Source organism: Hymenobacter sp. (assembly GCF_036387835.1).
Taxonomy (GTDB): Bacteria; Bacteroidota; Bacteroidia; order Cytophagales; family Hymenobacteraceae; genus Hymenobacter.
In genome coordinates, this window is sequence record NZ_DASVSY010000066.1 from 1 (window position 1) to 47,578 (window position 47,578).

The 47,578-nt window shown below is 55.3% G+C and carries 41 protein-coding genes and 1 pseudogene; 22 read left to right on the plus strand and 20 right to left on the minus strand.

Annotation, left to right across the window (positions count from 1 at the left end):
• Positions 1-145 precede the first annotated feature (145 nt).
• The 3 genes from VF639_RS12275 to VF639_RS12285 all read right to left on the minus strand — a co-directional run bounded on the left by VF639_RS12275 (position 146) and on the right by VF639_RS12285 (position 3,041).
• Entirely contained in the window at positions 146-907 is a 762-nt protein-coding gene (locus VF639_RS12275; RefSeq protein WP_331146200.1) for a zinc ribbon domain-containing protein, read from the minus strand.
• Positions 897-1,997, minus strand: a complete 1,101-nt coding sequence (locus tag VF639_RS12280) for a Nif3-like dinuclear metal center hexameric protein (RefSeq protein WP_331146201.1) — start codon at positions 1,995-1,997, stop codon at positions 897-899. Before VF639_RS12280 ends, VF639_RS12275 begins: the two co-directional genes overlap by 11 nt.
• A gap of 363 nt (positions 1,998-2,360) precedes the next feature.
• On the minus strand, positions 2,361-3,041 hold the full coding sequence (locus VF639_RS12285) for a uracil-DNA glycosylase family protein (protein ID WP_331146202.1): 681 nt from the start codon (positions 3,039-3,041) through the stop codon (positions 2,361-2,363).
• 70 nt (positions 3,042-3,111) lie between these two features.
• Here VF639_RS12285 and lpxK point away from each other — a divergent pair, with 70 nt between their 5' ends.
• From lpxK to VF639_RS12300, 3 genes are all read left to right on the plus strand, one after another.
• Positions 3,112-4,191: a tetraacyldisaccharide 4'-kinase gene (gene lpxK, locus VF639_RS12290; RefSeq protein WP_331146203.1), complete on the plus strand. Its 1,080-nt coding sequence runs from the start codon at positions 3,112-3,114 to the stop codon at positions 4,189-4,191.
• Positions 4,184-6,238 (plus strand): putative porin, encoded by a 2,055-nt coding sequence (locus tag VF639_RS12295; protein ID WP_331146204.1) that lies wholly within the window; start codon positions 4,184-4,186, stop codon positions 6,236-6,238. Before lpxK ends, VF639_RS12295 begins: the two co-directional genes overlap by 8 nt.
• Positions 6,239-6,331: 93 nt before the next feature.
• A complete protein-coding gene (locus VF639_RS12300; protein WP_331146205.1) occupies positions 6,332-6,931 on the plus strand; it encodes a MiaE family protein in 600 nt (199 codons plus the stop codon).
• A gap of 288 nt (positions 6,932-7,219) precedes the next feature.
• Here VF639_RS12300 and VF639_RS12305 read toward each other — a convergent pair whose 3' ends face one another.
• The gene (locus VF639_RS12305) at positions 7,220-9,085 is read right to left on the minus strand and encodes a glycoside hydrolase family 2 protein (protein WP_331146206.1); all 1,866 of its coding nucleotides are present in this window, start codon (positions 9,083-9,085) and stop codon (positions 7,220-7,222) included.
• 196 nt (positions 9,086-9,281) lie between these two features.
• On the opposite strand from VF639_RS12305, the gene VF639_RS12310 reads away from it, so the two are divergent.
• On the plus strand, positions 9,282-10,052 hold the full coding sequence (locus VF639_RS12310; RefSeq protein ID WP_331146207.1) for a DUF4261 domain-containing protein: 771 nt from the start codon (positions 9,282-9,284) through the stop codon (positions 10,050-10,052).
• Positions 10,053-10,242: 190 nt separating this feature from the next.
• On the opposite strand, the gene VF639_RS12315 is transcribed toward VF639_RS12310, so the two are convergent.
• Positions 10,243-11,517, minus strand: a complete 1,275-nt coding sequence (locus tag VF639_RS12315) for an asparagine synthetase B (protein WP_331146208.1) — start codon at positions 11,515-11,517, stop codon at positions 10,243-10,245.
• Between the two features lie 316 nt (positions 11,518-11,833).
• On the opposite strand from VF639_RS12315, the gene VF639_RS12320 reads away from it, so the two are divergent.
• Positions 11,834-13,072: an ABC transporter permease gene (locus VF639_RS12320; protein WP_331146209.1), complete on the plus strand. Its 1,239-nt coding sequence runs from the start codon at positions 11,834-11,836 to the stop codon at positions 13,070-13,072.
• Between the two features lie 1,573 nt (positions 13,073-14,645).
• Positions 14,646-14,981, plus strand: a complete 336-nt coding sequence (locus VF639_RS12325; RefSeq protein WP_331146210.1) for a hypothetical protein — start codon at positions 14,646-14,648, stop codon at positions 14,979-14,981.
• An 87-nt stretch (positions 14,982-15,068) separates the two neighbouring features.
• On the opposite strand, the gene mtaB is transcribed toward VF639_RS12325, so the two are convergent.
• Entirely contained in the window at positions 15,069-16,409 is a 1,341-nt protein-coding gene (gene mtaB / locus VF639_RS12330) for a tRNA (N(6)-L-threonylcarbamoyladenosine(37)-C(2))-methylthiotransferase MtaB (protein WP_331146211.1), read from the minus strand.
• Positions 16,410-16,826: 417 nt separating this feature from the next.
• On the opposite strand from mtaB, the gene VF639_RS12335 reads away from it, so the two are divergent.
• From VF639_RS12335 to VF639_RS12355, 5 genes are all read left to right on the plus strand, one after another.
• On the plus strand, positions 16,827-17,534 hold the full coding sequence (locus tag VF639_RS12335; RefSeq protein WP_331146212.1) for a L,D-transpeptidase scaffold domain-containing protein: 708 nt from the start codon (positions 16,827-16,829) through the stop codon (positions 17,532-17,534).
• Positions 17,470-18,255: a L,D-transpeptidase family protein gene (locus VF639_RS12340; protein WP_331146213.1), complete on the plus strand. Its 786-nt coding sequence runs from the start codon at positions 17,470-17,472 to the stop codon at positions 18,253-18,255. The genes VF639_RS12335 and VF639_RS12340 overlap by 65 nt, the downstream gene beginning before the upstream one ends.
• A gap of 202 nt (positions 18,256-18,457) precedes the next feature.
• Positions 18,458-18,841 (plus strand): hypothetical protein, encoded by a 384-nt coding sequence (locus VF639_RS12345; protein ID WP_331146214.1) that lies wholly within the window; start codon positions 18,458-18,460, stop codon positions 18,839-18,841.
• Complete coding sequence (locus VF639_RS12350) at positions 18,826-20,484, plus strand: ATP-binding protein (RefSeq protein ID WP_331146215.1); 1,659 nt, start codon at positions 18,826-18,828, stop codon at positions 20,482-20,484. Before VF639_RS12345 ends, VF639_RS12350 begins: the two co-directional genes overlap by 16 nt.
• Positions 20,465-20,647, plus strand: coding sequence for a hypothetical protein (locus VF639_RS12355; protein ID WP_331146216.1), 183 nt, complete (start codon positions 20,465-20,467; stop codon positions 20,645-20,647). The genes VF639_RS12350 and VF639_RS12355 overlap by 20 nt, the downstream gene beginning before the upstream one ends.
• A gap of 631 nt (positions 20,648-21,278) precedes the next feature.
• On the opposite strand, the gene VF639_RS12360 is transcribed toward VF639_RS12355, so the two are convergent.
• The 4 genes from VF639_RS12360 to VF639_RS12375 form a co-directional block, all read right to left on the minus strand.
• Positions 21,279-21,746: a LytR/AlgR family response regulator transcription factor gene (locus tag VF639_RS12360; RefSeq protein WP_331146217.1), complete on the minus strand. Its 468-nt coding sequence runs from the start codon at positions 21,744-21,746 to the stop codon at positions 21,279-21,281.
• Positions 21,730-21,894: a response regulator gene (locus VF639_RS12365; protein ID WP_331146218.1), complete on the minus strand. Its 165-nt coding sequence runs from the start codon at positions 21,892-21,894 to the stop codon at positions 21,730-21,732. The genes VF639_RS12360 and VF639_RS12365 overlap by 17 nt, the downstream gene beginning before the upstream one ends.
• Positions 21,895-22,211: 317 nt before the next feature.
• Positions 22,212-22,577 carry a hypothetical protein gene (locus tag VF639_RS12370; protein ID WP_331146219.1) on the minus strand — a complete coding sequence of 122 codons (366 nt, stop codon included), beginning with the start codon at positions 22,575-22,577 and terminating at the stop codon, positions 22,212-22,214.
• Between the two features lie 407 nt (positions 22,578-22,984).
• Complete coding sequence (locus VF639_RS12375) at positions 22,985-24,844, minus strand: LTA synthase family protein (protein ID WP_331146220.1); 1,860 nt, start codon at positions 24,842-24,844, stop codon at positions 22,985-22,987.
• A 312-nt stretch (positions 24,845-25,156) separates the two neighbouring features.
• Here VF639_RS12375 and VF639_RS12380 point away from each other — a divergent pair, with 312 nt between their 5' ends.
• The gene (locus tag VF639_RS12380) at positions 25,157-27,346 is read left to right on the plus strand and encodes a glutamine synthetase III family protein (RefSeq protein WP_331146221.1); all 2,190 of its coding nucleotides are present in this window, start codon (positions 25,157-25,159) and stop codon (positions 27,344-27,346) included.
• 604 nt (positions 27,347-27,950) lie between these two features.
• On the opposite strand, the gene VF639_RS12385 is transcribed toward VF639_RS12380, so the two are convergent.
• The 4 genes from VF639_RS12385 to VF639_RS12400 all read right to left on the minus strand — a co-directional run bounded on the left by VF639_RS12385 (position 27,951) and on the right by VF639_RS12400 (position 30,603).
• Positions 27,951-28,364: an STAS/SEC14 domain-containing protein gene (locus VF639_RS12385; protein ID WP_331146222.1), complete on the minus strand. Its 414-nt coding sequence runs from the start codon at positions 28,362-28,364 to the stop codon at positions 27,951-27,953.
• A gap of 363 nt (positions 28,365-28,727) precedes the next feature.
• Positions 28,728-29,108, minus strand: a complete 381-nt coding sequence (locus tag VF639_RS12390; protein ID WP_331146223.1) for a hypothetical protein — start codon at positions 29,106-29,108, stop codon at positions 28,728-28,730.
• Complete coding sequence (locus tag VF639_RS12395) at positions 29,092-29,583, minus strand: Panacea domain-containing protein (protein WP_331146224.1); 492 nt, start codon at positions 29,581-29,583, stop codon at positions 29,092-29,094. The genes VF639_RS12390 and VF639_RS12395 overlap by 17 nt, the downstream gene beginning before the upstream one ends.
• Positions 29,584-29,952: 369 nt before the next feature.
• A complete protein-coding gene (locus VF639_RS12400) occupies positions 29,953-30,603 on the minus strand; it encodes an HAD family hydrolase (RefSeq protein ID WP_331146225.1) in 651 nt (216 codons plus the stop codon).
• A gap of 448 nt (positions 30,604-31,051) precedes the next feature.
• Between VF639_RS12400 and VF639_RS12405 the strand changes: the two genes are divergently transcribed.
• The gene (locus VF639_RS12405; RefSeq protein ID WP_331146226.1) at positions 31,052-33,496 is read left to right on the plus strand and encodes a TonB-dependent receptor; all 2,445 of its coding nucleotides are present in this window, start codon (positions 31,052-31,054) and stop codon (positions 33,494-33,496) included.
• Between the two features lie 109 nt (positions 33,497-33,605).
• Positions 33,606-34,808, plus strand: a complete 1,203-nt coding sequence (locus tag VF639_RS12410; protein WP_331146227.1) for a lactonase family protein — start codon at positions 33,606-33,608, stop codon at positions 34,806-34,808.
• Positions 34,809-35,158: 350 nt separating this feature from the next.
• On the opposite strand, the gene VF639_RS12415 is transcribed toward VF639_RS12410, so the two are convergent.
• Complete coding sequence (locus VF639_RS12415) at positions 35,159-35,662, minus strand: hypothetical protein (protein WP_331146228.1); 504 nt, start codon at positions 35,660-35,662, stop codon at positions 35,159-35,161.
• A gap of 99 nt (positions 35,663-35,761) precedes the next feature.
• Between VF639_RS12415 and VF639_RS12420 the strand changes: the two genes are divergently transcribed.
• Both VF639_RS12420 and VF639_RS12425 read left to right on the plus strand, forming a co-directional pair.
• Positions 35,762-36,739, plus strand: coding sequence for an NAD(P)H-quinone oxidoreductase (locus VF639_RS12420; protein WP_331146229.1), 978 nt, complete (start codon positions 35,762-35,764; stop codon positions 36,737-36,739).
• A 186-nt stretch (positions 36,740-36,925) separates the two neighbouring features.
• Positions 36,926-37,588, plus strand: a complete 663-nt coding sequence (locus VF639_RS12425) for an NAD(P)H-binding protein (protein WP_331146230.1) — start codon at positions 36,926-36,928, stop codon at positions 37,586-37,588.
• 120 nt (positions 37,589-37,708) lie between these two features.
• On the opposite strand, the gene VF639_RS12430 is transcribed toward VF639_RS12425, so the two are convergent.
• The 3 genes from VF639_RS12430 to VF639_RS12440 form a co-directional block, all read right to left on the minus strand.
• A complete protein-coding gene (locus VF639_RS12430) occupies positions 37,709-38,329 on the minus strand; it encodes a thioredoxin family protein (RefSeq protein ID WP_331146231.1) in 621 nt (206 codons plus the stop codon).
• Between the two features lie 87 nt (positions 38,330-38,416).
• On the minus strand, positions 38,417-39,373 hold the full coding sequence (locus VF639_RS12435) for a hypothetical protein (protein WP_331146232.1): 957 nt from the start codon (positions 39,371-39,373) through the stop codon (positions 38,417-38,419).
• A 46-nt stretch (positions 39,374-39,419) separates the two neighbouring features.
• A complete protein-coding gene (locus tag VF639_RS12440) occupies positions 39,420-39,908 on the minus strand; it encodes a TlpA family protein disulfide reductase (RefSeq protein ID WP_331146233.1) in 489 nt (162 codons plus the stop codon).
• 257 nt (positions 39,909-40,165) lie between these two features.
• Between VF639_RS12440 and ispG the strand changes: the two genes are divergently transcribed.
• The 3 genes from ispG (at position 40,166) to VF639_RS12455 (ending at position 43,642) form a co-directional block, all read left to right on the plus strand.
• Positions 40,166-42,157 carry a (E)-4-hydroxy-3-methylbut-2-enyl-diphosphate synthase gene (ispG, locus tag VF639_RS12445; protein ID WP_331146234.1) on the plus strand — a complete coding sequence of 664 codons (1,992 nt, stop codon included), beginning with the start codon at positions 40,166-40,168 and terminating at the stop codon, positions 42,155-42,157.
• Positions 42,158-42,589: 432 nt separating this feature from the next.
• Complete coding sequence (locus VF639_RS12450; RefSeq protein ID WP_331146235.1) at positions 42,590-43,273, plus strand: HAD family hydrolase; 684 nt, start codon at positions 42,590-42,592, stop codon at positions 43,271-43,273.
• Between the two features lie 48 nt (positions 43,274-43,321).
• The gene (locus VF639_RS12455; RefSeq protein WP_414654714.1) at positions 43,322-43,642 is read left to right on the plus strand and encodes a DUF6984 family protein; all 321 of its coding nucleotides are present in this window, start codon (positions 43,322-43,324) and stop codon (positions 43,640-43,642) included.
• A gap of 82 nt (positions 43,643-43,724) precedes the next feature.
• On the opposite strand, the gene VF639_RS12460 is transcribed toward VF639_RS12455, so the two are convergent.
• Positions 43,725-44,264, minus strand: coding sequence for a nuclear transport factor 2 family protein (locus VF639_RS12460; protein WP_331146237.1), 540 nt, complete (start codon positions 44,262-44,264; stop codon positions 43,725-43,727).
• Between the two features lie 523 nt (positions 44,265-44,787).
• On the opposite strand from VF639_RS12460, the gene VF639_RS12465 reads away from it, so the two are divergent.
• The 3 genes from VF639_RS12465 to VF639_RS12475 all read left to right on the plus strand — a co-directional run bounded on the left by VF639_RS12465 (position 44,788) and on the right by VF639_RS12475 (position 47,401).
• Entirely contained in the window at positions 44,788-46,554 is a 1,767-nt protein-coding gene (locus VF639_RS12465; RefSeq protein WP_331146238.1) for an AMP-dependent synthetase/ligase, read from the plus strand.
• 188 nt (positions 46,555-46,742) lie between these two features.
• Positions 46,743-46,913 (plus strand): DUF6728 family protein, encoded by a 171-nt coding sequence (locus VF639_RS12470; protein ID WP_243794218.1) that lies wholly within the window; start codon positions 46,743-46,745, stop codon positions 46,911-46,913.
• A 131-nt stretch (positions 46,914-47,044) separates the two neighbouring features.
• The gene (locus VF639_RS12475; RefSeq protein ID WP_331146239.1) at positions 47,045-47,401 is read left to right on the plus strand and encodes an MmcQ/YjbR family DNA-binding protein; all 357 of its coding nucleotides are present in this window, start codon (positions 47,045-47,047) and stop codon (positions 47,399-47,401) included.
• Positions 47,402-47,446: 45 nt separating this feature from the next.
• On the opposite strand, the pseudogene VF639_RS25490 reads toward VF639_RS12475, so the two are convergent.
• A pseudogene (locus VF639_RS25490) lies at positions 47,447-47,578 on the minus strand (IS701 family transposase); the annotation flags it as partial.

The window sequence follows — 47,578 nt, forward strand, 5'->3', positions numbered from 1 at the left end:
CAAGAAACGCAGAGAAAAGCGCCAGTAAGACAGCTACTCGCTGCGTGCCTCTGCGGAACCCTCGGCGCACCTCTACGGGAAATTTCATAGGCAAAAAAAGAACGGCACTAAGGCCGTTCTTTTTCAAAGTCACTGAACGAAGAGTTTAGGAAATGCGGGCTTCCACATCAGCTAGTACCCGGCCGCAGTGCTCGCACACGATGATTTTTTTGTGCGAGATGATGTCGGCCTGACGTTGTGGGGGCACCGTGTTGAAGCAGCCACCGCAGGCATCGCGCTTCACCGTTACCACGGCCAAGCCGTTGCGCACGTTGCCGCGGATGCGGGTGTAGGCAGTCAGTAGGCGGTCTTCCACGGGCTGCGTGGCCGTAGAGCGCTCTTCCATGAGTTTTTTCTCATCGGCTTCGCTTTCGCCAACGATGACATCCAACTCGGTTTTTTTGTTGGTGAGGTCTTTCTTGCGCTCTTCCAACCGCTGCTTGGTACCGGCGATGTCGGAGTTCTTCAACTCGATCTGGTACTGCGCTTCCTTGATTTTCTTATCAGAAATCTGGATTTCCAGCTTCTGCAACTCGATTTCCTTGGCAATAGCCTCGTACTCGCGGTTGTTGCGGACGTTCTGCTGCTGGTCTTCGTAGCGCTTGATGAGGCCTTCGGCGTCTTTGGCGTTTTGCTTGCGTTGCTTGATCTGGTCGTTGAGGGCGGCTATCTCCTCATCGAATTTGCTTACGCGTACCTCGTAGCCAGCAATTTCGTCTTCCAGGTCGCGCACTTCTTCGGGCAAGTCGCCCCGCACGCGCCGGATTTCGTCGAGCTGCGAGTCAATGCGTTGCAGGTTGAGCAGGGCTTCCAGCTTGCTGGCAACGGGTACATCGGCCGGGGCAGTAGCGACGTTATTAGAAGTCATAATGGACGGGGTTGGTATGGGTCTCGGCAATGAAGAGCGCAAAAGTACCTCCAAACTTCTCGGCAAGCAAATCCTGGAATATTTCGCCGGTAAATTGTTCGCTCTCAAAATGACCTACGTCGCAGAGCATTAGTTGTTTTTCAGCCTGAAAATACTCGTGGTACTTCAAGTCGCCGGTTACGTAAGCGTCGGCACCGGCGGCGCGGGCCCGGCCAATCAAAAAACTGCCAGCGCCGCCACAGAGGGCTACTCTTTTTATAGGCTTCTCGAAGGCTGTATACTTCACCACCGGCACCAGCAAGGCTTGTTTCAGATTTGCGCGAAATTCCTGCGGGCTTAGGGCCACTGGCAATTCGCCTACCATGCCGGAGCCCACCTCCTGGTTGCTGTTTTCCAGCTTAATGATTTCATACGCCACTTCCTCGTAGGGATGTGCCTGCCGCAACGCCCGCAAGGCGACGCTTTGCAGGTGCAGGGGCAGCAGTACTTCCACGCGCTCCTCAGTTGTCGTTTCGGGCAACCCAACTTCCCCCTGAAACGGATTGGTGCCCGCGCCGGGCGTGAAGGTGCCGGTGCCTTCCATCCGAAAGCTGCAAGCTGAGTAGTCGCCAACCTGACCGGCGCCGGCCGCATAAAGAGCGGCCAGCACGGTTTCGGTATGGGTGGCAGGTACGTAGGTAACGAGTTTGGCCAGCAGACCAGGCTTGGGGTCGAGAATTCGCAGGTTTACGAGGCCTAGTTTCTCGGCCAGCTTACGGTTCACTCCGTGGCGGACGTTGTCGAGGTTGGTATGGGCGGCGTAGAGGGCCACATCGTTCTTGATGGCCTTCAGCAACGTCTGCTCGACTTCATTGACGCCGGTAAGGCGCTTAAGAGGCCGAAATATCAGCGGATGGTGCGCTACCACCACGTTGCAGCCCCGGCGTAGGGCCTCGTCCACCACGGCCGGAGTACAGTCGAGAGCAATAAGAACGCCTCGCACTTCCATCTGCGGGTCGCCGCACTGCAAACCGGCATTATCATATGATTCCTGGTAGGCGAGGGGAGCAGCAGCTTCCAATACGCGAGCAAGGTCCTGAACCGTAGGCATTTTCAATTAGAAATTAAGAAGTGCAGATTAAAAATTGAGTGCTGCCGAGATTAGTAATGTCGGTGTGTCTTGACGCAATTACAGATATCGAAGCCGTTTAGGAAGTCCGCTAACTCCTCTAGCCCGTCCTGCTTGATCCGGCGGCTTGTCGAAGCATCTTGCGTGCTGAGGCTGCCAAACTAACTGTCATGCTGACGAAGGAAGCATCTCGCGTGCTGACGTTGCCAAGGCGAATGATTCTGCCACCCTAGCGAGATGCTTCGACAAGCTGCCGCCAGATCAAGCAGGACGGTCGAGCAACTTCCTAGACAGCTTCATCGCCAAAGTCAGGGAAGTAGCCTTAAAAGTTTCTAATTCTTATTATCAATTTATAATTGACATAAGCACTTCCGCATAGCGGGCCACATGGAGCGGCAGCTCGCGGCGCTTGTATTGCATCAGGTAGCGTGGGTGGTCGAGTACGTGAATTTTATCGAACAGGCCTAATTCCTGATTCAGCTTTTCAAACAGCAGTCCATTGCGGCGGCCTAGGCAAACGGCTGCGGTGCGAATCAAGCCTAGCTCGTCTACTTGTCGCTGTAAGGAGGCGCGAATATCGGGTTCTAGAGCGGTAGTGAGGGCTGTTGAATCGTAATAGTTGTAGTTTTTGCCATGGCGCAGCAACACCAGCGGATAGAGGGAGCCCACGTAGAAATCTTGGTAAAACGCCGCGGGGCCGCCCAAGGCGGCTACCACCCGGTACACAAACTGGCTGCTTAGCTCCGGGTGTTGCGGCAGGTCGTTCGGGATGCCGCATACGCCAGCCAGCGTGGCCGGGTCGGTGAAGGCTACGCCCGTGCGGCCGGCTCCAAAACGACCCGGATTGATACCGAACAGAGCCACGCGAGGACCATTGTCAGCGTAATATTTTGTGTTGAACTGCGTCATTAGGCTCGCCACAGTAGCATCTTGATAGGGGTTGTAAGCCTCCACTTCATCCAGGAGAGCAGGCGGCACCGGAAAAGTGGTGAGGAAGTGCAACAGCCGGTCGGCAAAGGAGAGCATGGAGAGGAATCTGAGTGACAATGTACCGAGTACGAAGACCTGATGGGTTTGGTCCGCTAACTTTGCTTGCATGCCCCGTCTGCTCTCCTGGTTGCTCTTGCCTTTTGCTTGGCTCTACGCTGGCGTCATGGCCGTGCGCAACTGGTTATACGATAGAGGCTGGAAGGCATCGGCACGGTTCGGTAAGGTGCCTGTCATCAGCGTGGGCAACCTGCGGGTGGGAGGCACCGGCAAAACGCCGCACGTAGCTTGGCTGGTGCAGGAGCTGCGCCGACAGGGGCAGCACCCGGCTATGCTGAGCCGGGGCTACGGCCGTCGCACCCGCGGCTTCCGCCTCGCCAGTCCCACTGAAACGGCCGCCACCCTCGGCGACGAGCCGTTGCAACAGTTCGAACACTTCCGGCGCCAGGTGCCCGTGGCAGTGTGCGAAGACCGGCAGGCGGGTCTGCATGAGTTGCTGCGGTTACAGCCAACGGTTAGCACAGTGGTTCTCGACGATGCCTACCAGCACCGCCGGGTGCGCCCCGACTTTAGCGTGTTGCTTACCGAGCAGCAACGGCCGTTTTATGATGACAAGGTGTTGCCCGCAGGCCGCCTACGCGAAAGCCGCTCTGGAGCTGTCCGGGCCGATGTGGTGATCGTCACGAAGTGCGACCCCGCCTTAACGGTTGCGCAACAGCTTGCAATAGAGCAGCGCGTTCAACGCTACAGTCGGCCGGGCGTGCCGGTGCTTTTTAGTGCGTACAGGTACGGGGAGCCGATACCACTGCCAGGGTCTGCGGCCTTAGCCACGCCCGCTGGCGGCTCTTACTCTTCGGAAATTGTGCTGCTGACAGGTATTGCTCAGCCCGGACCTTTGCGGGAATATCTGCGGGCAAGTGGCTACCACATCGTTTACCACGCTCAGTTCGGCGACCACCACGCGTTTACGCTTCAGGAAATTGCAGCGCTGAAGGCGTATTACCAACCAGGGCGCCGTATTTTTACCACGCAAAAAGACGCTACCCGTTTGCTCGATTCCGTGCTGCATACGGAAATAGTGGGTCTGTCCGTTTTCTACATTCCAATTACCGTGGAGTTTCTGGCTGACGGGGCAAACCGCCTGCGCCAGTTGCTCCCGGCCGTTATTCAGCCCCAAGCTGTTGTCTGATTCCTTGCTCTCCGTGTTTGTTTCCAACTGGCCGTTGCGCCGCCTCCTAGTTTTTGTAGCCCGGTTTGGGAGCTCCCGGTTGGTGTTGCTGCCCGTTCTGCTGCTTGTGCTGGTGGCTAGTGCCACTTCGGTACAAGCGCAGATTCTCGACGATTCTACCAAGAACATCTACGGGGCTCGCACTACCCGCATTATCCGGGAGGAAGACGTGCTGCGCGACCGAACCGAGGGGCGCATCATCGATACCACGCTCACCAACTTTCCGTCGGCTCGCAACTGGTACCACGACAGCACCTTCCATCAGGATCTGGGCCACGTAGGCACGGCCGCCCGGCCGCTGCTGTGGCGCACCAACACCCAATTAGGCACCCGCCTGGGCCGCAACGTTTTCGACCGGTACGCCCGCGACCCGGCCACCATTCCGTACTACGATACCAAGTCGCCTTACACGTTTTTCCGGTTTATTCAGGGCGCCTACGGCGAGCAGGTGTTTGAGCTGTCGTACACGCGCAGCATAAACAAAAACGCCAGCGTAGGATTGGCTTACGAGCGGTTTGCGGCCAATCAGCTGTACGCCACCAACTCGCGCACCGGTTTGGTGGAGCACACTAACTTCCTGTTTTTTGCCCGTTTTCAGAGCACCGACGGGCGCTACCACGCGCTGTTCAATTACAACAACGTGCGCCATCGGTCCGTTGAGCAAGGCGGGATTCAGCCCCAGCCGGAAAGACAGAACGGCCCCGTCACCATCCCTGCCGATACCGTACCCGAGCAGCTGTTCGGCTACGGCGACGAAGCGCCGCGCTTGTTTCAGGCTACCAACATCGAGCACCGCGACGGCCTGCGCTTCGTGCAAACGTACCGGCTGCTTGGCCGCGGCCTCACGGCCTACCACATTGTGGACTGGCGCCGGCAGATGAACCGCTTTCAGGATATTTTTGGACTCATCGGTAATAATCCCTCTGGTACCGACGATATAAATTTCTTCCCGGTGGTGCTGCTCAGCCGCACGGCCACCGACGACCGCGCCGAGCTGCAGCAGGTGGAGAATACGGTGGGCGTGTTGGGCCGCTCCGAAACAGTAACGTATCGTCTCTATGGCCGCCTCCGAAGTGCCTCGCTGACTACGCGGCGGCGCGTCGGCGAGCCGGGCATTACAGTTCCCCCTGAGGTCGAGCGGTATGGTTTACTAAGCGACACAAAGGACGGCAATGCCTTTGTAGGCGGTACGGCCGATTTTCGCTACAAAATATTTGCTATCGAAACGGCCGGAGAATACGCCTTTCCGGGTGAGTACTGGGCGCGTGGCCTTGCCCGGCTTGGGCCGCTTACCGGCGAAGTGTTGAGCACCAGCTATTCGCCCACGCTTACGCAGCAGCGGTTCAGTGGCAACCACTACCGCTGGGGTAAAAACTTTGATCCGCTAAAATCGACTTACGGTGCGGACCTTGGCCTTGATAATACCCAAGTAAACCAACTTACCGTCCGCCTGGACCAGACCTTGGGGAAGCACCGATTTGAAGCGTCAGCCGCTCTTATAAACATAACTAACCTTGTGTATTACGACGAGTTTGCCGAGCCGGTCCAGTCAAACCAGCCCCGGCAGTTGCTTACTGCTTCAGTGCGGCACCGATTCAACGTGGGTAACTTGTTTTTCGACAACCAAGTGCACGTAACCAGGGGCGGCAAGGAAAATGAAATTCGCATTCCCGACCTGATTACGAACAGCAAGATATATTATCAGGGCTACCTGTTCAAGAAAGCGCTGTTCGGGCAAATTGGCGCCGAAGTGTATTATCAGTCGAGCTGGAAGCCCTACGACTACAACCCAGACACGCAGCAGTTCTACCTGCAAAACAGCTTCACGGCCGGTAATTTTGCGGTTGCTGATGCGTTTGTGACCGGTGATATTCGCACAGTAGCAGTTTTCCTGAAGATGGCCTACATCAACCAGGGGCTGCTGCGCGACGGTTATTTCGTAACGCCTTACTACACCAGCTTGCCTCGCCGATTTGAGCTAGGTATTCGCTGGCAGTTTTTCGATTGATTTTATTTTGACTGTTAAATTGTTGGTTGCTGAATTGCTGAGTAGTGAAGACCTATTTCAATAATCAACCATCAACTATCAACAACCACTCGATTGGACAAAGAAAAAACTATCCTTAAGCTCAAGCTCAACACCGACCCGCGGTGGGTGGACATCGCCAGCAAGAATATCGAGGATATTCTGGTTGACCATGCCTGGTGCGAGCAGAAAGCAGCCAGCACCGGCATCAGCATGATCATTCACTACCCCGAGAAAACCCGGCTGGTAGATGAGCTGACCGACTTAGTAGCCGAGGAGTGGAGCCATTTCGAGCGGGTGCTGCTGGAACTGCGCAAGCGCGGCTACCAACTCGGCCGCCCCCGCCGCGATGAATACGTGGTGCAGCTGCTAACCCACGTGCGCAAAGGCGGCCCCCGCGAGCGGCAACTCCTGGATCAGCTCCTGGTGTCGGCCCTCATCGAAGCTCGTAGCTGCGAGCGGTTCAAGCTGCTCTGGAAACACATTCCCGACCCCGACCTTAGCAAATTCTATTACGAGCTCATGGTGTCGGAGGCCGGCCACTTCGTGAGCTATGTCGACCTCGCCAAAGAATACTGCGACCCCAAGGAAGTGGAAACGCGCTTGCAGGAATTGCTGAAGCTGGAAGGCGAAATCGTAACCAACCTGCCCGTCCGCGACGACCGAATGCACTAGAGGTTGCGAATCTGAGTTAGGCTTCTATTATCCTAGATCTACCTGGAGCTAACCCGCACAGAGACTGTCCTTCCGACGCAGGAGGAATCTGGACAAAGCCGTTGAAAGACCTTAACTCAGATTCCTTCTGCGTCGGAAGGACAGTCTCTGTGCGGATGGGCGCTTACTCTTGACTGCCACTAGTATTTGCCAGCTAAATACTAGGTTGAATACAGGATAATTAAAATGCCGCACTACAGTTAGTTGTAGTGCGGCATTCTTGTGGTGACGGAATAGAGAGAAGATAAGTTATTGCTCCGGCTCTGGCTGGCCAGCCTCGCTGGCACTGCGTGAGTTGAGCAGGCCCGGCGGCACCGATAAGGCGCCTGAGTGAGGATCAATCAAACCGTTGCGCTCGTCTTCGATGTTGGTGGCTTGTGTGTAGACGTCGCCGGCGATGGGGCGGGCGCGTAGCTCTTGCTTGAACCGACGAATGTCTTCGGTGCGGCTCTCGGCGTCTTTGGGGCCGCCGTAGTCGGAGAAGCCGAATCCACCCCATTCACTCACCAGCAGCGGTACTTGCTTGCGATAGAAGAAGGGGTCACCGACCACTAGCGGGAAGGCAGCGGTGCCCTCCAACTCGCCCTGCACCAACCGGTCGAGTAATTCTTGCCAGCGGCGCAGGTCAGGCGTGTAGAGGTGGGCCGTGAGCAAGTCGGATTTCAGGCGGCCCTCATAAGAAATGTGGTGCCATCCATCATTGTCGACCACCAGAAATTGGGGGTGGGCAATCTGCATGAAGTGGTACATGTCCACGATGTAGCGCCGCGTTTCGGGGTTGGTGGCAATGTCCTGGGCGCCCCAATCTTCGTTGTAGAGGCTCCAGATAATCACTGAGGGGTGCGTTTCGATCAACGTGACCATGCGCAGCAACTCGGCTTTGTGGTTTTCGCGGCTGCGGGCCGTGGAGCTGTGCGGACTAGGTACTTCCACCCACAGCAACAAACCTAGCTCGTCGGCCAGGTTGTAGATGCGCGGGTCGACGCCGGCAATGTGCACACGCACCAAGTTGCAGCCTAGCTCTTTCATGGCGTACATGTGTCGCCGGATTTCGGCGTATGTAGCTGTACCAGGCTGATACAGAATGCCATCCAAATATATTGGCTGGTTGTTGAGGTACACGTACCGGCCACGGGCTTCAATCTTGCGAAGGCCGAAATAGGTTTCAATCTGCGCCACGTAGCCGTCTTGGTCAATGAGCTGGGCCACCAGACGGTAGAGGCGAGGCGCCTCCGGCGACCAAAGCTGGGCGTCGGGTAGCTCCATCACCACGCGCTGCTGCTTCTGGCCAGCTTCCAGCCGCAACGGAAAATCGGAAGTAGCCAGGGGCGCCGTTGCTGGTTGGGCGTTGCGCTCGAACACCTGGAGGCGTAAGATGTATTGGCCCGGGTCGTGGATGCGGGGCGTGAGGGTGAAGCGCACCAATTGGTCTTCCACCACGCTTACCACGCCCACGCGCGAGCGGAGCCGGTTGCGCTCCACCATTTCCAGCCAAATGCTGCGCACGGCCCCGGTGGAGGTTTGGTACCAGATGCCGCCGCGCTTGTATACGTGCGACTCTTGCTTACCGCGGGGCGTTTCGGCATCCAATGTGTCAGCCACGCGCACGGTGAGGCGGTTTACGGGCCGCAGGTATTCGGCTTGTAGCTCGTAGGAGAAGGAGGTGTATTCCCCGTAATGAATTTCCTCGCCTTCAATGGTGCGAAGCAGGCGGCCGTTAAGCCAAACCCGGGTTTCGTAGCCACAAGCCCCGAAAGTGAGCTGCAGCATCGAGCGGTTGAGCGGCTCGGCTACTTCCGGCAGCGTGAACTCGCGCTCATACCAGGCCACCACGCTGTCGTGCCAGGTGGTAGGTTCGTGCTGGCCGTGGGCCTGGGCTATGTGCTCTTCCACGGAGCCCGGCCACTGGGCCCGATGCTCGTAGTAGTGGCCTAGGTGCCAGCCGTCGCGCAGGCCGGTATCTTCGGTGTCAAGAGCAAAACGCCAGTCGCCGTCGAGTAGAACGTGGGTGTTGAGGCGCAGGACGGCGCGGGGTAGCGGGTTGCTAAATGGTTCCGGAACGTTCAGCTCTTCCTGGCTGATAGACAAGCCGTAATTGGTTTGCTCGGAATTCATAGAGTTTGGTTTAGAAGAAAATAGCGCACGTAAGAGGTGGCCGATACCGTTCTTACTTTGCAAAATAAAACCGGTCAGCAACAGGGTTGCTGTCGGGCTTTTGGAAAGTACGTGAGAAAAGCTGTTTATGCTGCCCTTAATTCAAGGAAGCAGCCTGCTATTAGCTTATTAGCTACCTCAAACAATACGCGTATCCATGAAAGACGCTAATGCGCCCGAATTGTTAGCAGCTAAGTTGCTTTTTGCCAATAAACCTGCACTAGCTACTGACGCGCTGGCCGCCGCGCTACGCCGTAGCTTCAGCCAGGTAGATAATGCCGACAACTCGCACACCTATCTTTTTCCCGATTATCCCGTCACTTTCGCCGACGGCAAGCAAGTGTCCGCGTCGTTGATGCTAACCAGCGCCGAGCGGCCCTCCGGCACCAATACCCTCGCGGCAGCTTTGCAACAAACCTGGCACTGGCAGGAAGCCGCCACCTTCATCGCCGACTGTCGGCACGAGGTCATCGTGACGGATTTTATGACCCGCACCCTGCCCTATAAAGTACGGGTGGAGCTGTTTCAGAAAGCCCTCGACTGCTTCGTGCGGGCGTTACAGCCACGGGCGCTCTACTTTGTAGGCAGCAGCAAGCTGGTAGAACCCCAAGCGTATCTGGAAAGGGGAAGAGCCCTCTTGGAAGGCCTGATGAACGTGCGCTTTTACACCATCGCCGACAGTCCCAATCAAGAGATGCTGCTCGATACGCTCGGCCTGCCCGACTTCCAGATTCGTTTCGCGGGACTAGACCCTAATAAGGTAGTAGGCTTGCTGACCAGCTATGGCTACTATCTTTTCGAAAATGGCCTCGTAATAGAGGACGGCAACACCATAGCAGGCCTTCCACGCGGCGCTAAATGGACGTGTCGCCACACCGACGCCCTGCTCGAACCGGCCCGGCTGGTCATTGAGCTTGACACCAATTAGCAATAGTATTGAAGTACGTAATGCAGTGTAGCGCGGAAATCCGTTCCGCAACGAGCGGAGCGAGTTCCTACGCGTAAGCACTTATGGCGCAATACCGGATACTCGCTCCGCTCGTCGCGGAACGGATTTCCGCGTTACACTATGCTACTTGCTCTTGCCGCTTGATACGCAGAAATAACAAGCTTATAGATCAGGTCTTCTGCTTCTTTTTCTTAGCGGCCGGGAACAGGACGTTGTTCAAAATCAGGCGGTAGCCGGGCGAGTTGGGGTGTAAAGCCAGATCGGTTGGCTCTTCCTCTACCAGGTGCTGGTAGTCTTCGGGGTCGTGGCCGCCGTAGAAGGTCCAGGTGCCTTTGCCAAGCGTGCCGTGCATGTAGCGCACCTCGCCCGAGGCCTTGTTGTCACCCATCACCACCACATCCGACTTGATGAGGCTCTTGCGGAAAGCGGTGGTCTGGCCCATAAAGCCCTTGATGGTTTTCTCGTGGTCCTGCGTGAGCATGGTGGGCACGGGGTCGTACTTAGCCGAGAAGGTGAAGAGCTGGAAGTAGTCGTTGTCTTCGTACACGCCCCGTTCACGCGGATCCATGTCGATGTTGCTGAACTCGTACTGGTACGGGTCGCGCACGATCTGGAAGTCTTTGAAAGCCAGGGTGCGGTTGAAGTTGAGCTTGCTTTGGGCGGCGGGGTCAGCGGGGTCGCCATCGTACATGCTTTCGGCCATATCTACGCCCAAACCCGCCAGGGCAATATCGTAGGTATCGGTGGCCGAGCACATGGCAAACTGGAAGCCACCGCCGGCAATAAACTCCTGCATCTTGGTTACCACGGCCGCTTTCATCTGCGAGGTTTTGGTGAAGCCGTGACGCTTGGCCGCTGCTTCGGCTTCCCGGATTTGCTGCTGGTACCAGGGCCGGTTGCGGTACATAGAGTAGAACTTTCCGTTTTGGCCCGTAAAATCTTCATGGTGCAGGTGCAGCCAGTCGTACTTGGGCAGCTTACCGTCCAGCACATCGTCGTCGTAGATCTGGTCGTAGGGAATTTCGGCGTAGCCTAGCACCATAGTTACGGCGTCGTCCCACGGCTGCTTTCCCTTGGGCGTGTACACCGCAATTTTGGGCACCTTCTCCAGTTTCATCACGTCCATGTTGGCGTTGGGGTCGGCTATTTCCGAAAGAATGCTGGTGTACTGCGCCTCACTAATGACTTGGTAGGAAACGTTGCGCACGGCCATTTCGTTTTCTACGCCCGCCGCTACTTCGCAGGCAAAAGAGCCCCCGCGGTAGTTGAGCAGCCAGTCGACCTCTACTTGCTTGGTAAGCAGCCAGTAGGCAATACCATACGCCTTGAGGTGCTCTTTCTGCGTCTGATCCATCGGAATAAGAACATGATTGGCACGGGCCGTCAGGGGAGCCGCCAAGCCGGTTGCCAGCAGCACTAGCAGAAGAAAACGAGAGAAAGTCATAGAGCAGAAGTTGAAAACCAAACACCAAAACACCATTACAGGCGCTTAGCAAGCTGAATATAGGCCTATGCGAAAAGAAAGCATAGGTCTTCAGTGAAAACTAATTTACTGAATTATACTTGAAACTTGGACCTAATTTAGATTGTATAAAATTAAAATAATCAAATATCATAGGCTACTGTCAAGGGCAGTTAGTTGGCGTCTGAATCTGCCGGAAACCCGCTACATTGCGTGCCCCATCCGCTTCTTGAACGGCTATTTTGCATGGTAAGTTAAGCTGGATTTTGCGCCGTTCGCGCCTTTTTGTTCTGTCGTTATGCATCTGCTAGAAAACATCAAGGAGGCTTTCCGTTCCATTCAAAGCAATTTGCTGCGCACCGTTCTAACGGCTCTTATCGTAAGCATCGGCATCATGGCGCTGGTCGGGATTCTAACGGCTATTGATGCCATGAAGTATTCCCTGAACCAAACCTTCGCCAGCTTAGGAGCTAATTCCTTCGAGATGAAGGCGAAAGGCTACACCAATCGGTTCCGGCGGGGTGGGGTACAGGGCCGGATCTACCCGCCCATTAGTTTGCTGCAAGCCAAGAAGTATAAACAAGCTCTCGGCGACGAGGCCCAGGTTGGCATTTCCGCTTTCATTTCCGGAGCCACCGAAGTGAAAGCCAACGGCCAGAAAACCAATCCCAACGTGCAAGTAGTTGCCGGCGACGAAAACTACCTTCAGATTCAAAGCTACAACCTCGGGATAGGTCGCGCATTTTCGCCGCTGGAGTTGGAGAATGGTACCAATGTGGCCATCATCGGCGCTGAAATAAAAGATAAACTCTACCCCGCCGAAAGCCCCCTTGGCAAATACGTGTACTTGTTAGGCCGCCGGTTTTTGGTAGTGGGCATGCTCGAAAAAAGCGGTAGCACCGGCCAAGGTGGCGGCGCCGACCGTCTCGTGCTTATCCCCTTGGAAACCGGTAGCCAGCTCCCGCGCCAGCGCGCCCTCACCTTCGACGTGAAGACGGCTACCCCGCGGCCCGAGGAGCTGACTTATCTCACTGGCCAGGCCACCGGCGTGATGCGGGCCGTGCGCCACGACCCTTTAGGGCAAGAAGACAGCTTCGACGTAGAACGCTCCGACTCCATGGCGGCCAAGCTCGATGAGCTGTCGGGGGGGCTGAAAATGGGTGGTTTCCTGGTGGGCTTTATTACCCTGCTTGGCGCCAGCATCGCCCTGATGAACATCATGATGGTATCGGTGACGGAGCGTACGCGCGAGATTGGCATTCGCAAAGCACTCGGGGCAACCGCCTTCCAGATTCGGCAGCAGTTCCTGATCGAAGCCATTGTTATCTGCCTCATGGGCGGGACACTAGGCATTATCCTTGGCGTATCGATGGGCAATGCGGTATCGTTGTTCGTGGGCGAAGGCACCTTCTTAGTACCGTGGTTCTGGATGATCTTAGGACTAGTTATCTGCGTGACCGTTGGGCTGGCCTCCGGGTATTACCCCGCCAGCAAGGCCGCCAGCCTCGACCCTATCGAGAGCCTGCGCTACGAATAAGGGTAGGAGGGAAGGGGAGCATAGGCCGCTAGAGCAACTTACGAACCGGCTGCCAGGTAAGACAAGGCCAACAGATAGCCGCAGGTATAGGTAGCAGGTACACCGTAGGGTGGCTACCACCTAGCAAAGTAAAGCTTCTAAGCGTCACAGGCGTGGCAATCCGGCGGTGTGCTGTGCTGTGCTGTGGCTTGTGGCATCAAGCAGCAACTGCTTTGCTGAGTCTGAAAATGCAGCTTGCCGGACTCAAACAAGCTTTGGTGACAGCTACAGCTATACCAAGCGGTGCGGCAGTGTTGCTACGATGAGGAGTTGAAAAGCTAGCGGACCGGAGGCTATGGCCTGCTGTTTTTATCCTCGTGAAGTGTTCTTGAATCAGCACCACCTTCTGTCTTTTCAGTTCCAGGATGAATACTAAGAGGCTGTTTGCGTTACGTTTTCGAAATCAGTGAACGATGTAGAGACGCATCTTTGCGTCTCGTCGTTGAACAAAATCGGCGGGTTGGGGCGGGCGCCGAGACACAAAGATGCGTCTCTACACCGTTCGAACCGGTTTTTAACTAACGCAAACAGCTTCTAAGGGTTTGTGCCTTACTGTTCCTCACTTGTAATCAGCACACGATAGGCCACATTGAAGAAATTAGTAGCCGGTCTATTTAATGCCAGTTGCCGCGTAGCAGCTTCAGGTTAGTAGCAAAAAGAGGATGGGTGCTTTGCGCCGCGTAGTGGTATTAGAGACGCCTCTACCATCCTGATACCGCTACGCGGCGCACATGTGTAATGAATACGGTTTTCTGCCAACCAAAAGCCGCTGCGACTCCATAACCGAGTTGCCTACTTAAACTTAGCCGTCGTCTGCGGGAGAGGCCAGGGTGGTTACTTAACGACAACTCCACTCGAAATTACGCGCACGTAGTGCAGTGTGCAGCCGCGCCTATCTGTGCCTATTTTGTCCATGGCATAGCTTTGTCCATGGCATAGCTCGCCACCGCTGGCAATGACAAGGCCCATTCGAACGACTTCGCTCTGCATCCCGCACGCGCCATTGCTGTCTTCCTTATAGTGGGCGAAGCTATGAATTCAAGTCTACCTCGCTGGAGTGCAGGTATTCCTTATCAAGTGAGTGAAGCTACAAGCCTAAATGCACCCCGCTTTATTGACGCTGCATTACCTGGAAAAATAAAGCACACAACTCGTAAAGGATTGCTGTGTATGTATACATTTGCAGTAGGGTAATAAACATTTGAATATGTCCGGAGCAGAAACAGTAGGGCAGCGTTTCGCGCAGCTTATTTCATATTTGAATATATCAAAGAACGCCTTCGCGGCTTCTCTGGAGAGAACAGCCACTGTTGTGCAACATTTGGTTGATGAGCGGAATAAGCCAGGATTTGACCTTATGAGTAAGGTTCTTGAAGTATATCCTAATGTTTCAGCAGATTGGTTGTTGCTAGGAAATGGGCCAATGATGAAGGATGCTTCCAAGCCAGAGCAAGCGGATAGCAGCCGACCTCTAGAAGCTTACCCCAGTCCTGCTCCCGAAAAAAAGAAGGCGGAACCCAAGCCAACACCAGCCATGGCAGCAGAATCAACGGTACCAACAGCGGCTACCATTGAGCTTGAGAAGCTAGTTCCAGCCGAGGAACAACCTAGCCCAGTTGCTGCCACTCCAACTGCACCGCTGCCGCTGCCAACTGCGCCCTCAGTTACTCCAGTAATACCTGACCCCGCGACAGTACCGGCCGCGCCTAGCACAACTCCTGCTGCTGATACCAGCTGGCAAACGGCGCTGTATACGCAGCAAATGGCCCACCAATTGGCTATGGCAGAATTGCGTAACCAACACTTGCAGGAACAGCAGCGCCTCATGCAGCAGATGCTGGATTTGATGCAGCGGCAATTGGTACGCTAATATCCTTTGTCAATAGAAATGAAAAAGGCCAGGCTCCACTCATTGGAGCCTGGCCTTTCGACTAACGTATACTTCTATGGCTATAGCTTAGTGCTGAAAAACCTCTATGCCTAGCTCTTCCGCCTCCATGAGATTACGCGGGTTCACGGCTGCTAGGCGCAGGCGCTTCAACTCCCCTACCAGCAGCGGGTCGTATTTGGCCGTAACCCGGATATAATTGGGCGTGAAGCCCTCCATATGGCCGTTGTTTATGTCGTCCTCGAAGAGTACGGCCGTTTCTGCGCCCACATGTTGCTCGTAGAAATAGCGCTTTTTCTTTTCCGATAGGCTGCGCAGCTGCGTGGTACGCTCGTGGCGGTGGCGGTCCTGCACGCGGCCGGGCAAGGTGGGCGCCAGTGTGTTTTCGCGCTCTGAATACGGAAATACGTGCAGATAGCTCACGTCTAGGTCGTTGAGGAACTGGTAGGTTTCTAAAAAATCAATCTCCGTTTCACCTGGAAAGCCTACTATCACATCGACCCCGATGCAGGCGTGGGGCATCACTTCCTTGATGAGTTGTACTCGCTCTACGTACAGCTCACGGCGGTAGCGGCGGCGCATGAGCCCCAGTAGCTTGTTGGAGCCCGACTGCAACGGGATGTGAAAGTGGGGCATAAAGCGCTTGGAGCGCGCCACAAACCGAATAATATCGTCGGAAAGCAGGTTGGGCTCGCAGCTGCTAATGCGGAACCGCTCGATGCCTTCTACTTCGTCTAAGGCTTGTACCAGGTCGTAGAAGTTCTCTTTCCGCTCTCGGGCGGGCCCCTGTAAGCCAAAGTCGCCAAGATTGACGCCGGTTAGCACAATTTCTTTGACGCCAGTGGCGGCTAACTCATTTACCCGGTCCACTACGCTCTGCACGGAGCTGGAGCGGCTGTTGCCGCGGGCCAGCGGGATGGTGCAGAACGAGCAAGAGTAGTCGCAGCCGTCCTGGACTTTCAGGAAAGTGCGCGTCCGCTCGCCGTAGGAGTGGGCGGCATGAAATTCAGTGGCAGTTGAAATAGGAGAGGCGTACACCCGGCCGGGCGTGCCAGCTTCGGGTTTACGGAAGCCCGCCAGCGTCTCAACCAACTGAAACTTCTCGGCGGCACCCAATACGGCATGTACGCCGGGAATCTCGGCAATTTCCTGCGGCTTGAGCTGCGCGTAGCAGCCTACAATAGCTACAAAAGCCTCTGAATTGTGTTTCAACGCCTCTTTCACTACCTTCCGGCACTTTCGGTCGGCATGGTCGGTGACGGAGCAAGTATTGATGACGTAGATGTCGGCCGCATCTTCGAAGGCTACTTTCTCGAAGCCATGTTCCTCGAATTGCCGACCAATGGCCGACGTCTCCGAGAAGTTGAGCTTGCAGCCCAGCGTGTAAAAGGCAACTTTCTTGGTTTCCATAATAAGGCTGCAAAGATACAGCTTAGTAGGCTGTGAAAGTTTCACAACGCTACTCTTTCCTGGAGTACAAGCCGGCGTGTACAACCAGAGTTATTTTGAACGTATTACTGACTTGGCCCTCTGGCGTTATAGAGCAGAAGCCCACCTAATCTGTAGTGGTTATGCACCAGCGGCGGAATGGTCCTACGAATTATTTGAAGGGCTTCATGGAACCATTACTCCTTAAATAACTCCGCAACGCCTTGTTCTACGAATAATGCCTCTACGAGCCGCTGCGCAGAATTCGCAGGGTCACTCCGCCCCGACTGCTTGATCGTAGTTGATACACATGCCTTTTGGGTAGGTATGCATTAGAAAATCATCCAAACGTTTAACGACAAATTCCACTTGTTTAAAGAGTATTATAGGACTGAGGTGGTGCCAGTAGTCGCTTGGGCTAACGTGCGCAATACCGGGGCCTTGGTGCTGATGCTGGCGGCGGTGAGTGCAGGAGCCTTGGGGATGGGCCGGAACATCGGGCCACTCAATGCCAGCGTGGCCGCTGATCTGCGCCTGCAGGCAACGAAGGCCGGTGCCAACTTGATTGACGCCTTTTATACCCGCCTCAACTATGCTCCGGTTTGGACCCAGCCAGAGGGCCCCACGCCAGAAGCACAGGCCGCCTTGCAATTGCTGAGTCAGGCGCAGCGCTACGGCCTCAAACCCACCGAATATAATGTAGTGACCCTGCAGGCCATGCTGGATTCCGTGAGTGAAGGCGGCGCCGAGTCGGTGCAGTTGCGCGTGCGGACCGAGCAGCAGCTTACGGCCGCTCTGTTGCGCTTCGCGTACCACTTGCACGATGGGCGCATAACCGACCCTAACCTTCGGCCGGCTCAGCCCGCCGGAGAGCGGGTTTTCGATGCCGTAGCGCACCTGCAACAGGCTGTGCGCAGCGGCCACTTTGCCGAAGCCATGCTCACGGCGCAGCCTACCTCGCGGAGCTACGTGCGGTTGGTGTGGGCCTGGCAGCGCTTGCTGCAAACTGATAGCGCGGCCGGCCAAGCGTCTGGCTTTGCCCGTGGCGCTGAACCTGGAGCGTTTGCGTTGGGAGACTCGCACGGATTCTCTGTACCTGGCCGTTAACATTCCCGCCTATAGCCTGCAAGTGGTACAGGGCGCTAAAGTAGTGGCCACGCACCGGGTGGTAGTGGGCAAAACCACAACGCCGACACCCGAACTCTTCAGCCGGCTCACCTTTTTCCAGGCGGCGCCAGCATGGAACGTGCCGCAAAGCATCAGCGCCAACGAAATGCTGCCCAAGCTCCGGCGCGACCCAGGTTGCCTGACCGAAAGAGGCTTCGAGATGTTCAACGCGGCCGGTAAGCGCGTGAATCCGTACCGCGTGAATTGGAAAAAGGTGCAACCCGAGACGTTCACGTACCAGATCCGCCAACTGCCATCGGCCGACAATGCATTGGGCAACGTGGTGTTTCGGTTCGCCAATCCCTACGCCATCTATCTGCACGACACGCCCGCCAAGGCCGCTTTCCGGGCTACCAGCCGCGCCTTGAGCCACGGCTGCATTCGGGGTGAAAAGCCGCTGGAACTAGCCCGCTTCCTCTTGCAACACGACAACCCTGCGCGCGCCGACGACCTGGCCTGGGACTTGCAAACCAGCCTCAACCGCAGCGAAACCAAAGGGTTTGGCTTGCAGGCCCCCGTGCCGCTGATGGTTCGTTACCTTACCTGTGAAGCCGATGGCGACCGGCTCCGGGAACTGACCGACATCTACGGCCGCGACCGAGTGCTAACCCAAGCCTGGGAAGGAGAGGCCGTTGCACCAGCGGCACTGGCGTTGCGCTAAACACTTCTTACCCAACTTTTCAGAGCGGTTGCTCTTTCTGAAGCTGCGTAAGTAGCACAAAAGCTCGCCCTATCACGACAAGCCAAGCAGAAGCGTGATAGGGCGAGCTTTTGTGTTGTATTTTGTTTGATTGGTGTTTCTGATGCACGGGCCTTGCATTATGTTTTGTTAGGCGAAGTACTAGAAAGCTGTTCCTCGTCCTATGAATGCGTTCCCGTCGTCTCAAACTGCCTCCCCTGAAGAATTGCTGCATGAGCTAACCCAAGCCCGGCAACGCATTCAGGAATTAGAGCAAGCCCAAGCCGCTTCGCCTACCCCGTCCGTTAAGAGTCCCGACGAACAGCAACTGCGCCTGCTGGCCCGCATTCCCGAGTTGAATCCTAATCCGCTCCTGCGTCTGAACCTGGCAGGCGAACAAGTGTATGCCAATCCGGCGGCCCAGCGCCTCCGTGACCTACTTTCCGATACCGACCTCCTGAGCCTGCAAACTCGGCTTGGGAGCCTTACCCGGCGTAGCTTGCGGCTTGGGCAGCCCCAGCAAGCCGAAGTGCGAACGAGCCAGTATTTTACTTGCAGGCCTACGTAGTGCCCTTTGAGAAGGAAGACTGCGTGAACATTTATCTGGCCGACGTTACGGCGCGGGTGCAGGCGGAAGAACGTCTGCGGGCCAGCGAAACCCGCCTGCGGGAGCAGCAGCAATTCACGCAGCTGGTGCTGGATACGTCGCTCAACCTTATTTACGTGCGCGATGCGGAGGCCCAGGTTACGTTTGCTAACCGCGCCATGCGAGACTTGCAGCAAGCCCTAGGCAATCGGGCAGTTCGGGCAGCCGCTGACCCCGAGGGCCTGGAAGCCCGCGAGCAGGCTCACTACGCCCGTGCCGACGCCACCGTCCGGGCTCGGGAAAACTTCCTGGCCAATATGAGCCACGAAATTCGGATCCCGATGAACGGGGTACTCGGCATGACTGCCCAACTCGCCAAAACCCGCCTTGACGCCCGCCAGCAGGAACTGGTGCGCATCATTCGCTCGTCGGGGCAGCACCTGTTGTCTGTGCTGAATGATGTGCTGGAAATGGCGAAAATCACGGCGGGCAAGCTGGAACTCGAGCAATTGCCCTTCAACCTCTGCCATTCTATGGAAACGGCCGTGCAGCCGCTGGCCCTGCAAGCCCAGGAAAAAGGGCTGGAAGTAGTAGGAGTTCGGTTGCGCGACTCTTGCCCCGCGCCCTGGATAGTAGGCGACGCCCACCGGCTCAACCAAATCCTGATCAACCTGGTTGGCAACGCCGTCAAACTCACCACGCAAGGACAAATTACCATCAAGGGGGAGATGCTCAGCGAAACCGAAGACACCCTCACTGTCCGATTCAGCGTGCAAGACACCGGGCCCGGTATTGCGCCCGAAAAGCAGGCGTATATATTCGAGAGTTTCACGCAGGCTTACGCCGACACGGCCCGGCAGCACGGCGGCACGGGCCTGGGGCTCACCATTTCCCGGGGTCTGGTCGAGCAGATGGGTGGCCAGCTGACACTGGCGAGCGAAGTCGGCAAGGGAAGCACCTTTGCCTTCACGCTGACGTTGCCTAAAGCGCCCGCCGAGGCCCTGCCGGCTCCCATCGAAGAAACCGTGGACACGGGCAGCCTTGCGGGGGTGCGGGTGCTGCTCGTCGAAGACAATCATATCAACCGTACGGTGGCCCGCATGATGCTGGAGCCGTGGGGAGTGGTACTAAAGGAGGCAACGAGTGGCCCGGAGGCCTTGGCTATGCTGGAGCAACAACCCTACGACGTAGTGCTGATGGACATTCAGATGCCCGGTATGAGTGGGGTGGAAGTCACGCAGCGCCTACGCGAAATGCCCAACGCCGAGCGGGCAGCCACGCCCGTCATTGCCGTTACGGCCAACGCCTTCCGCGCGGATGTAGAGCGCTACCTTGCCGGTGGCTTCAACGACTACCTGGCCAAGCTCTTCGACGAAGACGAGCTTTACTGGAAAATGGAAGCGCTGCTAGGCAAGGGTGCTGGCAAGGCCTATGACCTTACGCACTTGCAGGAGCTAGCCCAGGGCCGTACCGTGTTTGTGGAGCGGTTCATTCGTTCTTTTCTCGCCAACATCCCCACCAACGTACAGCAGCTACGCACCGCTGCCGCCGCCGCCGATTGGCGCGAGGTAGCCCGCGTCGTGCACCACATCAAGCCCCAACCTAATGGCCTTGGCGGTGGCTAACACCGATGAGCCCATGGCTTTGCTGGAGCGGGTGCATCAGGTTGCTGCGGATGAAGACCAGCCTCAGCCGGAAACAATGAAAAAGGCTTTAGAGCAGTTGCTTAAGGCCGTAGAGCAGGCCTTACAAGAGTTGCCATCCGAACTGCCGGCGGTAGGAAGTTAGTCTTGAGGTCAGCCTATCTTTCAGAGAGTAGCAGTTGCTGAAGCGAGGAAGCAGGGGGCCACCTTCTTCTTAGTATCCTCATGGCAGTGTATCAATGCTTTACGGGAACTCTCGTTGAAATCTTGCTTTATCGATATTACTGTAAGGCTGACAAACAAATCATGCCTTAATACCACTCATTCGGATAGCCAAACCATTCATTCGCGTAGGATGGTCTATTGTTTAGTGAAATCCTTATACTGATGAGCTACAGTTGCTTAGATTTGTACCCAGAATTACAAATCAAGTCCTACTCCTCAGAGCGCCCTCTTGCTATGCTAACAACCTCTACTTTCTCTTCAAGACTGTTTGACAACCTTCGCCGGTACTCCCGTTTCTATTTAGCCGGTTTCCTCGTCGTGCTGCTGACGGTGCTACTGCTGCTAAGCAATGCCTCTGCTAGCGCCGGAACGCTCTACTAGCTTTGCAAGAGCCGTACATATTCTATGTATTGCTCTTGCTTTGCGCAGCCGCCAGTTGTGTAAAGCTCGTCTGGAAAAGCCAAGGTAATCTATCGGTTGATTTCATTAAAAGCCCCCGGCCCCTATTCGTTTTTGAATAAGGAGTCAGGGGCTTTTGGTCGGTAGCAGACCTATAAGTTGGGCAAGCTCCGAAAGAATTCTTCCTGATACGATTTACCCACGGGCACCTCGTAAGAACCTAGCTGCAGCATGTTGTCCTCGATGGAAGCAATGCGTTGCGTATTTACAATGTAGGAGCGGTGTACCCGCCGAAAGTGAGCAAACGGTAGCCGCTCCTCCAGGGCCTTGAGTGTGGCGTACACAATGTGTTTTTGAGTGGGCGTCACAATCACCGAATAGGTCGACATGGCTTCGATGTAGAGTACTTCGTCGAAGTTGAGACGCACCAACTTGTTGTTTATTTTTACGAATAGCTCCGAGCCGTGGGCCGGCACTTGTGCCTCAGCATTCAACTCGGGAGTAGTTGTTTTGGCGGTGGCCCGCCGAGCGGCAGCCAAGGTCATGGCTTGGTGAAAGCGCGCATATTTCACGGGCTTCACCAGATAGTCGGCTACTCGCAGTTCAGGCCTCCACGGCAAAGTCGCGGTGAGACGTGACGAGCACGACTTCCAGTTGAGGGTGAGGTAGGATCTTCACCAAATCCAGACCCGACAGGTGCGGCATTTTAATGTCGAGCAGTAGCACATCCACCGATGGGTTGGCTTTGATAAAAGCCAGTGCTTGCACACTATAGGCCAGCGAGGCAGTTAGGTGAGCGAGTCTGTTAGTTCCACGAAGTGCTCCAGCGTCAGGCGGTTCATTTCGTTGTCGTCGATGATGACGCAGGTAAGGTTAGGAGAAGTAGTGGGCATAACCGAGCAGTAGGTTCTGGCGCGCTGCTCGGACCCGTTACGCAGTAAAGTTTCCCGGAGTAAATCAATACTTTCTAGGAAACAGGCAAGCGTTGGTCGGCAGATGCAGCTACATGTTCAAGGTCATCCATACGAAAAAACCTTCGCTCAGGCTGTTGTGCTTCCCTTATAGGACCTCGATTGGTGACATCTTTATTCCGATAACAAGGCAAGACGTGCGGTTACGGTTTCCATCAAATTCGGCAAATCTAGGCTGTCGAGCTCTGTTTTTGATAAGAAAAGCTGCCATCCTTTGTTTGATTTATTGAAGGCTGCCGGCAATGGATAATTTCGTAGTTGAGGAAGTTCAGTTAAAAACTCGTCCCGGTGCAGAAACCGAGTTTTCACCGGCAAGGCATGGATATACTGTTTCCATTCAACCCGCATACTGGTGTTGCCGTACGTAACGCCGCACAGTGAGCAGGGATATGTCTTGGGCGACAGAATTTTGTGGAACATATCCAGCAGCCCGTTTGCCAGGCCAGAGTCCGCATTATAGACAAACAATAATTCAGTCATAAACAGAAGAGCTAGGCGCGCCTAAACTACCGCTAAGTTAAGCGGCGCCATAGCAATAGAAGGACAAGGAGAAGGTTACTGCTTGAAATAGTGGGAGCTATCCAAACAGATAAAAAGAATGTCCTGCAGAGGCGGAGCCGAAGCATCTCGCTAGGGTAGTAAACTCATTTACTGATGTTACGCACCGCAGCGGCTGATTGCTTTAAAATCGCCTTTTCTAAAGAAGCGAGAGCCCCTTGCTAGTGTTCCTACTAATTCGGTGCGTAACATCAGTCATTTACTACTCCTACGTCAGCACGCAGGCTACTTCGACTGCGCTCTGCATGACAGGCGAGTAACGTCCTAAACAGCTTCGGTGTCAACTAGCAAGCGTCGCAAACCCAATGAGGCTTGTCCTGCTTGCGAAATTATTTTGCCAGATAATCTGCGTACGTCAATTGCTCATAAGCTTGGCCCTGCTGTAGCTGCGTGGCTGGTACGCCTGCGTCGCGACTTATTTCGCGACGGGAGATGTTATCGAAAAGCACTAAGCCAGCGGGCGTGAAGAACCCGAAGCCGTCGGTGTAGCAGTAAAACGCCGAGGGCTCCAGCACGGGGCGCAATAAGTCGCGGCTCCAGCGGTAAGACGTGGAGGGGAGTTGCAGCTGCGCCAGCAGCGTAGCGGCTACATCGGTTTGGGAGCCTAAGCCCGTCACTACGCGGCCCCGCGCTTCGGGGCGTAGTGCCCCGCCCGCCAGCACCAGTGGGATGCGAAACTTAGCCGGATCTTCCACCGAATTGTCGCCGGGCAGTTGATGGCCGTGGTCGGCTACCAGCACGAGCAAGGTATTATCGTACCAAGGCTGGCGACGGGCCTCCTGCAAAAACCGGCCTAGCGCCCAGTCGGTGTAGTACACTGAGTTGCGGAAAAGCGCCGTCTCATCGGTGCCTTTGAACTTGCGCCGAACGGGAATCTCAAATGGCTCGTGGCTGCTTAGCGTGAAGAAGGTGCTAAAGAAAGGCTGCGGCTGCGACTGAAGGTCCTGCAGTACCCGGTCGAACACCACATGGTCGTGGGCGCCCCACTTCGAGTTTTGCTGGCTTTTAGGGAAGTCGGCTCGCTCGGTTAGCTTATCGTAACCGGCCGTTATGAGGTAGCTTTTCATGTTAGCAAAGGCTAACTCTCCTCCGTAATAATAATGAGAGCTATAGCCCACTTCCTTCAACGACCGGCACAGATGGGCCAGTTGCTCGGTTTTGCGCGGATACTTGATAATACTGTTGTTGGGTTGATTCGGGAAACCCGATAACAGCGCCACTAAACCCTTCTGGCTCCGGTCGCCAGCCGCATAGATGTTGTTGAACAATACCCCCGTACGGGCCAGACTATCCAAATTCGGGGTTACTCCTTTCTCGCCGCCCACGCTGCCTACTAGTTTAGACGTGAAGCTCTCCAAAATAATGAATACCACATTAGGCCGCTTGGAGCGCAGTAAATGGTGGCTCACTGAATCAGGAGTGGGCTTGGTATAAGTGTAGAGCGGCCGTACCAAACGAGTGGCGGTTGAGTCGGGCAGGAAGCGGTAACGACCGGCGTCGGTATCGCGCAGTCGCAGCGAGTTGGCTACGTTCCAGGGTAAGTTTACGGCGGCATGATTGGCAAACGGAACGGCAGAGAAGTATACGTCGCTCTGGTTGACCGGAATCTGCTGTACGCCGCCCCGTAGCGGAACCACAAGCAGGGCTGTGTAAAGCAAGCCTGCCAATGCAGCTCGCCCGCGCCCGAAGCCCCTTGGTAGCGCCGGTATTTTTCCTACTACCTTATTATATAGGAATACCCCCACGAGCAGGAGCCCCACCAATCCCAATCCGAGTACCACCAGCGGCGCACTGCCCGCCGACGCTGCCATTTCAGTAGGAGAGGTTATATATTGTAGGGGAGTCGCATCGAGGCGGAAGCCCCAAACCCGGTACAGTTCCAGATCGGCTACGCTCAGTAACGCTACCAACAACCCTACTACGGCCGTGTAGCCTTTAACAAGCGACCCAAACGGAAATTGGGGGCCAAACAAGGAGCCCAAAACAAACAGCACGAACGGTACTACACTCAAGTAGGCGGTTGTGGAAGCGTCCAGCCGCAAGCCGTAGCCGAATATGCCAGCAAACGTAGTACCTGATAACGCCGCTGTTTTCGAGTAATGGTAGAGTAAAAACAGGGCCTTGGCTACCACAAAAAAAAGGAGCCAGAACAGGAAGTAACGCCACTGAAATTGAAATCGGTTTTTCACGCGGCAAAGGTAACGCGCCTGCCGCCGGAACGAAGGGTTTCTCTTTTGATTCAACTTTTACTACTGTCGTGCTTGCGGTAGAAGCCACTAACTTGCTTTCTGCCGGTTGCGCAATCGATTCCGAAATACCCCTGTCAGCTATAATTTTACAAAAATTTCAAGTGATACCTCGATTTGAAAGGGGGGTGAGGGCGAAAAAAGCATTATTTGAAAATTAAGTTTTGATTTTTGAAGGGCGAGTTTGGAAAAACAAAAAATGCGCTTCACATTTGCCATCATCAAAACGGCCCATTCTAACCCTCTCACCCTTACATGGCAATTCTTCGCTTCAAAGCACTCGAGTTAGTTGACCAGCGTAAACCGCTGATAATAGAGGGCAATGGTGAGCGTCGCTCTGACACATACGGCAAAAATGTTTTCAACCTGGAGGCTATGCGGGCGACAATGCCCGGCGAGTACTTCAAGAAACTGCAGGCCGCTATCAAACAAAGCTCTCCTGTAGAGCACAGCGTAGCCGACGCCGTAGCTTCGGCTATGAAAACCTGGGCCATGGCCAAAGGTGCTACGCACTATACGCACTGGTTTCAGCCGCTGACCGGTGCCACAGCCGAAAAGCACGATTCGTTCTTTGACTTAAACTCGGACGGTCGTCCGATTGAAAACTTCAAGGGTTCTGCGCTGGTTCAGCAGGAGCCGGATGCTTCTTCGTTCCCGAACGGTGGCATCCGTAACACCTTTGAGGCGCGTGGCTACACGGCCTGGGACCCAACTTCGCCGGCTTTCATCATCGAAACGGCAGGTGCCAAAACCCTGTGTATTCCCACTATTTTTGTGGCCTACACCGGTGAAGCGCTAGATTATAAGGCGCCTCTGCTGAAGTCGTTGGCGTCGCTGGAAAAGGCTGCTGTGGACGTGTGCCACTATTTCGACAAAGACGTAAACCGCGTACACACAACGTTAGGAATTGAGCAGGAGTATTTCCTGGTTGATAGAGCGCTGTACGCCGCGCGTCCTGACTTGGTAATGACTGGTCGCACGCTGTTCGGCCACGCGCCGGCCAAAGGTCAGCAGTTGGAAGACCACTACTTCGGCTCGATTCCGGCTCGGGTACACGCCTTCATGCTCGACTTCGAGGAAGAGGCTACCAAGCTTGGCATTCCGTTGCGCACTCGCCACAACGAGGTGGCACCGCACCAGTTCGAGTGCGCTCCTACCTTCGAAGATGCCAACCTGGCTGTCGACCACAATCAGCTCCTGATGGATCTGATGGAGCGGACGGCCGACAAGCACAACTTCCGGGCGTTGCTGCACGAGAAGCCTTTTGCCGGCGTCAATGGCTCGGGCAAGCACAACAACTGGGCAATGAGCACCGACACCGGGGTGAACCTGTTGGCTCCCGGTCGTCGTCCGAAAGAGAATCTTCAGTTCCTGGCGTTCTTCATCAGCACCATCAAGGCAGTGCATACCTACGGCGAGTTACTGCGCTCTAGCATTGCTTCGGCCTCGAACGACCACCGCCTCGGCGCCAACGAAGCTCCGCCGGCTATTATGTCGGTGTTCGTAGGCTCGATGCTGGATTCGGTGCTGGATGAGCTGGAGCGCACGGCTAAGCTGCCGCTCGACAAAGGCGACAACATCTACCTCAAGCTCGGAATCGACAAGATTCCCGCTATTTTACTCGACAATACCGACCGAAACCGTACCTCGCCTTTCGCTTTCACCGGCAACAAATTCGAGTTGCGCGCCGTAGGTTCATCAGCGAACTGCTCGTCAGCTATGACCACGCTGAATGCCATTGTAGCAGAGCAGCTTATTGACTTCAAAACGTCGGTAGACAAGCTCATCGATCAGGGCAAGAAGAAGGAAGTAGCGATTGTGGAAGTGTTGCGTGAGTACGTTATCAGCTCGAAAAACATTCGTTTTGAGGGCAATGGCTACTCCGATGAATGGAAAGAGGAGGCAGCTAGACGGGGCCTTGCCAACGTGCCTACTACGCCGCAAGCATTGGATGCGCTGGTGACGAAAGAAGCATTATCTTTGTTTGAGCGCCACAAGATTTTCTCTCACGTCGAGCTGCACGCCCGGCATGAGATTCTGCTCGAAGAGTACATCAAAAAGATTCAAATTGAAAGCCGCGTGATGGGTGATTTGGCCATCAACCATATCATTCCAACCGCGGTAGCCTACCAAACCAAGCTGATTACCAACGTGCGCGGCCTGCGCGAACTAGGCCTCGACGATGCTGACTCGCAGGTAACCGTAGATACTATCAAAACTATTTCGCGCCACATTACCATCATCAAGACCACCGTGGACGAGATGATCAATGCACGCAAAGTAGCCAACAAAATTGAAGACACGCGCGAGCGGGCTGTAGCCTATTGCGACATCGTCAAAGCACATTTCGACACCATTCGCCGCTCAGTTGACAAACTGGAGCTATTGGTGGCCGATGAGGACTGGCCCCTAGTTAAGTACCGCGAGCTTTTGTTCCGGCACTAAACGCAGGGTACAGAATCGGGCCGGAGTTGGGTGGGAATTTTCTCCGCGCATCGATTTCAAAAAAGCCGTTTCCGGGTGGGGGCGGCTTTTTTTGTGCGCTTTACTTTTTAGCAGCTGCTGTAGTGGTCTGATTACCCTGAGTAAGAGTGCTGGCTAATTACTTTCCGTAGAAGCACTTTCGTTACCATTACTTGATGACCGCCTTTGTCAGATATTATATATAAATACCTGACTTATAACTAGATAATTGTATAATTATAAAGTTCTAATGCAGAATGCCCGCATCAAGACCACCGGGAGAGGTTGGCAAAGTCAAGGATTCTGTTTTGCTACAGTTGTGGCATTCTAGCTGCAGTACCAGAAGTCACTAGGTGATTTAGTCTTCGCTGTTAGGGTGTTTGTCAGACTCGTCACCAAGCTTTGAATGTCTTGCGCGGTGTGGCGCCTAATCCCATTCTATGCGTTCTAGACTTTGTCGTTTCTTATGCCATAGCCAAGGCCTAGTTTGTAGGTAGGTGTTGGCAACTGTGGCATCGTGCCTAGAAAGCACGATGCCACAGTTGCCCTTTAGGGGTTAATCCACCACCGTTGTCCGACCAGAACCTTATGCTTGCTGAGCGGCTCGTAGCCATTCCAGGCCTTCAATAACACTGTCGAAGATGCTCATTTGCAACTTCCCACTAATCTCGTTGTGCAGGTTGTGAGCTGAAAAAGCAGCGAAGGACTCTACACTCACTATGTGGGCAAAATGAGTAAGCCCGGCTTGTATGGCCCGCGGTGCCCAATCGTTGGTAATCCAGTCCAGCGAATGGTCCCATGGGCCGACCACTTTGCTGTTATCGTTTAGCATATAAGGACAATTATGCTCCTTGCTGATCTTCAGACTAGTGTTGGCGCCCCCTACAACGCCGGGATAGGTTTGATAGCCAAACCAATTATTATAAACTACATTGATTGCTTCGTGAAACTCAATAGTAAGGTAGACCTCGCCGAAGGTGTTGCGTATTTCCGTTTTCATACTACAAGTCAATCATGCGCCGGTAGTGGCAGGTAGCAAGAAGTGCAATAGCTTTGTAGGACCGTACCAAGGTATCAGCCCCGGCAATTGGCTACCATCACTTGCATTGCTAACCAGGTTGTACTTACTGTCTTTTGGTGGAAGTAATAATATAGTAAGTAATATATAACACGGGCGTGGGATTAAAGTTACAGAAGGAATTATGCGTGATGAATCATACGCAAAGCGTATAATAGTTTCACGATACCTACCACAACGGTAGGTGAATCGAGAATTCCTGAAGCTGTCTGCTTCTATCAGGTCCGGAGTGGCTTCCTTGGCTCAGCTAGCTCTAGCTTGGGAAATACCACGGCAACTGTTCCCTCACTCTTCTATCGTGCGGGTTAAATACCGAGTCATCAAACCGCCTAAAAAGCCGGAGCCGGCCAACTGAAACAGGTGGTCGATAAAGTCCAGTTGCTCTTTGTTGAGCCAGAACTGGTCGGGAGGCAGGAAAACGTGGCAGGCCCGAATGACCAGGGCAACCAATAGCAGGATGCCGGCCGCAACCAGCAAAACCAGCAGAACCCAGTGCAGCAGGTTGCGGGCCTGCTGGTCGCGGCGGTGTTTGCCTTTGCGCTTATCTTCCTCAAACCAATCTTTTTCCTGCTCGGCAGCTTGCAGTGCTCCGCGGCGGGTTGGGCGCTTCTCGGCCTGGATGGCGTTGAGGTCGGGCGTGGGTTTGGGACTAGGCGGCGTTGGCACTCGCTAAAACCTGGTAGTGCGACTGAATGGCATCGTTGGCAATGGGTACGGCCCGGCTGGCTTTGCCGCCCTTGTTGTGCCAGGTGTCGAACCAAGGCGTCCGCTCCTGGTGCGTCAGGGCCGATAATTCAACGGCTGAATAATCTTTGTACTCTTCCCAAATTTTGTCGAGAAAAGCGGCCAGCTCGGGCTTGCTGATGGTGTAGTAGATGCTCTGGCCGTTGGCACTGAGCGTACCGGCTGGTTCGGAAATGGGAGCTCCCCCGTACACTTTGAAATGGTCGTAGACGGAAGGAACCACCGGACCGTATTTCCAGGCTTGTACAGCTTCGGCAATCAGAGGCTCCCCGGTCAAACCCAAGTACCAGCCGTGGGCTACATAAACGAGCTTCACGAGTTTCATGGGCGTGACAGGAATGCCGGAATCCAATGACTTCCTAACGAAGTAATTAGCTACTGCAACTGCATTTTCCATGAGTGAGGCGTATTTAAAAAATTAAAGCAACTATAGCGCGAAACACAAAGGTATATACGAACAATTCCCAATACGTGCAAGCTGTTGTGATTTAAGTTATAATTATGGGTAAAAATCTAACGCTTAATTCTGCTTTCGAGTAACTGATTTGCACGAAGCAAGAAGGTAATTACGAAGCTATCCAGGAAGTTACTCGAACGTCCTGCAGAGGCGGAGCATCCCGCCATGGTGGTAATTACCACTCCCGCATCAGCATGCAAGATGCTTCGGCTGCGCCTCTGCAGGACGTTGTAAAGGAGTTTGCCGAACTTTTTAAACAGCCTTTGTTTAAATGCTTATGCAAAACATATGGCTTATTGGGGAAACACGCTACAGCAAGCTGTTCATAAATTCATCAGTGAAGTCGTTGGCAAAATGCAGCACGTTTGGCAGATGAATAAATTCGGGCGGCTGGTGCGTGGTGGTTAACACAACGGCTTGCATACCGGCATTTTGAGCGGCCTCGGCTCCTTTGGGCACATCTTCGAAAACGATGCAATCGGCGGGCGGTACGTGTAGTTGGGCGGCAGCTTTAAGGAAAGTTTCGGGGTGGGGTTTGCTTAATACTACATCATCAGCACTGACAACGGCGGTGAAGTAGTGCCGGATATTCAAATTGTCGAGCACAAAGTCGATGTTGAAAGGAATGGCGGCCGAACCAATAGCCATCGGAATTTGACGCTGGTAAGCACTTTCCAGGAAGTCGTGGAGGCCGGGCAGAAGCTGCAGATGCGGCAGAAACTCTTCCTGATAACGCTTTTCCTTTTCAATGGCTAGGCGCTCCATTTCCTCTTCCGTGAATTTATCGGAGCCAAACAGCCTCACCAGCACTTCCTGATTTTTCCCGTACATCTGGGGCTTGATTTCGTCCCAACTGAAATTGCCACCTAAGTCGTGGTTGAGTAGATGTTGCCAAGCCCTGGTATGATATTCCATATCATGGATCATGGTACCATTAAGATCGAAAATGAAAGCTTTCATAAACTGATTGAAGTAGACGAAGTGCGTGCAAACCTACCATGCAATAAGCACAACCGCCGTTGTTGCCCGCAATGCCATTGGCATTCGTAAGCCAGTTCGCTCCAACAGTTATCAGCTCCGGCTTATCTCAATTCCCTGTACGTAGGCAACTAGGCGCTGCATTCGGTGTTCTTTAGCTTCGTAGCCGAACGGGTTTTCAAGAATTGACGTAAGCAAATCTAAGCCCCTGTAAGCTTCTGTTAATTAATGTCTTGAATAAGCGCATCTGCGCAGTTGCGGAGGTTTCTGGTGTTAGCTAAAAGCATTTAGCAGTTAATTATTGTTTATTAACCCTGCTCATTGGCTGGGTAAAAGAAAAGCTGGCCGAGTTGGTAGCATTTGTGTCGTATTATCCTGTTTCATGATCAAAAAACGTACTATTTCCTGCTCTCTTGTTTGCCTACTGGTAATGCTGATAAGCTGGCCGCTAGCCGGGCGGGCGCAATCGGGGGCGGTGCGCGGCACTTTGTTCGACGCTGCTACCAACCAGCCGCTGCCGTTTGCCAACGTGGTATTGCTGCGGACGCAGGATTCTAGTTTTGTAGCAGGTGCGCAAACCACCGAGAGCGGGGCTTTTGCTTTGGAGAAGCTGGCCGTAGGCACTTACACCATGCAGGCCACGGTGATAGGCTACCGTAGCGGGCGGCGCGTAGTAACGCTGACCGCCGCCGCGCCCGTAGCGCAGTTAGGTACGTTGCGGCTGCGCTCCACGGCCACGCAGCTCAAGGAAGTGAAGGTGGAAGGCGAGCGGGCGCCGGTAACGGCCAACCTTGATAAGAAAGTGGTAAACGTGGCCAAAGACCTGACGGCCGTGGGCGGCACGGCCACCGACGTGCTGCAAAACGTGCCTTCCATCACCGTTGACCAGAGCGGCTCAGTGAGTTTGCGCGGCTCGGGCAGCGTCACCATCTTTATTGATGGCAAGCCAACGGGCGCCGCCGGGGGCGGGCAGAGCACCTCGCTCGACCAGATACCGGCCAGCTCCATCGAAAGCATTGAAGTGATTACCAATCCTAGCTCGCGCTACGATGCCGAAGGCTCGGCGGGTATCATCAACATCATTCTCAAAAAAGAACGAAAAGACGGCCTCAACGGGCTAGCCAGCGCGAACGTGGGCACCAAAGACAAGTACAACACGTCGGTGAGTTTAAACTACCACAAGGGCAACTGGAACGTGTTTGGGAGCTACGACTTCCGGCAAGACCGGCGCACCGGCTACGGCAGCTTGCGCCAAACTACCGTCGATGCCCTGCGCGACTCACTTACGCAGGAGCTGACGGGGGAAACGCGCACCCTGGATCTGGTGCAGAACCGTAGCGGCGTCAACTACAACACCTCGCACGCCGTGCGCCTTGGGGTGGACTACAGTTTTACGCCCACCCAAACGCTGACGTTTCTGGTGCAGCCGCGCTACAACGAGCAGTCGGCTATTGAAGACATTATCTCGCGCCAAACCAACCGCTCGGCCAGCGACGCGCCCATGTACTTGGGGACCAATAACCGCTACAACACATCGGGTGGTAGTAACCGCTCCGCCGATATTTCGCTGGATTACCGCCACACCTGGACCGAGCACAAAGGCCGGGAGCTAACGGCCAACGTGCTCTACACGCCCATCAGCAGTGGAAACAACCTGAATTCCAACCTCTATTACCTGCTCGACGGACAGTCGCCCACGCAGCAGCAGGCATTCCGCGACCGTATCGACCAGGGTTCGGGGCAAGTGGATTACGTGCGGCCTTTCGGTGAGAAAGGCCGGCTGGAAACCGGCGCGAAAAGTGTGTGGCGGCAGTATGACAGTGACTATCAGTTTAGCAGTTCCGAGCAGTTGATTTTCGACCCCTCCAACCGCTTTGTGTATAAAGAACTTGTGCAGGCGGCTTACGGCACGTATGGCAACGCGGCAGGTAAATTCAGCTACCAGGGCGGCTTGCGCGTAGAGCAAACCAACACCCGTGGCGAGCAGCGCGCCACCGGCGAGCAGTTCACGCGCAGCTACCTGAATCTGTTTCCGAGCGCGGTACTGGCCTATGACCTGGCCGAGGAGCAGCGGCTACAGCTTGCGTATTCGCGCCGCGTCAACCGTCCCGACGACGATGATCTGAACCCTTTTACCGATCGGTCGGACCCGCTGAACTTGAGCACGGGCAACCCGCTGCTGCTGCCCGAATACATTCATTTGGTGGAGCTAGGCCACCAAAAAACTTTCGGTAAGGCGACCACCTTAAGTTCCACCGCATTTTATAGTGTGGAAACCCAAACCATCAAGCGCCTGCGCGAAGTCATCACCGATCCGCTCACCGGCAATCAGGTTACCAACACCAGCGAGGTAAACCTTGGCGACGAAATCAATTATGGCCTGGAACTGGTGGGGGCCACCGAGTTGACTTCAATTTGGAAGTTGAACGCCAACGGGTCGGCTTTTCGGCGCATCATCAAGTTCAGCGGCCCGCAAACCGAAATCAACAACAGCAACTTCGTGTACACGGCCCGTATCAACTCCACGGTTTCGCCGACCAAGAAGCTGGACATGCAGGTGTCGGTCAATTACCGCTCGCCGGTGGTTACGGCGCAGGGTCGCCGCCAAACGTCGTTCAATACCGACGTGGCGGTCAAGCAAAGCGTGCTGAAAGACCGGGGAAGTATCACGCTGCGGGTGTCAGATATTTTTAACACGCAGCGCTTCAACTTTACGGCTTACGGGCCCGGGCTGGAATCGGTGAGTGGCAACAAGCGCGAAACCCGCATTGCATTTCTTGGATTTACTTACCGGTTCGGCCAAAACGGGGCGGAAAACAAGAACCAGCGCCGCCCCGAGGCCAATTCAGATTCCAATGGGGGCTTTGAGCAATAGGAGGTAGGAGAAGGATTTTTGTAGTTTGCCTCGTCGTCAGCGAAATCCGGGTTGTTCTGGGTGTTCTGGTGGCACGACTCGACAACTTCTCACTGCTTTATCTGCTCTAATGACTCGACCATCGTATTCGCGCCGCAGTTTTCTTGGAAACGTCGGGCTTGGCTTGGTGCTGGCTTCTTTCTCGGTAGTAGGCTGTGCGCGGGTTGTGCCCGGCCCCGACGCGCCGGGGTATCTGGTGTATATCGGTACCAACGTGAGTGCGGAAACCGAGAATACGATTTTCTTGTACCGACTCAACCCTACTACCGGGGCGCTGACGCAGGTAAGCGGCCTGAAAGGCGGCGCGAGTCCGACCTACCTGACCCTGGATGCCAAGCGGCAGCACTTGTACGCCGTCAACGAAACCAACACGTTTCGGGGGGCGCCAAGCGGGGCCGTTAGTGCTTTCACAATCGACCCCAAAACCGGGGGGCTAACGCTGCTAAGCCAAGAGTCGTCGCAGGGCGCTTCGCCGTGCTACATCAGCCTAGACCGCACCGAAAAAGCAGTGCTGGTGGCCAATTATATGGGCGGCAACGTGAGCGTGCTGCCCGTGCAGGCCGATGGGCGGGTGGGAACCCCCACCGCCATGGACCAGCACCAAGGCAGCGGGCCGCACAAAAACCAAACGGCCCCGCACGCCCATTGTTTCCTCCCGGACCCGGCCAATAAGTACGACTTCGCCGTGGACCTCGGCACCGATAAAGTGTACAGCTACCAGCTCGACCCCGCCTCGGGCAAGCTCACCAACCAGCCGGCCCCGGCCTTTACCGCCAAGCCCGGTGCGGGCCCCCGCCACCTCACGTTCCACCCGAACGGCCGCAACGCCTACCTCATCAACGAGCTGAACTCCACGGTAACGGCCCTGACTTACGATGCCGCACAAGGTACGTTCAGTGAAATACAGACGCTCTCCACCTTGCCGGCAGATTTTGTGGGCGAAAATTCCTGCGCCGATATTCACGTCTCGCCCGACGGCAAGTTCCTGTACGCTTCCAACCGGGGCCACAACAGCATTGCCGTATTCGCCATTGATAGCCGCAGCAACCTGACGCTGATTCAGCACGAAAGCACCCAAGGCAAAACGCCGCGCAATTTCACCCTCGATCCGGCCGGCCGCTTGCTGCTGGTAGGCAACCAGAATACCAACAACGTCTTCACCTACTACATCGACAAGCAGTCGGGCAAACTGCGCCCCACCGGCCAGTCCATCACCATTCCTTCGCCCATGTTCTTGTTCGTTACTTCCGACTTTACGCAGGGTGGCAAATAGTCAGTAGAGGAATCATGTTGGGAACATCTGAAAAGCTTCCTGTCCTGCTGCACTATGCTGATATTAAATGCGCCACTTGATTAGAGCTAAGGCAAAGAAGCTGGTTTCCCTCCTCAGCTAAGAAGGAAAACCAGCTTCTTTGCCTTAGCTCTAGCTGGTGTCTTTTTTATGCAACACGGGTTTAGTTGCTCGAAATAGTGCCGTTCTACTTAATCCAATTTGCGAATTAGCCGCGTAGCGGTGCCAGACGGGCAGGCGTTTCTGGCACCGCTACGCGGCGCTGCACCACGTAAGGCGCTAGTTTCTACAAACCTGAAGCCGCTACGCGGCTACTCCGCCACTTGAGTTACTTAGGCTGGCAGCTCACGGGGCGGTTCTGCCTCGTTGTCCTCTAAAAGGTGGGCGCTGGTGCCATGGTCGGGGAAGAGGCGTTTCCAGACGCCCTGCTTTAGTTCTTCCAGACGAACAAGGCTTTCCTGCACGGTGGGGTTGGCGCGGAGCTTATCGAAGAGGCCGGTGCGCTGCCCGACTTTCACCATTTGCTCCAGCACGAAAGGCAGAATCCAGCCGATAACGCTGGACGCCAGGGCTCCGCGCAGCCCGAGGCGGATCAGCAGCCGGGCCGCCATGCGCTCTAGCAGCAGCGCGCGGGCGGCGGGCAAGGCCTTATCGGTTAGGAAGTCGGCAACGAGCTTGGCGTTGCCTTTCTTGACTTCGGCCCGCAACACTTCCTGAATGGAATCGAGGGCCGAGGCGGCGGTTTTGCGGAACAGGCGGCCGGTTTGCCAGGCGGCCATGCCCGTGAGTTGGCCGGCGGTTCGAAGGATTTGCGGGAGTAGGCTCAGCTTCTTCATGGCAAGCAAGAAACGGAAAATGCACCAGGAAAGCAGCGCGGCGCTTCCGCTTCGCGTAGTACTCTGCGCACTATTACCTTCTCACGCCACTTTCCTGCCATGAACGCCATTGTTATTTCCGCTGCTGGCGGCCCCGAGGTCCTGGGTCTGCAAACACAACCCACGCCCCAATCAGCGGCCCACGAAGTGCTGGTCCGGGTACACGCCGCCGGGGTCAACCGTCCTGATGTGCTCCTGCGACAAGGAAAATACGCCGGTTCCGGCGACGTAAGCGGTACAGTGCCGGGCCTCGAAATAGCAGGCACCGTGGAGCAGTGCGGCCCCGACGTGTCGCGCTGGCAGGTGGGCGACCAGGTATGTGCTTTGTTAGCGGCCGGGGGCTACGCCGAATACGCCGTGGTAGATGCCCGGCACTGCTTGCCGGTACCGGCCGGTTGGAGCTTTACGGAAGCGGCCAGTTTGCCCGAAACCGTGTTTACGGTGTGGCATAACGTATTTCAGCGGGGGCAGCTGCAACCCGGCGAAACGCTGCTCGTGCACGGAGGCAGCAGCGGCATCGGTATTACGGCCGTGCAGCTGGCCCACGCGCTAGGTTGCCGGGTAGCTGCCACGGTGGGCAGTGCCGCCAAAGCCGAGGCCGTTCGGGCCTTGGGTGCCGAGGTAGTGGTTAACTACCAAGAAGACGATTTCGAGGAAGTGGTCAGGGCCATAGGAGGCGCCGATGTGGTGCTGGACATGATAGGCGGCGACTACACGCCTAAAAACCTGCGCCTGCTCCGCGACGATGGCCGCTTGGTGTTCATCAACGCCATGCGGGGCGGCCCCGCCGACTTCAACGCGCTGGACGTGATGCGCCGCCGCCTCACCATCAGCGGTAGTACCTTGCGGCCACGTTCCGCTGACTTCAAGGCGGCGCTGGCGGCCGAGGTCGAGGGCCACGTGTGGCCGCTGCTGGGCGAGGGCAGGTTTCGGCCGGTGCTCTACCGCACGTTCCCGCTGAGCGAGGCAGTTGCCGCTCATCAGCTTCTGGAGAGCAGCGAGCATATAGGCAAGATTGTGCTGACTGTAGGCGAATAAGGCTGTGACCGGGTAACCGCTAGCGCAACAAGCAGCTTAGGCAACGGAATAAGCGGAATTAAATACCAATTAAATTCCAAGAACTACCCGTAAATAATCGGTTTGCGTAAAAGCTCAACAGGAATGTGATTTTTGCGTTACTTTAAAACGCTTGCCCTTCCTTGCTCCACACTCCTCGTGCGCTTCATGAAAACTGCTTTACTCATTGGGGCCACTGGCCTCGTTGGCGACTACCTATTGCGTCAATTGCTTTCCGACAACCGGTTTTCGACCATCAAAGTATTCACGCGCCGGCCGACTGGCTACCAAAATCCAGAGAAACTGGAAGAGCATCTCGTGGATTTCGATGAGCCCGAGATGTGGCAGCACCACTTGACGGGCGACGTGCTATTCTCAACCTTAGGCACCACGTTACGGCAAGCGGGCAGCCAGAGCGCCCAATACAAAGTAGACTATAACTATCAGTACCGGGCGGCCGAAGCGGCGGCCCAAAACGGCGTGGTAACCTACGTGCTGGTTTCTTCGGCCTCGGCCGACCCCGATGCGTTTGTGTTCTACACCCGCATGAAAGGCGAGTTGGAGCGGTCAATCAAGCGGCTCCCGTTTCAGCGCATCCGCATCGTTCAGCCCGGCATGCTGACTGGAAACCGCCGGGAGCCCCGGCTGGCCGAGCGCATTGCGCTGCCACTAGCCGCCATGGTGGCCTACATTCCCGGTCTGGCCCCGTTCCGGCCCATCCACGGCCGGGAAGTGGCGCAAGCCATGATCAACGCCGCCCTCGACGAGAAGCTCGGCGTGCAAACCGATACCCTGGAAGGTGTATTTAAGCGAGCCAGCAAAAGGCAGTAACGCGAAGCTCCGGCTTCCGCGAACGAGCGAAGCGAGTAGCTGGCGTTGGCGCAAGTGGCGCGGTACCAGCTACTCGCTTCGCTCGTTCGCGGAAGCCGGAGCTTCGCGTTACTTTCTAAGCTACGCTTTACGCCACTTGATGCCGCAGCCGATGGCCTTGGTGGAGTTGGTAGAGGCGGGTTTGCCGGCCAGAATTTCAGTCATGGCGTTTTCCACGTACTTGGTTTTTACCAGTTTAGGGTCTTCCGAGTTGTCGTCGATGGCACCGATGTAGCTTACTTTGAACTCGTTGCCGGCGCCCTGGCGAGTGAGCACGTAGAGGTGGGGCGTGCGGGTAGCGCCGTAGGTTTGGGCTACTTGTTGAGTTTCATCGAAGAGGTAGGGGAAAGGGTAGCTCTTGTTTTTGGCTTGGGCCTGCATGGCCGCAAACGAGTCGCCGGGGGCAATAGCGGGGTCGTTGGGGTTGATGGCCACTACCGGGTAGCCTTGGCTAGCGTACTTCTGGTGCAGCGCGATGATGCGGCTTTCGTAGGCTTTGGCGTAGGGGCAGGTATTGCAGGTAAATACCACGATGTAGCCCTTGGCGGTCTTGTTATCAGCCAAGGATACCACCTTGCCGTCTACATTCTTGAGCTTGAAATCAGCGGCTTTGTCGCCGACCTGGTAGCCGGCCAGCGGACGAACGTAGCTGCTCAGCACCAGCATCAGGCAGGCCGCCAGGAAAGGAACTAGCTTTTTCATAGGAGTACGATTGGTTGAATGAAAATGAGAACTTGTTATTTAATCTGAGTTGCGGAGTCCTCTACGGATTTGAATACTCATTGTCCTTCAATAGTAAGTGGAAACAATGTTGAACGTCAGTGGTCCTTTCGCGCCTGCGCTGCCGTCCTTGATCGTGAACGTATCAATCGATTGATGAGTAGTAACCTGTTTAAAATTCCTTTTGTATACTAAATCTGTTTGAGAAACCGGGGGGCCACCATCACCGCTTCTGTAATGGAGCGTGAGGGTCTCCACAAAGTCCGTAGCCGTGCGGTAAGTGCGTACCCAATGGAGGCTCTGATTATTTCCTTCTGACCCTATTGACTGCTCAGCTGTCAGACGGCGGTGCGTCAGTTCAACTACCCAACTGCAAGCCAAGCGGTTCGTATACCGCCAAGGACGCTGCCTATTCATCCGCTCGCGTAGCTGCACTTGGCAGGTATCGCCCGTACGCGAACGGAGTAGATAGTAGCTCGCCACCGTATCGCCCCGCTCCGTCGGCTGCATTGACCGGGCATACAGCCACTGGCCGCTCCGGAACGAGCTGGGGTGTAGGCCCCACACCGCGAGCGGGTCAAAATTTTGGGTAATGAGTAGGTTAGTAGCTTCAAAATACGAATCATTCAGGTACTCGCTGGAGAGAGCAATAGATCCTTGCACGGATTCCGTAGGGTGTTTGCTACTCGTCACATAATGAGCCTTTCCCACCCGCACCGTATCGTGGTTGATGAAGCGCAACGAGTAGTTTTCCCGCATCTGCTGGCCGGTTTTCCGGTCGTTTATCGCATATTCGAGCAAGTACTTTTTGTTGCCTATCTGCAGGGAGCGTTCCACGGCTGTGTAGCCCCCTGGCACTACTGCCTGTTGGTACTTATAGGTGCTTTCCAGCCGCTGATGAAAGGCGTCATTGATAAGTTGCAACCGGTAATCTATATTGTTTTGTTGTCCTCTTGCAATTAAGGAGATGCTAAATAAAATTACCAGAAGCAGTAACCTGCTACGTCGTTCTAGGGGGGTATGCATATATATTAATTAAAATTAATACTTGGTACTCTGTACTCAACGGAAGCTACTGAAGAAACTTTTGCAGGGCAGCCGTTAGCTCGGGCTGCGTGAATTCCTTCTCGTAGGCCATACGCTTCTGCTTGCTGTTGTTGATCATCAGCGTAAAGGGCAGCGCCCCCGACCATTTGCCATCTACCTTGTCCATCCAGGTGTTGGGGTCGGTTTCGTTGAGCAGCACCACTTCCGATTTCAGGCCGCGCTTCAGCACGAAGGGCTTCACTTTCTTGTCGAGCTGCGAGGCGTAGTCCATGCTCACCAGCAGCACTTTCACTTTCTGCCGAGCATACGTGGCGTTTACCTGCTCGAAATACGGCAACTCTTTCACGCAGGGCGCGCACCACGTGGCCCAAAAGTTGATGACGTAGGTGGTATCGGTTTTGCGGTTGAGGCGCTTTTGCAGCTCTGGCAGCTTGATTAAGGCTACTTGTTGGGCCTGGCTCGGTAGTATCAGAAGCATGGCAACCACCAGAAAGAGGTATTTCAATCGAGTCATGTAAAGGAAAAGGAAGCGTGAGTTTTCTATAGACAATCAGCACCGCCAGAAGTTGCGTTTTGTCTGGTGTAGCGCGAAGCTTGGCTTTGCGTATCGTTGAACGATACTCGTTGTTGCGGTAGCAGTGCCAGTTGCTTAACGACACGCGAAGCGCCGGCTTCGCGCTACAGCATACGGTAGCAAGGCTTTCATATACACAGCCAACAACGAACCTTCCGTACCTTTGTTATCACTAAGAAACAGCTCCCCTCCGGGTTATGAATAAGACCTATTGCCCTAGCCTCACCGAGTACAAGCGCCGCCTCTCCCGCGAAGTAAAAATTGGAGACCTGCCGATGGGTGGGCTCAACCCCATTCGGGTGCAAAGCATGACCACCGTCGACACCATGGACACTTTGGGCTCGGTGGAGCAGACGCTGCGCATGGTGGAGGCCGGCTGCGAGTACGTGCGCATCACGGCGCCGAGCGTGAAGGAGGCCCAAAACCTGCTCGAAATCAAGAAGGAGCTGCGCAAGCGCGGCTGCACCGTACCCCTGATTGCGGATATTCACTTCACGCCCAACGCCGCCGAGCTAGCCGCCCGCATCGTGGAGAAAGTGCGCGTCAACCCCGGCAACTACGCCGACAAAAAGAAATTCGACTTCATCGAGTACACCGATGCCACCTACCACGCCGAGGTGGAGCGGATCCGGGAGCGGTTCCGGCCGCTGGTGCAAATCTGCAAGCAGTACGGCACCGCCATGCGCATCGGCACCAACCACGGCTCCTTGTCCGACCGTATTCTGAGCCGCTACGGCGACACGCCACTTGGCATGGTGGAATCGGCGCTGGAGTTTCTGCGCCTATGCGAAGAGGAAAATTACTACGATGTGGTGCTCAGCATGAAGGCCTCCAACACGCAGGTGATGGTGCAAGCCTACCGCCTGCTAGTGCAAAAGCTCGACGAAGAAGGCCTGCAACCCTACCCGCTGCACCTCGGCGTAACCGAAGCCGGCGAAGCCGAAGACGGCCGCATCAAATCGGCCGTCGGCATCGGCACGCTGCTTGAAGACGGCCTCGGCGACACCGTGCGCGTGAGCCTCACCGAAGCCCCCGAAGCCGAAGCGCCCGTTGCCAAAGCCCTGATTGATCGGTATACCAACCGCGCTTCGGAAGCGCAGCCCATTCGGCCGCTGCTCGAGGAAGAGCCACTGGACCCGTTCCAGTACCACCGCCGCCTCACGCATGAAGTGGGCACTTTTGGGGGCCTGAACGTGCCGCGTGTGGTGGCCGACCTTTCGCGCCTGCCGCGCCTCGAATATGCTGATCTGCGCGCCGCTGGCCACCTGTATTCCTCGTTCCTCGACAAGTTTCAGATGAGCGACTTAGGTGCCGACTTCATCTATACCGGCGAGCGGCCCGTGCCGTTTATGCTGCCCAATGGCCTCAAAGAAATCGTGACGCACAGTGCTTGGGTGGATGGCGGCCAGCGCCTCGACCATTTCCCCCTGCTCACGGCCGATACCTATTTGTCGGATTTCGCTAAGCTCCACCCACAACTCAACTTCCTGGTAGTGGAATTGGGTACGCTGGATGTCGAGCTGCTGGCGCGCTTGCGCACCGAGACCCGCGTGGTGCTAGCCTTAAATACAACCAACGCCCACGCCATGCCCGAATTGCGGCGGGCCTTCTTCGACCTGCTCGAATATGGCGTTACCTGCCCCGTGGTGATACGTCGCGTGTACACCGTGCACGACATGCCCCAAACCCAACTCGACGCCGCCACCGACGTGGGCGGCCTACTCATCGACGGCCTCGGCGACGGTATTGCCCTCTGCACCGACCTGCTGCCCGAGCAAGAGCAGGAAGCCTGGCTGCACGACATCGACCAGCTCAACCAACTGTCTTTCGGCATCCTGCAGGCGGCCCGCACCCGCATGTCCAAAACTGAATACATCAGCTGCCCAAGCTGCGGCCGTACCCTGTTCGACCTTCAGGAAACCACCGCCATGATCCGCAAGCGCACCGACCACCTCAAGGGCGTTAAAATCGGTATCATGGGCTGCATCGTGAACGGCCCCGGCGAAATGGCCGACGCCGACTACGGCTACGTGGGCGTGGGCAAAGGCAAAATTGCCCTCTACCGCGGCCAGGAAGTCATCAAGAAAGCCGTGCCCGAAGGCCAAGCCGTCGATGAGCTCATCGAGCTAATGCGCGAAGACGGCCGCTGGATTGAAAAAGAGGTACTGGAAGAGCCGGTGGGAGTGTGACAAGCAAGTAGTGATAATGAAAATATTCTTATTTGCCGGCGCAGCTGAATTAGACTGGATTGAGGCTAAGGTTATTGATGCCTCAATGGGTGTGATTGGCGGAAACCTACATCCGACTTTGGTATACTTTATATCTACTTTATAGAGTATCAATCCTTCTTTCGGGCACATACCCTGCTGAGCGATTGGGAGCAATTGGAAAAGCTAAAATTACGTGCCGTAGCTGAGAAGTATGGAGAATTAAAATGTGAAGGAGGGATTTGCTTTACTGACGTCGAAGAGTTTGCCGAAATTCCAATTGATGTTTGCGGAGTTGGGCATGATGTGATGAATGAATTCCTCTCGGGAGATAACGCCTGAAATTAGAAGGAGTACGCAGTTTCTCATTCCAATAAAGACACTTTACCTCGCACCTACTATTTCTATTTCCACATGATTCGCACTGTCATTTTCGATATGGACGGGGTCTTGGTTGACACCGAGCCACTGCACCACGACGCCTTTTTTCGCCACTTCACCGAGTTAGGCGTTACAGTTTCTCCCGAAGAATACGGCACTTTTCTGGGGGCTTCTACCCGCAACGTGTACCAGCAGGTCAAAGAGCGGTTTAAGCTACCTCAGGATCTGGACGAACTGATGGACCGGAAGCGAGAGTTGTTTGCCAAAGCCTTCAACGAGTCCAAGGAGTTAGATCTGATTCCTGGCGCCCGGCAGTTGGTGGAAGACTTACACGAACACGGCGTGCCGCTGGTAGTAGCTTCCTCCGCTTCCAGGGGTACTATCGACCGGGTATTTACCCGCTTTGCGCTGTACCCGTTTTTCGCGCACATCGTCAGTGGCGAAGACTTCACTAAGTCGAAGCCCGACCCGGCTATCTTTCTGCGAGCGGCCGAACTAACGAGCACGCCGCCGACTGAGTGTCTGGTAGTGGAGGATGCCGCCAACGGCGTAGCCGCGGCCAAAGCAGCTGGTATGTACTGCATTGGTTACAGCAGCGAGCATTCGCAAGGCCAGGATTTGCACCATGCCGACCGCGTTGTGTCCAACCTGGCGGAGCTTGACGCGGCCACGATTCTGGCCTTTCCGGGCGCTACCGACTCCGTTGGAGCCGTATAACTAGCTCGTTGCTCCCGCAGGTGGCGTAGCTGTGGCAGCTTCTGAACTATGATCAAACGCTCGCTTAAACTGCCAGAGCTGGGCTTACTCATTTTCATGCTTCGCGGCAAACCCGGCACCGAACGCCTGTTGGGGCTGCTGCACCGGGTTGAGGTAGCAGAGCTGAAAGCTGGCGAAACGGGCGGCTTACGCTTTACCAGTAGCCAAGCCAACCGCAGGTTAGGCGAGCGAATTGCTAACACTCAATTTCTGGACGAAGACGGCGTAATGGTATTTGCTTCGCTGTACCTAGATCAGGAAGGTGAGCTATACGAGCTAGATTACTGGAAAACTGCCGACAGCGCATTGCTGCGCATACCGGCTTTTTAGTTGTTGATTGCGGGATGCTGATTGTTTCGTCGTTCCGGCGCTTTGCTGAACAAGCAGCAATCAACTTCCCGCAATCAACAATCTACTTGCACTTCTCTTTGCGGCGGGTATCGATGACGTGGGCAATTTTCCAGCCGCCGGCTAGCTTCACTAGTTGAAAGGAATTATAGCCGCAGTGGCTGAAGGTGCTGCCGAGGTAGAATTCGTAGGGCGTCCAGACGCTGGCCAGGTTGGCGTCAATCAGTACTTTATCGAAAGTGATGCGCTCGTCCCATATTTCCTTGTGGGGCTTGCCTACTGCTTTCACAAACTCCGACGGGTTTTCGGAACGAAGTTCGGTGGTGCCGTTGCGATTGGCAATGGTGTGGAAGACGGCGCCGGGAGCAAAGGTGGAGCGTACCAGCGTGCTGTCGCCTTTGCGCATCCCCTCGAAAAAAGTCTGGATGGTTTTCTTGACGGCTTCGGGTTCAGCGGTGGCGGCGGCTGTTGTTTGCGCGGTGGCACAAGTGGCCGATACCAGGAACGCGGAGAGTAGTAGGTAGTGCATGGGCAGGAAGTTAAGCTGGAGCAATGACACCAGCCCTAGCACATTGTTGCGCTGTAGCACAAAGTGGCGCTTCATAATAGAGTGGGCTGTTGTAGTCAATTTAGGCTGTGTGGACAGTTAGGATCTTGTAGCGCGGAAATCCGTTCCGCGACGAGCAGCGCGAGTTCCTACGCGTCAGGATCATATGGTGCGGTACCGAATACTCGCTTTGCTCGTCGCGGAACGGATTTCCGCGCTACAAGATCCTAACTGTCCGCACACCCTAGTCAACGAAGCTGTTTAGGAAGTTACTATACTATGCCTTATCTGGCGTCCGCTTGTCGAAGCATTTCACTCGTGTAGTAGCATCAACAAACAGAGTACCTATGCTTTAGGTGGTTAACATGACGGTTACTTTGGCAACCTCAGCACGCGAGATGCTTCGGCTGCGCCTCTGCAGGACGTTCCCGACATGTTTGGTGGACTTTCCAAACAGCTTCACTGACCCCACCACTACTGCGCAAGGGTTGTTATCAATAATATTATGGGGTAGCTCAGCTATTGGCACGCGGCCGGCTACTTTTGTCGTTGCACCAGTTGCCGCTTGTTCTGCCCACCCATGGAAATTCGTCGCACCTTTGATTTATTGGCTCGTTTGGCCACTACTGCGCCTCAGGCGGATTGCCTGGTGGAAAAGAAGGCCGGTACTTGGCAGCCGCTGAGTGCCGCGCAGGTGCAGAAGCAAAGCAACCTGGTAAGCCTGGGGTTGCGGCAGCTCGGCATCGGGCACGGCGACAAAGTAGCCATCATTTCAGCCAACAGCCCCGAGTGGGTAATAGCTGACTTTGGTATTGCGCAGCTCGGCGCTGTAAGTGTGCCAATGTACCCCACCATCACGGTGGAAGATTACCGCCACATCTTCCAGGATGCCGGCGTGCGGGTGGTATTAGTGGAAAACGAAAAGCTGCTGGCTCGGGTGCAGGAGGCCGTTGCAACGCTGCCCCAAGGTCCCGAGCACATCATCACGTTCGAGGAGCTAGAGGGCAGCCACTCCTTTGCACAACTGCTTGTCTTAGGGCAATCCGCTGATCCGGCTAGCCTCACCGCGCTAAAAGCCGCCGTGTTGCCCGACGATTTGCTGACGCTGATTTATACCTCGGGCACCACCGGGCGGCCCAAGGGCGTAATGCTCAGCCACCGTAATATTCTCTACAACTGTGAAAACCTGACCAGCTACCTGCCGCTGCCGCCCGGCCAGAAAGCGCTGAGCTTCCTGCCCCTCAGCCATATTTTCGAGCGCTCCGCCACCTACCTCTACCTGATGCTAGGCTTCAGCATCTGGTACGCCGAGAGCGTGGAGCTGATTGCCGACAACCTGCGCGAGGTGCAGCCACAGGTGTTTACCACCGTGCCGCGCCTGCTGGAAAAAATCTACGATAAAATAGTTGCCAAAGGGCAAGAGCTGACTGGCACCAAGAAAAAGCTGTTTTTCTGGGCGCTGAAACTTGGCTTGCGCTACGACACGCAGCAAAACCAGGGCGCTTGGTACAACGCGCAGCTAGCTCTGGCCAACAAGCTTATCTTTAGCAAGTGGCGGGAAGCCATGGGCGGGCAGGTGCGCTACATCGTGAGCGGGGGCGGGGCGTTACAGCCGCGGCTGGCGCGGGTGTTCTGGGCGGCCGGTATCCGGGTGATGGAAGGCTACGGCATGACCGAAACCTCGCCCGTTGTTGCCGCCAGTCGTCCGGAGGCCAGCGGCAACCTCATTGGCGCCGTGGGGCCGGTAATACCCGGCGTGGAAGTGAAACTGGCGCCCGACGGTGAAATCCTGACCCGCTCACCGTCCGTCATGCAAGGCTACTACAACCGCCCCGACCTCACGGCCGAAACCATCGATGCCGACGGTTGGCTGCACACCGGCGACATTGGCGAGCTGGTGCAGGGACGGTTTCTGAAAATCATGGACCGTAAAAAAGAGATGTTCAAAACCTCCAACGGCAAGTACATCGCCCCGCAGCCGCTGGAGTCGCGGCTGTCGGAGTCGCCGCTGGTGGAGCAGGTGATGGTGGTGGGCGAGGGGCAGAAATACGCGGCGTGTTTGCTGGTACCGGCCTTCGCGGAGTTGCGTGCCTGGGCCCAAAGCCACAACCTGCCTGCCGACTTATCGGATGCTGCCTTGGCGGCGCACGCGCAGGTGCAGCAGCTCTACGAGCAGCTCGTGCAGCAAGCAACGGGCGCCTTTGCGCAGTGGGAGCAAATCAAGAAAGTAGCCTTACTGCCAGCGCTTTGGAGCGTAGAATCGGGTGAGCTAACCCCGACGCTGAAGGTGAAGCGCAAAATCATCAGCCAGAACAATGAGCAGCGGATTGCAGCACTTTATCGGTAATAAAAAAAGTAATGCAATGGGAGTATGAAGTATTTATGACGAGTGAAAAACAGTTGATAATCAACCGATTACGCAGGAATTTCCGCTCGAAAAATTTATCTTATTATTCAGAAATATAGCGAGAAAAGTAAATCATTCCGGGGCCCGGAGTGTTATATCAGCACACCAGCAAGACTTGTATTATGCGTATGAAAGGCCTGTTTAACCTTGGTCCCGTTTTCGGTTACTTCTTCCGTAAAAACGACCCAAACCGCACCACCAACTTCAACCTGCGGACTATGCACTTCATCAATAAGCTCTCCATGGCTATGTTCCTGGTTGGCTTTCTAGTGCTGCTTTACCGCTGGTTTCTTCGCTAGATTCTTCCTTCTTTGTAACGCCAACTCTTTGTTGGTGACGCTTCACTCGACGGCACCTGGTGTGCTCTCAGGAAGCGCCACTAGCACAGAGTTGGCGTTTTTTCGTTTAGGCCCTATAGCTGGAGCACCGTATGAACATTGAAGACTTCCGGGATTATTGCCTGCTGAAAGCAGGCGTGACCGAAGAAACTCCTTTTGGTCCCGACACCTTGGTGTTTAAAGTTGGCGGCAAAGTCTTCGCCCTTACGAGCATCGATACGTTTGGTAGCATCAACTTGAAGTGCGACCCGGAGCGCGCCGTGGAGCTGCGCGAACAGTACGACTATGTGCTGCCAGGCTTTCACATGAATAAAAAGCACTGGAACACCGTGCTCATCGGCACTGGCGCCTCCGACTTTCAGTTGCAAGAGTGGATCGATCATTCCTATGACCTGGTTTTGAGTGCGCTGCCCCGCAAACTGCGTGAGGAAATAGCTGATCATCAGTAGATTCCAGGATAAGTAAGTGTTTGATTGCCGTCTTATTTACTGATGTTACGCACGGAGTTGCCCGAGTTGCCGGTACATGGCTTTTAGGCCGACGGCATAGAGTTGAGCTTTGAGGCGAAAATGCCCGATGCCGCACTTGAGCTTGAGGGCCTCCAGTTTGGTGTAGGCCAACACGGC

Bases quoted from the DNA above. Each gene is read 5' to 3' on its own strand.
- VF639_RS12275 (WP_331146200.1), bottom strand. From the start codon at position 907: ATGACTTCTAATAACGTCGCTACTGCCCCGGCCGATGTACCCGTTGCC.
- VF639_RS12280 (WP_331146201.1), bottom strand. From the start codon at position 1,997: ATGCCTACGGTTCAGGACCTTGCTCGCGTATTGGAAGCTGCTGCTCCC.
- VF639_RS12285 (WP_331146202.1), bottom strand. From the start codon at position 3,041: ATGCTCTCCTTTGCCGACCGGCTGTTGCACTTCCTCACCACTTTTCCG.
- lpxK (WP_331146203.1), top strand. From the start codon at position 3,112: ATGCCCCGTCTGCTCTCCTGGTTGCTCTTGCCTTTTGCTTGGCTCTAC.
- VF639_RS12305 (WP_331146206.1), bottom strand. From the start codon at position 9,085: ATGAATTCCGAGCAAACCAATTACGGCTTGTCTATCAGCCAGGAAGAG.
- VF639_RS12310 (WP_331146207.1), top strand. From the start codon at position 9,282: ATGAAAGACGCTAATGCGCCCGAATTGTTAGCAGCTAAGTTGCTTTTT.
- VF639_RS12315 (WP_331146208.1), bottom strand. From the start codon at position 11,517: ATGACTTTCTCTCGTTTTCTTCTGCTAGTGCTGCTGGCAACCGGCTTG.
- VF639_RS12320 (WP_331146209.1), top strand. From the start codon at position 11,834: ATGCATCTGCTAGAAAACATCAAGGAGGCTTTCCGTTCCATTCAAAGC.
- VF639_RS12325 (WP_331146210.1), top strand. From the start codon at position 14,646: ATGGCAGCAGAATCAACGGTACCAACAGCGGCTACCATTGAGCTTGAG.
- mtaB (WP_331146211.1), bottom strand. From the start codon at position 16,409: ATGGAAACCAAGAAAGTTGCCTTTTACACGCTGGGCTGCAAGCTCAAC.
- VF639_RS12345 (WP_331146214.1), top strand. From the start codon at position 18,458: ATGAATGCGTTCCCGTCGTCTCAAACTGCCTCCCCTGAAGAATTGCTG.
- VF639_RS12355 (WP_331146216.1), top strand. From the start codon at position 20,465: ATGGCCTTGGCGGTGGCTAACACCGATGAGCCCATGGCTTTGCTGGAG.
- VF639_RS12370 (WP_331146219.1), bottom strand. From the start codon at position 22,577: ATGACTGAATTATTGTTTGTCTATAATGCGGACTCTGGCCTGGCAAAC.
- VF639_RS12380 (WP_331146221.1), top strand. From the start codon at position 25,157: ATGGCAATTCTTCGCTTCAAAGCACTCGAGTTAGTTGACCAGCGTAAA.
- VF639_RS12385 (WP_331146222.1), bottom strand. From the start codon at position 28,364: ATGAAAACGGAAATACGCAACACCTTCGGCGAGGTCTACCTTACTATT.
- VF639_RS12395 (WP_331146224.1), bottom strand. From the start codon at position 29,583: ATGGAAAATGCAGTTGCAGTAGCTAATTACTTCGTTAGGAAGTCATTG.
- VF639_RS12400 (WP_331146225.1), bottom strand. From the start codon at position 30,603: ATGAAAGCTTTCATTTTCGATCTTAATGGTACCATGATCCATGATATG.
- VF639_RS12405 (WP_331146226.1), top strand. From the start codon at position 31,052: ATGCTGATAAGCTGGCCGCTAGCCGGGCGGGCGCAATCGGGGGCGGTG.
- VF639_RS12410 (WP_331146227.1), top strand. From the start codon at position 33,606: ATGACTCGACCATCGTATTCGCGCCGCAGTTTTCTTGGAAACGTCGGG.
- VF639_RS12415 (WP_331146228.1), bottom strand. From the start codon at position 35,662: ATGAAGAAGCTGAGCCTACTCCCGCAAATCCTTCGAACCGCCGGCCAA.
- VF639_RS12420 (WP_331146229.1), top strand. From the start codon at position 35,762: ATGAACGCCATTGTTATTTCCGCTGCTGGCGGCCCCGAGGTCCTGGGT.
- VF639_RS12425 (WP_331146230.1), top strand. From the start codon at position 36,926: ATGAAAACTGCTTTACTCATTGGGGCCACTGGCCTCGTTGGCGACTAC.
- VF639_RS12430 (WP_331146231.1), bottom strand. From the start codon at position 38,329: ATGAAAAAGCTAGTTCCTTTCCTGGCGGCCTGCCTGATGCTGGTGCTG.
- VF639_RS12435 (WP_331146232.1), bottom strand. From the start codon at position 39,373: ATGCATACCCCCCTAGAACGACGTAGCAGGTTACTGCTTCTGGTAATT.
- VF639_RS12440 (WP_331146233.1), bottom strand. From the start codon at position 39,908: ATGACTCGATTGAAATACCTCTTTCTGGTGGTTGCCATGCTTCTGATA.
- ispG (WP_331146234.1), top strand. From the start codon at position 40,166: ATGAATAAGACCTATTGCCCTAGCCTCACCGAGTACAAGCGCCGCCTC.
- VF639_RS12450 (WP_331146235.1), top strand. From the start codon at position 42,590: ATGATTCGCACTGTCATTTTCGATATGGACGGGGTCTTGGTTGACACC.
- VF639_RS12455 (WP_414654714.1), top strand. From the start codon at position 43,322: ATGATCAAACGCTCGCTTAAACTGCCAGAGCTGGGCTTACTCATTTTC.
- VF639_RS12460 (WP_331146237.1), bottom strand. From the start codon at position 44,264: ATGAAGCGCCACTTTGTGCTACAGCGCAACAATGTGCTAGGGCTGGTG.
- VF639_RS12465 (WP_331146238.1), top strand. From the start codon at position 44,788: ATGGAAATTCGTCGCACCTTTGATTTATTGGCTCGTTTGGCCACTACT.
- VF639_RS12470 (WP_243794218.1), top strand. From the start codon at position 46,743: ATGAAAGGCCTGTTTAACCTTGGTCCCGTTTTCGGTTACTTCTTCCGT.
- VF639_RS12475 (WP_331146239.1), top strand. From the start codon at position 47,045: ATGAACATTGAAGACTTCCGGGATTATTGCCTGCTGAAAGCAGGCGTG.